General features: G+C 69.6%; 46 protein-coding genes and 2 pseudogenes (2 of these 48 only partly in view). 26 read left to right on the top strand and 22 right to left on the bottom strand.

The annotated features are described in order from the left end of the window. The 3 genes from ACIQD7_RS30090 to ACIQD7_RS30100 form a co-directional block, all read left to right on the top strand. Positions 1-636: the 3' portion of an MAB_1171c family putative transporter gene (locus tag ACIQD7_RS30090; protein ID WP_402445696.1), read on the top strand. Its footprint begins 522 nt before the window's first position; only the last 636 of its 1,158 coding nucleotides appear in the window; its start codon lies beyond the left edge, outside the window; its stop codon occupies positions 634-636. 4 nt (positions 637-640) lie between these two features. Next, positions 641-1,819 (top strand): cytochrome P450, encoded by a 1,179-nt coding sequence (locus ACIQD7_RS30095; protein WP_402445698.1) that lies wholly within the window; start codon positions 641-643, stop codon positions 1,817-1,819. 289 nt (positions 1,820-2,108) lie between these two features. Then, positions 2,109-2,837 (top strand): hypothetical protein, encoded by a 729-nt coding sequence (locus ACIQD7_RS30100; protein ID WP_402445700.1) that lies wholly within the window; start codon positions 2,109-2,111, stop codon positions 2,835-2,837. Between the two features lie 696 nt (positions 2,838-3,533). On the opposite strand, the gene ACIQD7_RS30105 is transcribed toward ACIQD7_RS30100, so the two are convergent. Both ACIQD7_RS30105 and ACIQD7_RS30110 read right to left on the bottom strand, forming a co-directional pair. Continuing rightward, entirely contained in the window at positions 3,534-4,085 is a 552-nt protein-coding gene (locus ACIQD7_RS30105; RefSeq protein WP_402445701.1) for a GNAT family N-acetyltransferase, read from the bottom strand. A 17-nt stretch (positions 4,086-4,102) separates the two neighbouring features. After that, the gene (locus ACIQD7_RS30110) at positions 4,103-5,110 is read right to left on the bottom strand and encodes a hypothetical protein (protein ID WP_402445703.1); all 1,008 of its coding nucleotides are present in this window, start codon (positions 5,108-5,110) and stop codon (positions 4,103-4,105) included. Between the two features lie 620 nt (positions 5,111-5,730). Here ACIQD7_RS30110 and ACIQD7_RS30115 point away from each other — a divergent pair. The 7 genes from ACIQD7_RS30115 to ACIQD7_RS30145 all read left to right on the top strand — a co-directional run bounded on the left by ACIQD7_RS30115 (position 5,731) and on the right by ACIQD7_RS30145 (position 11,961). Then, positions 5,731-6,291 carry an ATP-binding protein gene (locus tag ACIQD7_RS30115; RefSeq protein WP_402445705.1) on the top strand — a complete coding sequence of 187 codons (561 nt, stop codon included), beginning with the start codon at positions 5,731-5,733 and terminating at the stop codon, positions 6,289-6,291. Further along, entirely contained in the window at positions 6,288-6,776 is a 489-nt protein-coding gene (locus tag ACIQD7_RS30120) for a hypothetical protein (protein ID WP_402445707.1), read from the top strand. The genes ACIQD7_RS30115 and ACIQD7_RS30120 overlap by 4 nt, the downstream gene beginning before the upstream one ends. Before the next feature lie 418 nt (positions 6,777-7,194). Beyond that, a complete protein-coding gene (locus ACIQD7_RS30125; protein WP_402445708.1) occupies positions 7,195-8,424 on the top strand; it encodes a hypothetical protein in 1,230 nt (409 codons plus the stop codon). Beyond that, positions 8,421-9,560 (top strand): GntR family transcriptional regulator, encoded by a 1,140-nt coding sequence (locus ACIQD7_RS30130; protein WP_402445710.1) that lies wholly within the window; start codon positions 8,421-8,423, stop codon positions 9,558-9,560. The genes ACIQD7_RS30125 and ACIQD7_RS30130 overlap by 4 nt, the downstream gene beginning before the upstream one ends. 32 nt (positions 9,561-9,592) lie before the next feature. Further along, the gene (locus tag ACIQD7_RS30135) at positions 9,593-10,165 is read left to right on the top strand and encodes a DUF6624 domain-containing protein (protein WP_402445711.1); all 573 of its coding nucleotides are present in this window, start codon (positions 9,593-9,595) and stop codon (positions 10,163-10,165) included. 155 nt (positions 10,166-10,320) lie between these two features. Next, positions 10,321-10,773, top strand: a complete 453-nt coding sequence (locus ACIQD7_RS30140) for a DUF6082 family protein (RefSeq protein WP_402445713.1) — start codon at positions 10,321-10,323, stop codon at positions 10,771-10,773. Between the two features lie 285 nt (positions 10,774-11,058). Next, positions 11,059-11,961 carry a TauD/TfdA family dioxygenase gene (locus ACIQD7_RS30145; RefSeq protein WP_402445714.1) on the top strand — a complete coding sequence of 301 codons (903 nt, stop codon included), beginning with the start codon at positions 11,059-11,061 and terminating at the stop codon, positions 11,959-11,961. A 108-nt stretch (positions 11,962-12,069) separates the two neighbouring features. Here the strand turns inward: ACIQD7_RS30145 and ACIQD7_RS30150 are convergent, their stop codons facing one another. Continuing rightward, positions 12,070-12,843, bottom strand: a complete 774-nt coding sequence (locus ACIQD7_RS30150; protein WP_402445716.1) for a glycosyltransferase family 2 protein — start codon at positions 12,841-12,843, stop codon at positions 12,070-12,072. Between the two features lie 29 nt (positions 12,844-12,872). Between ACIQD7_RS30150 and ACIQD7_RS30155 the strand changes: the two genes are divergently transcribed. The 11 genes and pseudogenes from ACIQD7_RS30155 (at position 12,873) to ACIQD7_RS30205 (ending at position 27,363) form a co-directional block, all read left to right on the top strand. Next, entirely contained in the window at positions 12,873-14,129 is a 1,257-nt protein-coding gene (locus ACIQD7_RS30155; protein WP_402445718.1) for a nucleotide sugar dehydrogenase, read from the top strand. Between the two features lie 50 nt (positions 14,130-14,179). Continuing rightward, positions 14,180-15,526 carry a hypothetical protein gene (locus ACIQD7_RS30160; protein WP_402445719.1) on the top strand — a complete coding sequence of 449 codons (1,347 nt, stop codon included), beginning with the start codon at positions 14,180-14,182 and terminating at the stop codon, positions 15,524-15,526. Between the two features lie 38 nt (positions 15,527-15,564). After that, positions 15,565-16,674: a glycosyltransferase family 4 protein gene (locus ACIQD7_RS30165; protein WP_402445721.1), complete on the top strand. Its 1,110-nt coding sequence runs from the start codon at positions 15,565-15,567 to the stop codon at positions 16,672-16,674. Positions 16,675-16,901: 227 nt separating this feature from the next. Continuing rightward, positions 16,902-17,313: pseudogene (locus tag ACIQD7_RS30170) on the top strand (transposase family protein); the annotation flags it as partial. A 105-nt stretch (positions 17,314-17,418) separates the two neighbouring features. Further along, positions 17,419-18,611: pseudogene (locus tag ACIQD7_RS30175) on the top strand (IS3 family transposase). A gap of 660 nt (positions 18,612-19,271) precedes the next feature. After that, positions 19,272-20,825, top strand: coding sequence for a sugar ABC transporter ATP-binding protein (locus tag ACIQD7_RS30180; RefSeq protein WP_402445722.1), 1,554 nt, complete (start codon positions 19,272-19,274; stop codon positions 20,823-20,825). Beyond that, on the top strand, positions 20,812-21,906 hold the full coding sequence (locus tag ACIQD7_RS30185; RefSeq protein ID WP_402445725.1) for an ABC transporter permease: 1,095 nt from the start codon (positions 20,812-20,814) through the stop codon (positions 21,904-21,906). Before ACIQD7_RS30180 ends, ACIQD7_RS30185 begins: the two co-directional genes overlap by 14 nt. A 29-nt stretch (positions 21,907-21,935) precedes the next feature. After that, the gene (locus tag ACIQD7_RS30190) at positions 21,936-23,105 is read left to right on the top strand and encodes a sugar ABC transporter substrate-binding protein (protein WP_402445726.1); all 1,170 of its coding nucleotides are present in this window, start codon (positions 21,936-21,938) and stop codon (positions 23,103-23,105) included. Positions 23,106-23,661: 556 nt separating this feature from the next. Next, positions 23,662-24,597, top strand: coding sequence for an FAD-dependent monooxygenase (locus ACIQD7_RS30195; RefSeq protein ID WP_402445728.1), 936 nt, complete (start codon positions 23,662-23,664; stop codon positions 24,595-24,597). Positions 24,598-24,917: 320 nt separating this feature from the next. Then, positions 24,918-26,171 carry a phenylacetate--CoA ligase family protein gene (locus ACIQD7_RS30200; RefSeq protein ID WP_402445729.1) on the top strand — a complete coding sequence of 418 codons (1,254 nt, stop codon included), beginning with the start codon at positions 24,918-24,920 and terminating at the stop codon, positions 26,169-26,171. Between the two features lie 268 nt (positions 26,172-26,439). Beyond that, positions 26,440-27,363: an alpha/beta hydrolase gene (locus ACIQD7_RS30205; RefSeq protein WP_402445730.1), complete on the top strand. Its 924-nt coding sequence runs from the start codon at positions 26,440-26,442 to the stop codon at positions 27,361-27,363. A gap of 25 nt (positions 27,364-27,388) precedes the next feature. Here ACIQD7_RS30205 and ACIQD7_RS30210 read toward each other — a convergent pair whose 3' ends face one another. Further along, positions 27,389-28,156 (bottom strand): SDR family NAD(P)-dependent oxidoreductase, encoded by a 768-nt coding sequence (locus ACIQD7_RS30210; RefSeq protein ID WP_402445731.1) that lies wholly within the window; start codon positions 28,154-28,156, stop codon positions 27,389-27,391. A gap of 131 nt (positions 28,157-28,287) precedes the next feature. Continuing rightward, entirely contained in the window at positions 28,288-29,274 is a 987-nt protein-coding gene (locus ACIQD7_RS30215) for a zinc-binding alcohol dehydrogenase family protein (RefSeq protein WP_402445732.1), read from the bottom strand. Positions 29,275-29,430: 156 nt separating this feature from the next. Here ACIQD7_RS30215 and ACIQD7_RS30220 point away from each other — a divergent pair, with 156 nt between their 5' ends. After that, complete coding sequence (locus ACIQD7_RS30220; RefSeq protein ID WP_402445734.1) at positions 29,431-30,954, top strand: MFS transporter; 1,524 nt, start codon at positions 29,431-29,433, stop codon at positions 30,952-30,954. Between the two features lie 28 nt (positions 30,955-30,982). Next, a complete protein-coding gene (locus ACIQD7_RS30225; protein WP_402445736.1) occupies positions 30,983-31,660 on the top strand; it encodes a TetR/AcrR family transcriptional regulator in 678 nt (225 codons plus the stop codon). Between the two features lie 108 nt (positions 31,661-31,768). Here ACIQD7_RS30225 and ACIQD7_RS30230 read toward each other — a convergent pair whose 3' ends face one another. Then, positions 31,769-33,256 (bottom strand): aldehyde dehydrogenase family protein, encoded by a 1,488-nt coding sequence (locus ACIQD7_RS30230; protein ID WP_402445737.1) that lies wholly within the window; start codon positions 33,254-33,256, stop codon positions 31,769-31,771. 72 nt (positions 33,257-33,328) lie between these two features. Then, positions 33,329-34,723, bottom strand: a complete 1,395-nt coding sequence (locus tag ACIQD7_RS30235) for an MmgE/PrpD family protein (protein ID WP_402445738.1) — start codon at positions 34,721-34,723, stop codon at positions 33,329-33,331. Between the two features lie 245 nt (positions 34,724-34,968). Here ACIQD7_RS30235 and ACIQD7_RS30240 point away from each other — a divergent pair, with 245 nt between their 5' ends. Beyond that, positions 34,969-35,841 carry a helix-turn-helix domain-containing protein gene (locus ACIQD7_RS30240; protein WP_402445740.1) on the top strand — a complete coding sequence of 291 codons (873 nt, stop codon included), beginning with the start codon at positions 34,969-34,971 and terminating at the stop codon, positions 35,839-35,841. 61 nt (positions 35,842-35,902) lie between these two features. On the opposite strand, the gene ACIQD7_RS30245 is transcribed toward ACIQD7_RS30240, so the two are convergent. Beyond that, on the bottom strand, positions 35,903-37,960 hold the full coding sequence (locus tag ACIQD7_RS30245; RefSeq protein ID WP_402445742.1) for a SpoIIE family protein phosphatase: 2,058 nt from the start codon (positions 37,958-37,960) through the stop codon (positions 35,903-35,905). Between the two features lie 204 nt (positions 37,961-38,164). Between ACIQD7_RS30245 and ACIQD7_RS30250 the strand changes: the two genes are divergently transcribed. Continuing rightward, a complete protein-coding gene (locus ACIQD7_RS30250) occupies positions 38,165-38,506 on the top strand; it encodes a hypothetical protein (RefSeq protein ID WP_062759867.1) in 342 nt (113 codons plus the stop codon). A gap of 108 nt (positions 38,507-38,614) precedes the next feature. Here the strand turns inward: ACIQD7_RS30250 and ACIQD7_RS30255 are convergent, their stop codons facing one another. The 11 genes from ACIQD7_RS30255 to ACIQD7_RS30305 form a co-directional block, all read right to left on the bottom strand. Beyond that, positions 38,615-39,652 (bottom strand): MBL fold metallo-hydrolase, encoded by a 1,038-nt coding sequence (locus tag ACIQD7_RS30255; RefSeq protein WP_402445743.1) that lies wholly within the window; start codon positions 39,650-39,652, stop codon positions 38,615-38,617. A 43-nt stretch (positions 39,653-39,695) separates the two neighbouring features. Continuing rightward, positions 39,696-40,466, bottom strand: a complete 771-nt coding sequence (gene fabG / locus ACIQD7_RS30260; protein WP_402445745.1) for a 3-oxoacyl-ACP reductase FabG — start codon at positions 40,464-40,466, stop codon at positions 39,696-39,698. Positions 40,467-40,526: 60 nt separating this feature from the next. Beyond that, on the bottom strand, positions 40,527-40,982 hold the full coding sequence (locus ACIQD7_RS30265) for a MaoC family dehydratase (RefSeq protein WP_402445747.1): 456 nt from the start codon (positions 40,980-40,982) through the stop codon (positions 40,527-40,529). A 50-nt stretch (positions 40,983-41,032) separates the two neighbouring features. After that, positions 41,033-42,229 carry an acetyl-CoA C-acetyltransferase gene (locus ACIQD7_RS30270; RefSeq protein ID WP_402445748.1) on the bottom strand — a complete coding sequence of 399 codons (1,197 nt, stop codon included), beginning with the start codon at positions 42,227-42,229 and terminating at the stop codon, positions 41,033-41,035. Positions 42,230-42,332: 103 nt separating this feature from the next. Next, positions 42,333-43,874: a sugar ABC transporter ATP-binding protein gene (locus ACIQD7_RS30275; protein WP_402445749.1), complete on the bottom strand. Its 1,542-nt coding sequence runs from the start codon at positions 43,872-43,874 to the stop codon at positions 42,333-42,335. Continuing rightward, a complete protein-coding gene (locus ACIQD7_RS30280; protein ID WP_402445751.1) occupies positions 43,871-44,989 on the bottom strand; it encodes a hypothetical protein in 1,119 nt (372 codons plus the stop codon). Before ACIQD7_RS30280 ends, ACIQD7_RS30275 begins: the two co-directional genes overlap by 4 nt. Beyond that, positions 44,986-47,052, bottom strand: a complete 2,067-nt coding sequence (locus ACIQD7_RS30285; RefSeq protein ID WP_402445754.1) for an ABC transporter permease — start codon at positions 47,050-47,052, stop codon at positions 44,986-44,988. Before ACIQD7_RS30285 ends, ACIQD7_RS30280 begins: the two co-directional genes overlap by 4 nt. Before the next feature lie 103 nt (positions 47,053-47,155). Continuing rightward, a complete protein-coding gene (locus ACIQD7_RS30290) occupies positions 47,156-48,238 on the bottom strand; it encodes a sugar ABC transporter substrate-binding protein (protein ID WP_402445756.1) in 1,083 nt (360 codons plus the stop codon). Positions 48,239-48,326: 88 nt separating this feature from the next. Continuing rightward, positions 48,327-49,328: an ABC transporter permease gene (locus tag ACIQD7_RS30295; RefSeq protein ID WP_159057825.1), complete on the bottom strand. Its 1,002-nt coding sequence runs from the start codon at positions 49,326-49,328 to the stop codon at positions 48,327-48,329. A 71-nt stretch (positions 49,329-49,399) separates the two neighbouring features. After that, positions 49,400-50,449 carry a zinc-binding dehydrogenase gene (locus ACIQD7_RS30300; protein WP_402445758.1) on the bottom strand — a complete coding sequence of 350 codons (1,050 nt, stop codon included), beginning with the start codon at positions 50,447-50,449 and terminating at the stop codon, positions 49,400-49,402. 47 nt (positions 50,450-50,496) lie between these two features. Beyond that, positions 50,497-51,963, bottom strand: coding sequence for an aldehyde dehydrogenase (locus tag ACIQD7_RS30305; RefSeq protein WP_402445760.1), 1,467 nt, complete (start codon positions 51,961-51,963; stop codon positions 50,497-50,499). Positions 51,964-52,213: 250 nt separating this feature from the next. On the opposite strand from ACIQD7_RS30305, the gene ACIQD7_RS30310 reads away from it, so the two are divergent. Then, positions 52,214-53,203 (top strand): AraC family transcriptional regulator, encoded by a 990-nt coding sequence (locus tag ACIQD7_RS30310; RefSeq protein WP_402445762.1) that lies wholly within the window; start codon positions 52,214-52,216, stop codon positions 53,201-53,203. Positions 53,204-53,292: 89 nt separating this feature from the next. Here the strand turns inward: ACIQD7_RS30310 and ACIQD7_RS30315 are convergent, their stop codons facing one another. The 3 genes in view from ACIQD7_RS30315 to ACIQD7_RS30325 are tightly spaced (at most 38 nt apart) and all read right to left on the bottom strand, a layout consistent with a single transcriptional unit that may run on beyond the window. Further along, a complete protein-coding gene (locus ACIQD7_RS30315) occupies positions 53,293-54,720 on the bottom strand; it encodes an MmgE/PrpD family protein (RefSeq protein WP_402445765.1) in 1,428 nt (475 codons plus the stop codon). A gap of 38 nt (positions 54,721-54,758) precedes the next feature. After that, positions 54,759-56,261 (bottom strand): aldehyde dehydrogenase family protein, encoded by a 1,503-nt coding sequence (locus ACIQD7_RS30320; RefSeq protein ID WP_402445768.1) that lies wholly within the window; start codon positions 56,259-56,261, stop codon positions 54,759-54,761. Continuing rightward, a protein-coding gene (locus ACIQD7_RS30325) for an aldehyde dehydrogenase family protein (protein ID WP_402445770.1) crosses the window boundary here: on the bottom strand, positions 56,254-57,671 show its 3' portion. Its footprint extends 97 nt past the window's final position; the window shows 1,418 of its 1,515 coding nt (coding positions 98-1,515); its start codon lies off the right edge, out of view; it ends in the stop codon at positions 56,254-56,256. The genes ACIQD7_RS30320 and ACIQD7_RS30325 overlap by 8 nt, the downstream gene beginning before the upstream one ends.

Raw genomic sequence — 57,671 nt, forward strand, 5'->3', positions numbered from 1 at the left:
TACAAGACGACGCGACTTGTCGACCTGAGCCTGGGGCTGGGTCTCATCGACAGCCACTCGGAGTGCTCGTCGCTCGTCGGCAGATGTGCCTTCAGCGTGACCGCGCCGGCGCTCGCCGTCTTGCTGATCTGCCTCGGCCTGACACTGCCCGCCGTGGCCTACCCGATCAGCCAGGCCCGCCGCCGACGCTGGGAGGTGCAGTCCTTCGAGGCACTCGGTCCCCTGTGGCAGGACCTGTCGGCCGCAATGCCTCACATCGTCCTTTCGCCCGCGGACATCGAGGACGTAGCTACCGACTCGGACTTCCTGCTCCAGCGGCGGGTCATCGAGATCAGCGACGGCATCCTCGCTCTGCGGCCCTACCGGTCCCGCAGGGTGCAGGAAGCGGCCCAAGACACCGTCGACACCGGAACGGTGCGAGGTGCCGCGGTAGTCGAGGCGGCCGTCGTGAAGGCGGCGCTCGCCGGCCTGGGGGCCGGACGGTTCGCCGACGATGTTGCTCCGCCGACGGCGGAGGCCGCCTCCCGCAGGGACCTGCGTGCGGACGCGGAGTGGCTTCTTCTGGTGGCGAACGCCTATGTCGACTGTGTCGAGCGTGTCGTCGACGGCGGTCGGCCGCAGCCCATTGGAGCCTGAGGTCATGACCGACCCGACTCAGAACCCCGACTTCCCCAAGGATCCCTATCCGGCTTATGCGGCCATGCGGTCCACCAGCTCGGTGCAGCCTGTAATCGCCGGCTCCAGTGGGCGTACCAGCTATCTGGTCACCGGCTACGCGGAGGCCCGAGCCGCTCTCGGCGACGCTCGGCTCTCGAAGAATACGGCCGTGTTCTTCGCGGGTAAAAGGTCACGTCGCCGTCTGCACCCCGCAGTCGCTCACACCATGCTGGCCAGTGATCCGCCCCAGCACACCCGGCTGCGCAAGCTGGTGACCAAGGCCTTCACGACCGGGGCCGTCGCGGAGCTGCGCCCGTTCATCACCCGGGTCACCGACGAGCTGCTGGACCAGTGGTCCGTCGGCGAACCGTTCGACTTCGTGGCCGGCCTGGCGGTGCCGCTGCCGGTCATCGTGATCTGCGAGCTGCTCGGAGTCCCGCAGGCCGACCGGTCCGATGTCCAGCGCTGGTCCGCGCAGCTCTTCGCGGCAGGAGCGCCCGACGTCATAGACGCGGCCTCCCACTCGATGGCCGACTACATGAGGGACCTCGTCGCCGCCAAGCGCAGGGACCCCGGCAGCTCTCTTCTCGACCGGCTCATCTCAGCTCGTGACGAAGACGACCACCTGAGCGAGGAAGAGCTGGTCTCCCTGGCCGTACTGCTGCTCGTGGCCGGACACGAGACCACCACCAACGCCCTTGGCAACGCCCTCCTGGCGCTGCTTCAACATCCGGCCGAGCTGGATCGTCTCCGGGCGAATCCGGACGAGATCCCTGCCGCACTGGACGAACTGCTCCGTTTCGACTCCGCGGTGAACACGGCCACCTTCCGGTTCACCACGGAAGCCATCACGCTCGGTGGTACCGGCATCCCGGCCGGCGTCCCCGTACAGGTTGTTCTCGGGGCTGCCAACCGAGACCCGAAGCGGTTCCCGGAGCCGGATCGGCTTGACCTGGACCGAAATGCGGCTGCTCATCTCGCTTTCGGCCACGGCATTCACCGCTGTGTCGGTGCTCCCCTGGCAAAGACCGAGGTGGAAATCGCCCTGCGATCCGTGCTCGCCAGGTTCCCGGAAATCCGGCTCGCTCAGCCGCATAGCAAACCGAATTGGCGGCGAACCCAACTGGTCCGCGGCTTGGAGTCGTTGCTCATCCTGACGTGACACCTCCATGGAGTTCGTCGAGCTGCGAGTACGACTGATCACCTCATCGGGCGGATCCAGTCCGCGTCTTCGAGGCCGCCGTCCGTCTCGCCGACGCCACCGACGACACCACGGCCGTACAGAACCACCTCGGACTGTCCGAAGCAGACTCCAAGATCGGCCGTGCGCTCCTACCGAATCCGCTGACGTAAGGTGGCGGCGCGACGGTGGTCGCCAGTCGGCCCTCGGCTGGGGGTGGAGCGGGCGGATCGGCTGACAGCCTGAAGAGGTCGGTTCTACCGTGTGTGACATGACCGATACGCAGCCCGACGTACTGTCGCCTCGTGACGAAGCCCGCCTCGAACTCTCCTCACGGGCCAAGGCGCTGGCCGAAGGGTCCGCAGCCCTGGTTCCGATCGGGATCGATCCTGAGCCCGGCAGTTTGATCACGCAGGCAATGGAGCTGGTGGAGCGGGCCGAGGAATTGCTGGCTGCCGCCATCGTCGTGGAACGCGAGTGCGGCCTCTCCTCAGAGCAGAGCAAAAAGCTTGCCAGGCATCGGTACCAGCGGCGTGAGTCGATTCTCAACTGGATCAGGGACGGCCGACGCAACCGGAGTGGCGTGCCCGGACTCGTCCTCGCCAAGCGCCTCGACGAGTGGGCGCGGGGAGCCGATGACGCGGCCAGTCCAGTCTCCGACGGACTGGATGCGATCCGCTTCTCAGGCTCGGCACAGTACGAGGCACACCAGCGGGGCCGCACCGAAGGACTGAGCACGGCACTTGCCGAGGCGTGGCAGGAGCGGAAAGAGGCGTGGGACGCCCTCAACAAGCTGACTGAGGAGGACATCGGGGAAGGTGAAGATGCAAGCGGCATCGACCATCCGGTCAATGTGCGGGTCGTAACCGTATCCCGGAACCTGGCCTCGATCTACCGAAGTCTGTCCATGGTCGACCCCATCTTCGCCCGCGAGTACCTGGAAGAGGCCGAGAGCTTCGAGAGCGCAGCGGACCGCTTCGCCAAAGAAGGGCCGTTCTGATGATGGCCAAGGCTGCCTCGCGCGAGAAGAGTTGAGTTGATCATCAGCGTAAGGGCGCTGAAGACCTGTGGATGGTTCACGCGTGAGGTGCCCTTTGCTCCCCAACCCACTCGCTCAGGACGGGTACCGTCGTGACGGGCGACTGATCTACCCGGCTCTCTGAGTCTCGTCCGAACACAACCCGGACAAGCCCGACGACGATCCCGGTACTGGCGCAGCCACGCAGGACGGCCTGTCGTGGCTGTTGGCCAGGGAGAAGACCCAGGATGGCCGAGCAATAGTGAAGAAGCTCATCGACGGCCTCGGTTTCAGCGATACCGAGGAGCCCGAAGAGTTCGTCACGGCAACACGGGGTGCCGAGCGGGCCGCGCTCTTCGAGGTCGAGCGCCGCGAGTAGGGCGCCGAGGAGAAGCTGCGAGCGACCGAAGCCCACGAGGCGAAGGTCATCTCCTGGGAGCGAACGGCGATCCGGCGGGCGGCCCAGGCCGGGCTCGGCGGTGCTGACGAAGACCTGGGCGCCGCCTCCACCTGACCTCTGTTCCAGCGTGACGCTCTTCAGGTAATCGCCTCCGACTCCTACGCTGACTTCCTGCGCAGCCCCCAGGAGGCCGAAGGAATAACCGAACAGCGCTACCGGGCGGTGTACGAGGCCGGTTGCTGAGTCGCTGCAGAAGTGCGGATTTTACCGAGGCGCGATCAAGCGCGGTCGGCCTGCCACTCACGCTCCAGAATGGCGTGGACGACGGAATCGCGCCACCGGCCACCCTTGTTGATGTGCTCGCGGATGGTCCCCTCTTCTACCATCCCGGCTGCGGCCATGGTGCGCGCGGAGGCGGTGTTGCCCGGTGCCCTGGCACCCCAGACGCGGTGCAGGTCCAGGTCTTCGAAGGCCAGGCCCAGGAGGAGACGGACTGTTTCGAGGCCGTATCCGCGTCCCCAGACGTCCGGGCGAAGGGCGAACCCCATGGTGGCCGCGCGGGGCTGGTGGGGGTCGTGAGCCAGTCGGCCGAAGCCGACCAGGTCGTGCTCCGGGCCGATGACGGCCAAGGCGTACTCGCTGCGAGGCGTCTGCCGGGCGGATTCGATGGAGCGTTGCACGATGCCGCGCACCTGGTCCTCGGTGCGCGGCTCGAACGAAAGGTGCTCCGTTGCTTCGGCGCTCCCGTAGATCGCGAAGACACCGTCCGCATCGTCGTGCCGGAGTTCACGGAGGCGGAGACGGGGGCCACTGCGCGATACGGGAGTCACCGGGGCACCTTATCGGGTCAGCCGGACCGGCCCGGGAGGAGGGCGGGTCGCTGCGGCGGGAAGGCGGCGATCTCCTCCTGCAGGCTGCGTGCGGCGACGGCCGTACGGGCGGGGCCGTGCAGCAGGGCGTCCCGGACGCGCAGCGTGGAGACGACGATGCCGTTGTTGCGGAACGGGGTGGACAGGTCGAGCACGGGGCGGATGGCCTCCGCCGCACCTTCCACGTCGCCGTTGTGGAGGCGTACCAGGGAGAGGTTGCAGCGGGCGCCGGCGAGGTCACCGAAGGCCCAGTCCGGGGCCTCCTCGTCGCTGAACTTGAGCACCGCCTCCTCCGCCTGCCGGGTCAGGGCCTCGTTGCCGTGGCCGAGCAGTGCCTCCGCCTCCACGGTGTAGTAGAGCTGCTTGGCGTGGGAGTAGGTCAGCAGTCCGCCGAGCTCGTCGAGGTCGTCCGGGACGACGCGCTCGCGGAGTTCGACGGCCTGTGCGATCGCCTGGAGCGCGTTCTCCTCGTCCCCCATGCGGGCGGCTGCACGAGCCTGGAGCCCCAGGAGCCAGGGCGCGACGGTTCCGCGCAGGCCGGCGGCGCTGTCGGCGCCCTTCTTGGCGTAGAAGAAGGCGTCGGTGGGCCGGTCGGCCCAGTACTCGATGAGGGACTGGAGGCCGTTGACCATGGCGATGAGACCGGGGTGCTCGGCGTCCTTGGCGAAGGCAGCTGCCACGAGGCTCATCGTGCGCGCCTGATCGCGGTCTTCGAGGTCGTTGAACGCCTTGGCGACGAGGAAGCTGAGGACAGCGGCCATGACGTTGGTGTCCCGGAGCTGGGACGGTGTGAATCGCCTGGTGTCGATCAGGTGGAGCACTTCGTCGTGGGTGTTGAGGAGGTCCTCCCAGATCTCGCCGAGGGACCGTCGGGGGTAGTCGCGGACCAGCCGCGCGACCTCGTCCTGGAGCAGCGGCAGGGAGGCGTCTCCCACTCGCAGCTGGTCGTTGTCCAGCAGGTACTTCCGTGCACGTCGGACTGCCATAGCGCCCGTCCTTCTCATGTCGCTCGGGGTCATGCCGGGGTTGACATGGCCGAATACCGGTGACGTACCGGGGACCGCGAGTGCGTGGAGGGGGTCTCCTTCCGGCACCTGCTGCCACAGCTCTTCGAAGGGCCTTTCCAGCATCGCCGTGATGACTGGGCGGAAGGCGTGCTGAGGACGTCGGCCCTGGTAGAGCCAGCCTTCGACTGTCTTGTCCGCCGGGGTGTCGTAGGGCCCACCGTCGAGACCTGCCGCAGTACTCCGGTACCACTGCAGAAACGTGGTCGCGTTTCCGATACCCCGAGCTTCCAGCAGCTTTCGGAAGTACGTCGTCATCGTGCCTCCTCGGCGTGAGAGCCCAGTGCGTCACCAGCGCCGACGGTAGAACGAGCGATCTCTAACGGCGCCGGAAAACAGAGTAGTTGGACGAGTCCGAGGAATTCAGAGGGCGTTCTGAGGAATCCCTTCATCCGCTTGAGGCAGATCCGAGGGTGATCTTGGGGTGGATCCGGGCGGCCCGGCTCGCGAAGCTCTTACTCACTGCTCCACTCCGGTCGCCTGCTGTAACGGGAGGTAGGACCGGGCGATCGACGTCATCCTCCGCCCGACCCTGCGATGACATGACGAGGCACAACGCCGTCGTGTCAGCAGCTGGTCGAGCGGGTCCCCCTCGCACCGAGGAAGCCGAGGCCAGCGAAGTGACGCGCCAAAGCACCATCCCACGTTCGAGTCCGCCGAATCAGCAGCGCGAGACTGCCGGACCTCACAGCCCCGGGATAGTCCCGGAGGAGACCTCAGCTCTTGAGGTCGCGTTCCTCCCGGCACCGGAACGCATATCAGACATGCGTCGGGCAACGATGGGCTTCCTGGTGGGGGTTGACGCTCCGGAGCAGACGTCCGACAACGTGGTCCTGGTCGTGTCGGAGCTGGTCACCAACGCGATCCGTCACGCTTGCGGCGAGGTTTCGCTTCGGCTTTCGACAGGGGCCGGCTACGTGAAGGTGGTCGTGCTCGCCGAGAGTCGGGACCGAGCGGTCGTGACGGACGCCGGCCCGGACGACGAGGCCGGGCGCGGGATGCTCCTCGTGGACGCGGTCGCGGACTCCTGGGGGTGCAGCGCCGGGGAGACGTGGTGCGTCTTCCGGTACGGGCCGGAGCCCGCCGGGACGGTGGCGGCGTGAGTACCGCTTCCACCCGTACGCGTCTTTCGCCGGCGGAGTTCGAGGCGGGAGCACGGCGTGCCATCGATGCGCTGGACACCCTCTTCTTGTACGACGAGGACCTGGCGGACGACCTGGACGCGGTTCTCGGTGAGCCGACCGGGCCGGTGGGTCTGGTCGGGCCGTGGCTGCGCCCATGGCGGTACGGGCTCTTACAGCGCAGGCTGTTCAAGCCGAGCGAGGCCATGATGGCCGAGGTGGGCCGGGCCCTCACCCGTCTGGACCGGATGCTTGCTCGGCTCATCGTCATCGCGAAGAAGCGCGAGTGGATGCCTCCGTACCCGAACCTGGAGGGGGCCATAGCCCGTGCCGTGGCCGTACGCGCCCTGCAACCCCACCCCGTAGGCGACTTCGCCCGCGACCGTGCGCGCCTTCGGCGCCTGGCGATGGCGGCCGCCGACTTGCGCGGTCTCCTCGCCGAGGACGGCGAGGGGGCTGAGCGGTGAAGCTACCGCGTGCGTACTGGTGCCACGCCGACGTGGACGCAGGCGTCCTCCCTCTGCCGAGTGGACGGACCACGGTCAGTCCCCGGACCGCCGTCGAGTGGGTGCGCGAAGCCGCCCGCGCGATCGGGCCGGAGCTCGACCGCGACACCTTCCACCGCGTGTGGGCGTGGCTGGGCGATCACCCCGCCGCGAGGGACGCCGTGGCCACGCTGCACCGCGGCGAGCCGTTCCGGTTCTCGGCGACCGCCTCCAGCGGTCGCTGGACGTGGAGCGCCCACCGCGTCGTCGAACTTCCTCTTGCCGACCCTCGCGGGTGCCTGCCGCTCGAACCGCCCCGGTCCTTACCGGTGGCGCCGGTTCGGGAGCGGCGACCGGCAGGAGCTCCCTTCCTCCACTCCCCCGCCTCCGGAGCATCCGCATGACTACCTCCCTCTCCGTTCCCGGCGCACAGCAGGACGGGTCGGTGGAGCGTCGTCTTCGTGCGGCGCTCCGCGAGCTGCAGAAGACGGCCGCCCGGTTCAGTACCGGCCCCAGCACGCGGGGGGCGGAGTACCGCGCGGCGGTCTGGGCGCTGGCGGAGCCGTGGCTGGCCCTGGCCGAGACGAGGCACCGACTGGCCGCCGGATCGCCGTCGGACCAGCACCGCTGGCGCCGGCTCATCGACGACGCGCGGTGCCTCGGGGTCCAGGAGCCGGTCTCGAACCCGGCGGAGCCGCCCGCCCTCACCCGCGCCCTGTTGCGCGCGCTGCTGGAGGCCGAACGCCCTGGCCCGAGCGTCACGGAGATCGCGGATCATCTGCGAAAGCTGATCGCCGACGGGACCTGCCCGCCCGGCACGTCGCTCTCGGCACTCCACCTGGCCGATGAGGCGGAGAAGGAAGGAACCCCGGCGCCGGTCGAACGCGTCCGGCTCGCTCTGCGCGACCTGACCGCCGAGGGTACGACGGTCATCAACGACGCCCGGCGCACCTGGGTCGCCGGCAGCGCCGCGCCTGTCGAGCGGCCCACGCAGATCGCCGCCTGGCTGCGCACCCTGATCCAGGCCCGCGTCTACCTGCCGCAGTCTCCGCTGCCCGCCCGCCTGATGCTGGCCCGCGACTTCCTCGCGACTTCGCGGGACACCGGCGCCGCCCTGCGCATCCTGGGCGCGGAGAAGGTACTCAAACGCTCCACGGCGTACCGGCCGGTCGTACGAGCCGACCTTCCCTTCCCCCTGGATCCGGGTCCTTTCAACCTTGGCGCCCGCGTGGAGGAGCTACGCGGCAAGGCGATCACCGGCATCACCTTCCCCTTCTCCGAGGTACGGGCGACGTGCCGGCAGGTCCAGGTCTGGTGGAGGGTCCGGCACACCCCGCGCCCGGACGTTCTGGAACGCGTCTTCCGCACGCTGATCACGGCGGCCGCCTACGGCATCCCCCGCGTGGTCGAGCTGTACCCGAGCGCCCCGGACGCCGACGTGCGCACCGTCCTGCGCCGCACGGCGATCACGGCACTGGCGGACCTGCCCGCGGACCCGCTGGAGCACCTGTGGCGCACGGCATGTCTGGCGGCAGCGGTCCTCCAGGTCCTCGTCCTGGTCGAGACGGCGGTACGCCACTTCGCCCCGCGCTCCCGCACCCCGCTCAGCCTCACCCTCGGAGCATCATGACCACCGCGACCGCCGCCCTCACCACCGAGGACGACTCCCTTGCTCCGTCGACGGTCCTGCGGCTGCGTTCCGCGCTGCTCCGTGTTCATCACGCGGCGAAGGGCCTCCCCTACCGCTCGTCCTCGCAGGCCGAGCAGGACCGCGAGAAGGTCTGGGCTCTGGTGGAGCCCTGGATCACGCTGGCCGAGAGTCGGCTCCAACAGGCCGCCGGTTCGCCGTCGGACCGTACACGCTGGGAGGAATGCATCGCCGGCGTACGGCGTCCGGACGCCGAAGGCGCTCCCGTCCCGCCGCTGGTGAACTTGGGCAACGCCGCGATCCGCCTCCTGCATGCCCTGATCGAGGCGGAGGCGGGGCCGGACGTCAAGGCGATCACCGACTACGTACGAACGGCGGTCACCAACGGCGCTTATCTGCCCGGCACGCGGCTGGCACCGGGCCGGATCGCAGCCGAACTCGGCCTCAGCCGCTCCCACTTCAGCCGCATCGAACTGGCCTTCCAGGACCTGCGCGGCGAGGGACTGGTCTCCCTCTTCCCGCCGGGAAAGTGGTGGGTCACCGCCCAAGACGAGCGGCCCGTCCAGATCGCCGCCCTCCTGCGTATGTTCATCCAGGCTGGCGTCTACCCGCCGAAGACGCACCTGCCCTCGCTCGTTCCGCTGGCACGCACCCTGGTGTCCTCCGCGCCCGACGTCACCGCGGCACTGCGCACCTTGCAGAACGAAGGGGCGGTGATCCGAGGGGCCTGGGCCCGTACGACCGTGCATCCTGCACCACCCTTCCCCGTACAGCCTGCGGCCGACTCCCACGTCCTGGTCGACCGACTGCGCAACGGAGCGGCGTCCGACGCCGACCTCAGCGCCCTCGGCATCCGGAAGACCTGCAAGCGGGCCCAGGACTGGTGGAGAGCACGCATCTCTCCCGACCCCACGGCCCTGGAGCGCACCCGCCACTGTCTGATCGCCGCCACCGTGCACCTGATCGAACAGGACCCGGACGACCGTGAGGCGCGCTCCCGGCTGCGCCGGGCCGCGGCCCTCGTACCCGCCAGTACTTCCCCTGACCACCTGTGGCGTACGGCCTGCCTGGCCGCCGTCGTCCTCGAGCTCCTCGACTCCACGGGCGGCAGTTCATGACCACCATGCCCTTATCCCACTCCCGAGGCATCATGATCACGCACGACGCGCGCCGTCCGGACATCGCCCAGGAGCTGATCGTCCGCGCCGCGAGGGCCGACGAGCACTGGTCCCGTCTGGTGCGCGGGCAGCTCTCCAGTACGGAGATCGGAAGAGGCCGCCGGGCCGACTTCGCGAATGCGGAGGTCCTGCGGCAGATCACCGACGCTCACGGCTGGCCGGGATGGACACTCGCCGGCGAGGCGGGGGCGAGTGCCGCGTGGCGGATCGCTCTCCGGGCGGACAACCAGCCCCCTTACCAGCGGCACGCTGAGCGGCTGATGTATCGGGCCGTCCAACTGGGCGAGGTACCACTGCGGCATTGGGCCCACCTTCACGATCGCTGCGACCTCCAGCGCGGCGCCGCCCAGGTCTACGGCACCCAGTATCGCAACGGGCCCTCCGGCCCGGAGCGGGGACCCGTGTGCGATCCGAACGCTCTTGACGCGCGCCGCGCCGAGGTCGGCCTGCCGCCGGCCACTACCGCGCTGGAGGACCTGAGACGCCGCCTTGCCGCCGGGCTCCAGGCCGACGAGGCGACCGTCGAGTTCATGAGTGTGGGGTGAGCGGTGTCCATGGCCAAGGTGACGGCCGCGCTCCGCTGGGCACAGAACCTGGCCCGTCTTCACCAGCGCCTTCTGGAGCCCCTAAAGGCCGCCTTTCCCCTCCCGTCTCACTCAGGCAAGGCGGCAACTGAACCCATCGAAGGAGCTGTTGAAGGATGAACACCGTTACCACCGCCCGGCTCGCGGGAATCGCCGTCACGGGAATTGGCCTCGCTCGCCTCGTGCAGGAGGCGCGCCACCAGCGTCAGAGGAACGAGACCGTCGTCGCGGGCAATCGGCTCGACTGGCTGAACGCGGTGTCCACGAACCGGGGCCTCGCGGAACTCTGGGCGCTGGAGGGCATGGAGGTCAAGAAGTACATGCGGCTGCTCCACGTCAACCTCCACCTTTGCGTCCTCGGCCTCCGCGACCGGCTCGGCATGGTCAGCCAGGAGAACCTGCGGCTCTACGCGTCGATGCTCATGAAGAACGACGTGTTCCTGCGGTACTGGGCCCGGTTCGGGTCCATCCGGGTCCAGGAGGCCGCCGGAGACCGGCGGTCCAAGAAGTTCACCAAGGTCTTGGCGGCAGTGGTCAAGGCCCACGCTCCCGAGAAGACGAGCACCTGACCTGGTGCTGTCGCACCGTGCCCCGATCGGCGCGGTCTCAGTGACGGGGGCCTCTCTCCCGGGCGAGAGGGAGGCGGCGCGCTTGGGCGCACCCCGGCCGCAACTTCGTGAGGGAGGACACGGTCGGCCCGCTCAAACCTGCCGCTGGTCAGTGCGTAAGGCACTGATCGGTGGCCGGGCCCGGTGCTGGACCTGGACCAAGGCTCGACACCGGAAGGGTCGTGCGCGAGGGGTCTCGACTCGCCCCCCGCGCACGGCATCACCAGACTGAGAAGGGAACTCCCTGTGTTCATCGACATCCCGAGAGAGCTCGAAGCCGCTCTGATCGGTCTTCCTCTCCCGACGTGGGACCTGGACGGCTCGTTCCTGGCGGAGTCCACCATGGAGCGGTACCGGGCCGAGCTGACGGCCGCCCCGCGGTTCGAGGAGACCGCCGCGGCGCTGCACCACGCGCTGACCGGGGAGGACGGCGGATACGCCGTGCTGCGCCTGGGGAACCTCGCCAAGGCGCTGGGGGCCGGCGACGAGCGGTTCCTGCGGCTGGCGACGGCCTTCGCCGCCGAGGTCGCCGTCCCCTTCTCGCCCTTCCCCCGGTGGCCCCTGTGGAAGGACATCGGGGTCAAGGCCGACAAGGACCCCGGCAAGTCCAGCGGCATCGGCTACAACGCGTTCCACATGGACCTGGTGAACGCCAGCCTGCCCCCGGACTACACCACGCTTCTGTGTGTCCGCCCCGATCCGCTCGGCGGCGGTCCCAGCATCCTCTCCGATGCCCACGCGGCGGTGGCGCGGCTGTCAGAGAAGACCTGTGGCCTGCTGAGCGAGGCGGCCTACCACTACGGGACCTTCTTCGACCTGCACGGTATAGGCGAGGAGTACAAGCCGTTCCCGATCCTGGAGGGCTCCGCCCCGGGCGAGGGGTTCGTCCGGTTCACAGCCAAGATGCTGGAGCGGTCCGAACTCGGCCAGGCGCACGTCGACGCGGCCCGGGAACTCGTCGAAGAACTCGTCCGAGGGCAGGTCTCCTTCATGCTCCGGGCCGGGGACTACCTCATCGTGAACCAGCGCCGCTTCCTGCACGGCCGGGAGGCCCTCCAGAACGGTCAGGAGACCGTCCCGGTCGCCGACCGGCGGCTGCTCCTCCAGCTGTTCCTGCGCGTGCCGTCCGGCTCCGGCCCGGCCATGTAGCCGGCCGACGGCGCCGGTGCCCGACCGAGCCCCGCCCCCGATCACGCGGCCCGGCCACGGGACGGGGCACGGTCGGACGCACCGCTTGCCCCACCTGCGGACCAGGCGCTAGATGCGTGACTTGCGCAACGAGTGCCAGGCCGCGCCCGCCAGCGCACGCGCGGACCGCGGTACCGAGAGGTGTTCGTGCTCCCGGTACAGGGCCCAGTTGAACGGAATCAGCGCCAGCTTGTTCGAGGACAGCGATCCCGCCCGTCCGGCCCGGTAGACCGCCAGCGGTTCTCGTACCGCCCGGGCGTCCACACCGTCACGCATGATCGACAGCCACATCGCGTAGTCCTGCCGCCGGGTCATGTCCGGCATCAGCCTCGTCCCCAGGAGGTTGCGGTCGTACATGGCGGTCAGGGCCCCGATGTAGTCGTGGACCAGCATCGCGCGGTAGTCCACCCGGGCCGGCGCCCACACCACCCGCTCGTTCGGGACGAAGTCGACCGCCTCTCCGACGTGGTCGGCGTCCATCTTGTAGTAGGAGGTGAACGTCAGCGGTGTTCCGGCCGTCGCGGCGAAGGTCAGCTGCTTCTCCAGCTTCGCCGGGAGCCACCAGTCGTCGCTGTCGAGAAAAGCGACGTAATCGCCCCGGGCCCGCGCGATGGCCAGGTTCCGGGCCCGGGCCGCGCCTCCCTGCCGGTCCGCCGCCTCCGGCAGGACCCGCTCGTCCTGCCGGGCCAGCTCCCGCAGCAGGTCCATCGAGTCGTCCGAGGACGCGTCGTCGGTGATCAGCAGCTCGAAATCGGCGTGGGTCTGTGCCAGGACCGATCGAACCGAGGACCCGAGCGTGGCCGCCGAATTGTGTACCGGCATCACCACAGAAACCAGGGGCACAGCCGCTCCTTACCCAGATTGGAGTCTTCATGAAGGTTGTCGTCGCCGGCCAAGGCTACGTGGGACTGCCGCTCGCCGTACGCGCCGCCGAGGTGGGCCACCGCGTCGTCGGGTACGACGTGGACCTGGAACGCACCGCACGGCTCAGCGCCGGTCGCTCGTACGTGGCGGACGTGGCCTCCTCGCGGCTCCACACGGTCCTGGACTCCGGGGCCTACTCCGCGACCGCCGACGCCGGCGCACTGGTCGGCTACGACATCGCGGTGATCACCGTGCCGACCCCGCTGCGGGACGGCGTGCCGGACCTGTCCTACATCGAGTCCTGCGCCCAGACGCTGGGCGAGCACCTCCGTCCCGGCGCGACAGTGGTCCTGGAGTCCACGACCTACCCCGGCACCACGGAGGAGGTGCTGGTGCCGATCCTGGAGAAGGCCTCCGGCCTCAAGGGCGGAGTGGACTTCCTGGCCGGATTCAGCCCCGAGCGCATCGCCCCGGGGAACACGAGGTGGTCGTTCGAAGGGACGCCGAAACTGGTGTCCGGGATGGACGCGAAGTCCCTGGACGTGATCAAGGGTTTCTACGACGGCATCTTCCAGACCACGGTTCCGGTGTCCGGGCCGAAGGTCGCCGAGATGGCCAAACTGATCGAGAACGTCTTCCGGTTCGTCAACATCTCCATGATCAACGAGCTGGCGACACTGGCTGCTCCGCTCGGTGTGGACATCTGGGAGGCGATCGACGCAGCCGCGACCAAGCCCTTCGGCTTCACGCGGTTCACCCCGGGTCCGGGGATCGGTGGCCACTGTCTGCCCGTGGACCCTCTGTTCCTTTCGTGGAAGATCCGGCAGGAACTCGGTGTCCCCTTCCGGTTCGTGGAACTCGCCGACGACGTGAATCGCCGCATGCCCGACTATGTCGTCCAGCGTCTCTCAGAAGCACTCGGCAAGCGCGGCAAGTCCGTCAGCGGCGCACGGATCCTGCTGCTGGGCCTGACCTACAAGTTCAACGCCATCGATCTCCGAAATTCTCCCTCGGCACGTATCGCCGAGCTCCTCATCGACCTGGGCGCCGACGTACGCGGCGCCGACCCCAACATCCCAGACGGTGACGAGATCAAACTGAACGTGTCCCGGGTGGATGCGAATGCGGAGGAGATCATGGCCGCTGACGCCGTAGTGCTCCTCATGGACCACCCCCAGTTCGATCTCCCGGTGATCGAGAAGCGCGCTGCCTATGTTTTCGACTGCCGAAACCGCCTCTCCGGGCCGAACGTCGAATCCCTTTAGCTCCTCAAAGTGCACCGCCTTCCACCACTCTTCCGTTTCCAGGAGTCCTCTTGCGCGCTGAATGGGAACACGCCCACACGGACTACACCAGGCCCGCGCAGCGCCGCATTCCCGCCTCACTGACTGACAGCGAGAGCGACTGGCGCCACTACCTGGAAAGCTCAACCCCCAACGGTCAGCTGATCCGGCGCAACGCCATGACGGAAGCACTGCTCAGCGGAAAGCCGATGTACCTGCTGCACACCACCAAGCACATCGACGCCATCCGCACCAGCCGACAACTGCACGTCTCCACCGGATGCTTGGTCGGGGCGCTGTACTGCTCGCCCCTCACCAGCCAGCCCGAGGGGCTGCGCCCCCACAACCTCGGTGCCTATCTGATGCGGACGAAGCCATCCATCACGCCCATGGTCTTCGAGGTCATTCCGGACGCCCCGATCCAACCCAAGGGCATCGACTACCTACACCTCGGCCCCATCCACCTCCGCACCTACCTGCGCTATCAGAGCTTCCTCACCCCGGCCGAGAACCACCAGCTCAACTGCGCCGTACTGGCCGGACTGCACGCAGCCGCCCCGTTCCTCGACCTCGCCCTGCACAACGCCGCCGGCAACGCCACCCCGGCGCCCGAGTTCATCGACCAGCTGGCCGCTGCTGTGCCCGCCGTACCGTTCCTCGGCTACCTGTACTTCGAGGTGCTGTCCGAGTACCTGATGCTCCACTCAACCGCTCCCGAGACCAAGGCCTACGCCCAGACGGGAGAGCTGAACAACTGGCTCTACAAACGGCTCGCCTTCGCCGCCGTGGACGGCATGGACCAGCTGTTCGATCTGACCCGCTTCAATCCGCGCCACCAGCGACTCGTCCAGCTCATCGAAGGCATCGAACCGGCTCTCGCCCCGGGGGTCGCCGAATACGTCCGACGACGACTTTCCCACCTGTGCGCCCTGACCACGCTGCATCCGTCCCAGGACGCAGCGTCCTTCACCTTCCAGGGCTCTGATCTCGGCACGCTACAGAAAGCCGCGCCGGGGCTGATGGGGCAGATGATCTTCCGCGAGATCCGATACCTGCCCCGCTATCCGCAGCTATACCACTGCTTCGAGAAATCCAAGGCACTGAAAGCATGGGACTACTGGAATCATGAGGGAATTCCCACCCCCTTCAACGGAATACTCCCCAAAGGTGAGATAGGGATAAACCCTGTCTACCCCCGAGCAGAAGTCAGAGCCTGGACGGCGGAGCTGAACGGAAAGGGCTACCTGCATCCGGTCGAAGAGGTTGCTGCAAATTTCACACCGCACCTGGCATCGTGGTGGGCGCCTCCATTCCGGCGCAAGTTATCGAATGTCATCGATAACTCACGAGCCGAAACGGTTCTGAAAGTCCAGCATTAAGCCACAATTTAGTAGACACCCATGAAAGGAGTTGCCGCGTGCCCGTCAAGCCCCTGAGTGTCCTGACCGGAATCAACCGTCCCTCCGCGCCTTCGTCCGGGGGCATGATCCTTGTCGGCGATCTCTACCGCGCGATGCCTGAAGCCCGCACGACCTTCCTCGGCAGGACGCCGGTCGATCAGACTTGGACGGCTGCATTCGACCAGCTGATCACTCTCTCCACGCCGAAACGCCCCCACGGCCCGAACTTCGCCCCCTACCTCCAGGAGTTGACGCGTGAAGTCGGTGGACTCATCGAGAAGATCCAGCCGGATGCCATCCACGCCCAGTACCCCGGACTCGCTCTCAGCCTGGCCCTCGCCCGAACTGCTGGCAGCATTCCGATCATCGCCATCATCCATGGCCCCGACGTGATGGCAGCCGAGCACGGTCCGGAGGAACGCGAGAGCCTGAACGAAGTCGCCGCCGCAAGCGCGGCCATCGTCGTCCCGACTCCTGCCCTCGCTGACCGCGTCGACCGTCTCACCGGACGCCGAGTCACCGATCGACTCACTGTCATCCCGTGGGGCATCCCCCTGGACGATGCCCAGGTACGCGATCGTCCGCCGCTCGGAACCGGGCCCCACTCCCTAGTACACGCCGGCCGTTTGGACGACAATAAATCCACAATCACCGCCATCGAAGCACTCGCTCTGACCGAGCAGCCACACCGTTTAACTGTGATCGGCGACGGGACTCTGCGGGAGCATTTGGAGCGGCGAGCCACGGAACTCGGCTTGCAGAAGCAGGTTAACTTCAATCCGTCTCTGCCTCGCGCCGACCTATGGCGCCGCCTATCAGCCTTCGACGCTTTCGTCTTCACGACCAAGGGCCTGGAGGCTTTTGGGCTCGTCCTCATCGAGGCCCAGGCTCACGGACTTCCGGTCATACACTCCGATCTCCCTGGCGTGAGAGAAATATTAGGGAACACCGGCATTCCCTACACTCCTGGCGACTCGTCCTCGCTGGCCGCTGCGCTAGACGAGATGGGCCGAGACTCTCACTGGCGCGCAGCCCTTAGCACAGAGGCCCTCGACAATTCCCGCCGATACGACATCACCATCACGGCCCGTCGACTTCGTGAACTGACGCTCCGAGTCCTTTCTTAACCCCGAAGATCAGGAACCGGCCCCATACCCCCTGGCCAAGGCAGCTATGACATGTGTGGTTCTCACCACGCTTCAGAGGGCATCGAATCAACGTTCACACTGAGCATTTTCAGCGTGGTCACTGATCGGGTGACGCCGGTCAGGTCGGGGGAGGGCCGCACCGCACAAGGCTCCCGTGCCGTTGCGGGAGGTGTTCGACGCCTCAACCCACCCGCACGGGAGGCCTGTTGGTTCCCTATCCTGCGGCACTCGACCTTCCGCATGCCCTCGTCGAGAGGGTCACAATGCTCGTCGCCACCCATGAGGGTGACCGCAGGTGCAAACTCCCGCCGTACCAGCGCGCACGTCGTTCTGGTGTACCTGCGCCGTCACGACACCCTGGCCCGGATCGCGTCCGGTTTCGGGATATCCGTCGGCACCGCCCACGCCTACGTCACCGCCGTGACCGCCTTGCTCACCGAACGGGCTCTGGGGCTGCCCAGGACGCTGCGCGAGCACGATCCGGACTTCGTCCTCCTGGACAGGACCCTCGCCGAGTGCGACCGCGTCGGCGACAGCCGGGCCGACTACTCGGCCAAACACCGCCGGCACGGCGTGAACGTCCAGGTCCTCACCGATCCGGCTGGCGAGCTGCTGTGGACGAACCGCTCCGGGTCTGTTGGAGGCTCGATTCCCTGAGAGAGGATCGAGTTCACGGCCCGTCCTTCCCTTTACCCTGCCGAGCTTCGTGAGCGTGCGGTGCGCATGGTCACGGAGATCCGCCCCAACTACCCGACCGAGTGGGCCGCGATGAAGGCGGTCGCCGCGAAGCTGGGCATCGGTGCCGCCGAGACGGTGCGGACGTGGGCCCGCGAGGCCCAGGTCGACGCCGGCCACCGCCCCGGTGTGACCTCGGAGGAGGCGGCGGAGATCAAGCGGCTGAAGGCCGAGAACGCCGAGCTTCGAAGGGCGAACGAGATCCTCAAGGCGGCCACGGCTTTCTTCTAGGGCGAGCTCGACCGGCCGTCGAAGCGCTCATAGCGTTCATCGACGAGCACCGGCAGGCGTTCGGAATCGAGCCGATCTGCAAAGTTCTCGCCAGCCACGGACTGAAGATCTCCACGAGCACCTACTACGCGGCCAGGAAACGGACGCCCAGTGCACGGTCGGTACGGGATGCGGAGCTGAAGAGGCAGATCAGCCGCGTCCACGCCGACAACTTCAGCTTCTACGGAATACGGAAGATCTGAAGACAGCTGCACCGCGAAGGCATACTGGTGGCCCGCTGCACCGTCGCAAGGCCGATGCGCGACCTCGGCCTGCAGGGCGTCCGACGCGGCCGCCGCGTCCGCACCACCATCCGTGATGATGGGCACGATCGGGCCGGTGACCTGCTGCAACACGACTTCACCGCCTCGCGGCCGAACGAGCGGTGGGTCGCCGACTTCACGTATGTCTCGACCTGGTCCGGGATCGCCTACGTCGCCTTCGCTGTCGACGTGTTCTCCCGGGCGATCGTCGACTGGTCCGCGGCCACCAACAAGCGGGCCAAGCTCGCCCTGGACGCCCTCGACATGGCGTTATGGCGCCGCGACCGAGCCAGAAACCCGGTCGGACCTGGGCTGAGACATCATTCCGACGCGGGCAGCCAGTACACGTCGTTCGCCTTCACCGCCCACCTCCACGAGGCCGGCACCGACACCTCGGTCGGCACCGTCGGCGACGCCCTGGACAACGCCCTCGTGGAGTCCCAGATCGGCCCCTGCAAGACCGAGCTGATCAAGCCCCGCAAGCCCTGGCACGGCATCGCCGATGCCGAGGTCGCGACTGCCGAATGGGCCGACTGGTTCAACAACCAGCGTCTCCACACTGCGATCGGAACCATCCCGCCCCACGAACACGAGACCAACTACTACGCTCAACACCAGCCCCAACCGGCGGCTGGAGCCAACGCATAGAGCCTCCACCGATCCCGGAGCGGTTCACCCCCCTCGCGACCCCTTCCCCGATGACACTCCGTATCCGCAGATCACCGCGACTCCGGAAAACCGCAGCCAGAGCGGCGAGCCGAGTGTCCAACTTCTTGGACACTTCCGCGCACACACTTCCGGAATCGTCGAATGTCGTGGCATGGTGCGGCAGGTCGCACGCAGCCGGCACCCGGACCCGAGGACGGCCGAGCCCGACACCCACAGAACTCGCCGACTTCGACGGGAGGTGCACGCGATGCCCGAGCACGTGATGAGCCGTGGCTCGTGTGGGGCGAGGTCGTTATTCGCGGGGTCTGAGACCGCTTCGCGGCGGTAGTCACTCGCAGCCCCACCGCTTCCCTCTCCGTCCGAGCGTCTGCGGAGGGAGGAGGGCTCTTTCGCCTTGCCCGGCTCGAGGCGAATCCCCTGGGCCACGTCCTTGACGTGTCGGGCGGAGCCCCTTTACTCCACATCGATATATTTTATATCATACTTTGAATTCGTGATGACCTGGACGCCGTCGGCACAGGTCACTTCAAGAGAGCGAAGCCCATGGGCAGAACCCGCACGAAAGACCTCGGTTCCACACCGGGGCTCGATTCCCCTCCAAGACCCGGAAGCACACATGCCACCGGTACCGCCCTCTCCTTGACGAACGTCTCCAAGACGTTTCCCGGCGTCCAGGCGCTCGCAGACGTCGACTTCGAGGTCCGCGCGGGTTCGGTCCACGCCCTGCTCGGTCACAACGGATCGGGCAAGTCGACATTGATCAAATGCCTCGCCGGCGTGTACACCCCCGACCCCGGCGCGACCGCCACCGTTTTCGGGGACTCGCTCACCCTCGGGGATTCGGCGGATGCACGGCGTAGGAGACTGCGTTTCGTCCATCAGGACCTCGGAATAGTTCCCGAACTGGGAGCGGTCGACAACATCGGGCTCGCGGCCGGTTACGAACGCGGCCCGTCCGGCCGCATCGCGTGGCGGAGGCAGGCCCAGCGTTCGCGTGATCTGCTCGGCCGGTTCGGCTTCCGCATCGATCCTCTGATGCCGCTCTCGGAAGCCTCGCCGCCGGAGCGTGCCGTGGTGGCGATCGTGCGCGCGCTCGCCGACTGGGAGGACGCGAGCGGCATCCTCGTCCTCGACGAGCCCACTGCCGCGCTCGCGGCCCACGAGGTGGACCGGCTGTTCGAGCTGATCCGCGGGATCAGCTCCGCCGGCGCCGCAGTCGTGCTCGTCTCACACCGTCTCGACGAGGTCATGGCGGTCGCCGATCACGCGACGGTGCTGCGTGACGGGCGGAAGGTCTGGGACGGCTCCCTCGGTGACGTCACGATGGAACGCCTGGTCGATGTCATCGTCGGTGCGGACGAAGGGGCGGCCGCGCGAGGGACGGTGACCGGGCCCGGAACACGGAAAACCGCCACCCCGGCCTCCCCCGCACGACGTGGGAACGAGATTCCCGCGCTGGAGGTCAAGGACCTCCGGGGTCGTTATCTGGACGGACTCGACCTGCGTGTCGGCACCGGGGAGATCGTCGGGGTGGCCGGTCTGCTCGGTTCGGGTCGCGAAGAACTCCCGTACGTGCTCGCCGGCGCCTGCGGGAGTGGCGTGACCGGCTCGTTCGTCGTCGGCGGTGGTGCCGGTGGGGACGCCGGAAGCATGACGATCCCGCGAGCCCGGGACCTCGGGATCGTCTTCGTGCCGGCCGACCGTGGCGCGGAGGGCGTCGTCGACGGTTTCACGACGACGGAGAACGTCTCGCTCGGCGCGCTCCCGGCGATTCGTTCCCGGGGTGCCGTGACGCCCTCCCGGGAGCGGCGGTTCGTACGGAAGTGGCTCGCCGCGATGCACGCGGACACGGCGTACGCGCCGCGTCCCGTCTCCACGCTGAGCGGCGGGAACCAGCAGAAGGCCGTTCTGGCCAGGGCGTTGTCGGTGGGCCCGAAGATCCTGGTGGTGTCCGAGCCGACGGCGGGCATCGACATCGGCGCCCGCAGGGTGATCTACGACGAACTCCGCCGCCGCGCCGATGACGGTCTGTCCGTCGTCATGGCCTCTTCCGACATCGAGGACCTCCTCGCCTGTTGCGACCGTGTGCTCGCGCTGCGCGACGGTCGCGTCGTCGGGGAGTTTGAAGGCGCCCGGCTGACCAAGCCGGCCATTGTCTACGCGATCGAAGGAGCACACGATGAGCAGGAATGACGATTCGACGCCCGTCCGTACAGGATCGGGACGTCGCCGTGCGCCCTGGATCCGCCACCTGAGCTTTACTCGCATCGGCGTCATCTACGTCTGGCTCGCGCTGGTGGTCGTCTTCTCGATATGGGCGCCCGAGACTTTTCCGTCCATGACCACGGTCCGCTCCGTGCTCAACGGAATGGCCGTTCCCGGCTTGATGGCACTGGCTCTGGTGGTGCCGCTCTCCGCCCGCACCTTCGACCTGTCGATCGGCAACGCCATGGGGCTGGCGAACCTGCTCGTCGCCTGGTTGTTGGTCGTCCGCGGATGGGACGTACTGCCCGCGATCGCCGTCACCGTGCTCGCCGGTCTCGCGATGGGCGTGTTCAACGGGCTCGTGGTGGTGAGTTCGCGTATCGACTCGTTCATCGGAACGCTCGCGACGGGCGCGCTCTTCGCCACGGTCGGCTCGATGCTCTCGGTGCAGACGATCACCGGCGGCCCACTCGTCGGCCCGTTCGGCGAATTGGCGACCACCGGCTTCTTCGGGCTCCACGTACCGCTGTTCATGATGCTGGCGGTGGCACTCGCCACCTGGTTCTTCCAGACGTACACCGTCACGGGCCGCCGCGTGTACGCGTTGGGCTTCAGTGAGCGCGCCTCCGAACTCGTGGGCATCCGCGTTCGACGGCTCAGGTTCGCCGGTCTGATCGTGACCGGTCTCATCGTCGGTGTCGCCGGCGTCCTGCTCGCCTCGTCCGTGCAGTCCGGCAGCCCCAACATCGGCCCGCCGTACCTGCTCGACGCGTACGCGGCCGTATTCCTCGGAGCGACGCAGTTCGGCGGCCGGTTCAACGCCTGGGGCACCGTCGCCGCGGTCCTGCTCATCGCGACCGGCACCAACGGCATCTACCTGGTCGGCGGTGAACCGTGGGCACAGAGCATGTTCAGCGGCGTCGTCCTGCTGCTCGCCCTCGGCGCCTCCAACCTTGAACAGGCGATCCGCGCCCGCTCCTGGATCCGCGCGAAGGCACGGCAGCGACCTGGTACCCGGGGCGGCGCACAGACCGGTGAGTCCGGCCCCCTCGCCACCGCGGCCCCTTGATTTCCCCCTCACGAAGGAGCGAACACCTCATGAAGCCGACCAGAACCCGGCGTACTGCCCGACGCACCGCAGCGACCACAGCGGGCACCGTACTGTCCCTGCTCCTGGCGGCCTGCGGCGCCGACAGCGGCACCAGCGGCGACAAGCCCGCCACCGCCGCCGACATCGAAGGCATCAAGGCGGCGAAAGCCAAGGTGCGGTCCTACGCCGAGGCGCCCACCTCCATCGGCATCACACAGCCCGTCGGCAAGCCGATCCCCTCGGACAAGAAGATCGTCATGATCGGTGCCGGACCCGGTGGCATCGGCACCATCATCGCGCACGACGCGATGGCCGAGGCCGTCAAAGAAGTCGGGTGGGAGCTGAAGTTCATCCAGCCGAAGGAGCCCACACCCCAACTGCTGCAGCAGGCCCTCGAACAGGCGATCCGGCTGGACCCCGACGCCGTCGTCATCAGCGCGACGAACAAGGACCCGATCCTCGACCAGCTCGCAAAGCTCAAGGCGAAGAACATCCCCGTGGTGTCGAACAACGGCCCGGACCCGTCCGGCGGCCCGATCACCATCCAGATCTCCGGCCTCGACGCCCTGAGCGAACTGGCCGTCGCCATCGCGGACAAGACCCTCGCCGACATGGGCGAGCCGGGCACCATCGGCATCGTCGGACTGCCGGGATACCGGATCGTCCAGGAATACATCGGGGTCTACAAGGAGGAGATCGAGACCAGGTGTCCGTCCTGTGAGATCGTCGAGACGACGATCTCGGTCGCCTCGCTCGGCACGACCGCCGGCACGGACATGACCAACTTCACGCGTGCCAATCCCGACATGAAGGCCCTGTTCGTGGGCTACGACGGGATGGGAACCAACCTGTTCAGCGCGGCGCAGGCCGCCGGCGCCAAGCTGCCCCGGACGTACTCCCTGGGCACCGCGCCGGCGAGCATCCCGGCTCTCGCCAGCGGCGGCCTGACGGCCTCGGCGCCCTTGGACCAGGGGGAGATGGGATGGCGCACCATCGACGCGCTGGCCCGCATCTTCACCGGCCAGACGGAGGGCGCGCTCGAGCACGACGTGAAGTACACCCGTCCGGTGATCTGGTCCAGTGACCTGAACAATGTCCCCGCCGCGCCGATCGGGAACACCTTCCCGAACCTCGTGAAGGACTACCCGGCGCAGTACAAGAAGCTCTGGGGCAAGTAGACGGATCACCCGACGAAGACGAGACCCCGGGGCGGTCGGCCGCTTGGACGCCTCCCCGGGCTCCACAGGTCGAGGCCTTGCGCGGGCCGGCGGTGAAAGAAGCGGCAGACGGGTGCCCGACGATTCCGGAGGGAGGGACAGTCCCGACCCAGGACACGAGCGGCCCTTCCTGCGGGACCACGGACGATGACAGCCTGTTCGAGGCGGTTCGACCACGAACCCGCTCTTCGCGAGACAGATCACGGCCACCACCGGCGCGCACAGGTCTTCACTGCCTTGAGGTGCCCACGGCTCCACGGGTGGTGAGATCCGCGGAAATTCACCGCGCTCCGCTTCTCGACATCTCGCGGCCCCGCACACTCGCTCCGCGGTCCACACCCAGGAGGCTGTCATCTCTTCCCACGCATCCGATCCCGAATCGAACCATGCCGGAGTACTCATCATCGGCGGTTCCCTCGGCGGCCTGACGACCGCTCTCGCCCTGGCGTCCCGGGGGCTGCCTTCCGTTGTGCTCGAGCGGACCGGGGGACGGACGCAGCGGGGTGTCGCGATCCTCGTGACCGGCGCGCGTCTGCAGCGGGCGATAGGGCCGGCGGCCCAGGACGTCGTCGGCGAAGCGCTCGGCCCGTCCTCGACCAGCCAAGGGGCGCTCCCCCACGCCTGGTGGGACGTCTACTCGGCGCTGCGGAGCGCCGTCGATGCCGATCCGCTGATCACGGTCGTGGAAAAGGCACACGTGGTTGAGGTCGGTCAGGACTCCGCTTCGGTGTGGGCCCGTACCGAGACCGGGGAGGCGTGGACGGCCGATGTGCTCGTCGGCGCGGACGGCTATCGCAGTGTCGTCCGCCGTCACGTGGACGCCGAGCACCCGGACGCGGCGTACGCCGGTTACGTGGTGTGGCTGGGCCAGTCCGCCCTGCCGCCCTCCCATCGGGACCGGCCCGGCGGGCCGGACTTCTTCCCCAGCGGTGACGACATGCTCGCGGTGTACCCGCTCGCGGAGAGGGACGGGCAGGTCACGCGCTTCGGCTGGGGCTGGTTCGATCCGAACCGCAACGCGCACTTCCGCCGCATCGGCGCCGTCGCCGGGAAGCGAGTGATGCGGACCCCACGACCCGGCGACATCCCGGACGAGCTCTACCGGACGATGGCGACCGCGGCCGGACACAAGTGGGACGAGCCCTGGCGCTCGGCTGTCGCCGAGGCCTTTCGCGCGCGCGAGGTCGTCGCGACGCCGATCGCCGAATACCTGCCGGACCGGGTCGTCAGCGGCCGCGTGGCCCTCCTCGGGGACGCGGCTCACGCACAGACGCCGATGACGGGCGCGGGCTTCGAGGAAGCCGTGACAGACGCCAGGGTGATCGCGGACGCCCTGGCCGGGACGGATTCGCCCGAGCGGGCCCTGGAACGCTACGAGCTCCATCGCCTGGCAGACATGCGCCACCGCGTTTCGGCAGGGCAGTCATTCAGCCGGTCCTTCGCCGGTGCGTAGCCGCCTCGTCCTCGGACACGGGAATCGAAGCAGTCGGCACCTTTACACCTGCTGCCCTCCGGTGCCCCCTAGGCAACATAGAAAATAATATATACGATTCAAGTGATCATTCGACACTTTCGCGCCCGTGTGCTGCGACGGACATCCAGACGCCCGGCAGTACTCGCGACAAGGCCGGCAGGTCATTTGCCGTCGGCAGGCCGGGCAAGAGGGAGGCCCCCATGTCAGTCGCCCCGTTCTCAGAGAAGTACTGGAGTCCGGTGGAGACCCTCTCGCCGGAAGAAGCGCGCGTGCTTCAGGGCGAAGCCCTGAGAGAGCAAGTGGCTCACCTCGCCGCGAACAGCGCCTTCTACCGGGAGAAGTTCTCCCGGAACGGTGTCGACCCGGCGGGGGTCAGGTCGGTCGACGACCTGGTCGGCCTTCCCTTCACGGAGAAGCAGGAACTCCGTGACAGTCTGGCCGCGGCGCCGCCTCTGGGTTCCCACGTCGGTGTCGACAGCGCCGAGATCGTGCAGATCCAGGCTTCCTCGGGCACCACGGGCAGCCCTTCGTACGTGGGCCTGACCGCTTCCGACATCGTCACCTGGTGCGAGCTCGGGGCCAGGGCCCTCTACGCGAACGGGTTCCGGCCCGGCGACCGGCTGCTGCACGCCTTCGGCATGAGCAAGGGTTTCGTCGGCGGGCTGCCCATCGTGCAGATCGTGCAGTACATGGGCATCGTCGACATCCCGATCGGTGCGGAGGCCGGGGCGGAGCGGCTGCTGCGCGTCCAGGCCGACCAGCGCCCGAACGCCCTGATCGGCACTCCGCACTTCCTCGCCCACCTCGCCGAGCAGGCCCCGAAGATCGTCGGCCGCCCCGCCTGCGAGCTGGGCGTCCGTGCCATCAGCGTCGGCGGCGAGCCGGGCGGCGGTCTCCCGGCCGTGCGGGAGAAGCTGGAGTCGCTGTGGGGCGCGACCTCGCGGGAGATGCTGGGCGGGACCGACATCGCGTGCACCTACTGGGGCGAGTGCGAAGCAGCCGACGGCATGCACTTCCTGTCGCCCGACCTCATGATCGCCGAGTTGATCGATCCAGAGAGCGGTGCCCGGGTCGAGCCGGTAGAAGGTGCCCAGGGTGAGCTCGTCTATACCGCGCTGCGCCGCCGGGCCTCCGCCCTGCTGCGTTTCCGCACCCGGGACCGCGTCGTCGTCACCGGGACCGACTGTCCGTGCGGGCGGACCGGCTTCAAGGTCCGGTGCGTCGGACGCACCGACGACATGCTGATCGTGCGCGGAATCAACCTCTTCCCCTCGGCGGTCAAGCAGCTCGTCGCCGAGCTGGCGCCGGCGACGACCGGGGAAATGCGGATCCGCGTCGACTTCGAGGGCCACTCGACGCAGCGACCGCTGCCCCTGGTCGTGGAACACTCCACGGGAATGGGGCCCGAGGCGCAAAGCGATCTGCGAGCCACGATCGAGCAGCGGGTCCGTTCCGCCCTCAACGTGAAGACGGTCGTCGAACTCGTCCCGGACGGAACCCTGAAGCGACCGGACCACGTCAAGGTCTCACTGATCGAGCGCATCACACCATAGTTCCGCGTCGGTATTCCTCCGAGGCGCCGAGCGCAGCCCGGCGCAGCCGACAAGAGGTCTGTGTACCCCCTGGCTCGCGAAGCATGTATGGGCGGTGGTGGCCGATGGGGGGGACGGTTCTGTACCTGGTTGGCCTGCTCTTTGCGTGGAATTGTCGTATAGGTGAAGCCTGAGAAGAGCTCCGAGGGGCCTTCCGGGCGCTCACGACAGGCCGGATCGGTCGCGCCGGGCCACCCTTCCCGACGCCACACATGACAAGGAGCAGTACATGCAGCACGTACGGTTCAAGAACCGGAGCTGGGACGTCGCAGCGGACCTGCGGCTCCCCAAGGACTTCGACGCCTCGAAGAAGTACCCCGCGATCATCTGCGCACACCCGATCAGCAGCTGCAAGGAACAGACCTCGGGCAGCATCTACGCCGAACGGCTGACCGAGCAGGGGTACGTCACCCTCGCCTTCGACGCCTCCCACCAGGGCGAGAGCGGCGGCGAACCGCGCTACCTGGAGGACCCGGCCACGCGCGTCGAGGACTTCCGCTGCGCGGTGGACTACCTGGTGACCCTCGACTACGTCGACGAGGACCGCATCGGTTGCCTCGGCGTCTGCGGCGGGGGCGGCTACGCGGCCAACGCCACCATGACCGAGCACCGGATCAAGGCACTGGTCACGGTCGTCGGAGCCAACTACGGCCGGCTGATGCGGGAGGGCGACCTGTCGGCCGGCGCCGCCGTCGCGACGCTGGAGGCGATCGGCAAGCAGCGCACCGCCGAAGCCCGCGGTGGGGAAGCTGCCATCACGACCTACATCCCCAACTCCCAGGAGGAGCGGGAGGCCGCCGGCGTCACCGACATCGACATCGTCCAAGCGATCGACTACTACAAGACGCCCCGGGGAGAGAATGCCAACTCGCCGAACAAACTGCGCTTCTCCGGACTCTCCGCGGCCGTCGGATGGGACGCCTTCCACCTGGCCGAGGTGCTGCTGACGCAGCCCCTCCAGGTCATCGTGGGCAGCGTGCCGGGCAGCTTCGGCTCGTACCGGGACGGATTCGAGCTCTTCGACCGGGCCCGGTCCGAGAAGAAGGACATCCTGGTCGTCGAGGGTGCCAGCCACTACGACCTGTACGACCAGCCGTTCGCGGTCGATCAGGCCTTCGAGAAGATCACGCCGTTCTTCAAGGACAACCTGTAACACCGTGCCGGCCGGACGCCGGTGCTCATCGCGCGAGCCAGCCGCCGTCGACTGCGAGGCAGTGGCCGGTCACGAACGAGGCGGCGTCCGATCCGAGCCAGAGCACGGCATCGGCGACCTCCCTGGGGTCGCCGAGCCGCGCCATCGGCTCCAGTGCCACCATGGCCGCACGCCCCTCTTCGGTGCCTCCGCTGAAATCCGCGGCCATCGGGGTGTCGACGGCGCCGGGAAGGACGGCGTTGACCCGGATGCCCCGGGTGGCGTAGTCGAGGGCCGCCTTCTTGGTCAGTCCGACGACGGCGTGCTTGGACGCCGTGTAGGCCGTCAGCCCCAGGGACGCGACCTCGCTCGCGACGGAGCCCGCGTTGACGATCGCACCGCCGCCCTGGGCCAGCATGACGGACGCCTGGTATTTGAGGCAGTGGAAGACGCCCGACACGTTGACCGCGATGACGCGGTTCCACGTCGTGACGTCGGTGGTGTCGACCGGGCCGTACGGATCGAAGGTCGCCGCGTTGTTGAAGGCGACGTCCAGGCGTCCGAACGCCCTCACCGTCCCCGCCACGGCCGCTTCCACCTGGGCGGGGTCGGCGACGTCGGTCGTGAAGGCCTGCACCTCGGCTCCCGTTTCCGCGATCAGCGACGCGGTCCCTTCGAGTCCCTCCGCGCTGATGTCGGCGATCGCGACGGCGGCGCCGGCCCGGGCGAAGGCGAGCGCAGTGGCGCGCCCGATCCCCGATCCCGCGCCGGTCACGAACGCGGCCCTGCCGGAATAGTCGAACGCGACTGCCACGAGATAGCTCCTAGGAATGTCCTGCAGACCCGCCGGATGCGGACCGCAGATCGAACGCCAAGGAGAAAATATTATATTCACACGGCGGAGGGAAGGGTTCCGTTCCGTGGGTGCGATCAGCTCGGCGCCCGTCAGGGCACGGCGAGAACGATCTTCCCGAGCGCCTGGTGCGAGCCGAGCCTCCGCACCGCCTCGGATGCGGTGTCGAAGTCGTACGTACTGTCGATCAGCGGCCGCACCCGGCCGTCGAGGAGGGCGGGCGTGAGCGCGTCCACCGCGCCGGAGAGGACGGCGCCGAGCTTCGCGGGCCGGGAGAAGCCGAAGGACACCCCTCGGACCCGCAGGTGCCGGTAGGACAGGGCGTCCAGGTCGATGGTGGACTCGGCCCGGTCGAGACGACCGATGTTGACCACGCTGCCGTCGACCCGGGTGGCCGGCAGGCACGCGGCGAAGGTTCGGCCTCCCACATGGTCCAGGACGAGGTCGACACCCTCGCCGTCGGTGAGCTCCAGGACGGCCTCCGTGAGGTCCCGCTCCTCCGTGGCCACGACCTCGTCGGCCCCGATCTCTCGCAGCAGGGCCCCTCTGGCGGCGGTACGGGTCGTGGCGACGACCGTCGAAGCACCGAGGGCCTTGGCGATCTGGACGCCGACCAGACCGACGCTGGACGTGGCGCCCGTGATCAGGACCGACCGACCGGCCTCGAAGCCACCGCTCGTCAGGGCCCCGTGCTCGGTGAGCAACCCCGTGGGCAGCGCGGCGGCCTCCTCGTACCCGAGACCGTCCGGAATCGGGACGGCATGGCGGTGGTCGGCCAGGACGTACTGGGCGAAGCTGCCCGGCGCCGTACCCATCACCCGCGCGCCGATCCCGGGGCCGGCCACCCCCTCCCCCAGGGCCGCGACCTCGCCGGCGAACTCGTACCCGGCGAGGTACGGCACGCCCGTGCCGCCGGCCGTCGGATCGGCGGCGGCCAGGACCGAGGCGTCCGCGTGGTTCAGGGCGGCGACCCGGGCACGGACCAGCACCTGGCCGGGGCCGGGGGTGGGGGCGGGGACCTCGCGGGACGCCCACGCGGGGCCGGTGCCGCCGTACAGCGCGGTCATGGTCGAGGACATGCGCACTCCTTCGCGTACACAGAAGCCGGCAGGGCGGGTCCCGACGGGCGGGAGTCGCTCGCCGATTTGACGAAACGGATTTTATTTTCCATATTATATGTCATTGGGTAATGACATCGATCGTTGACAACGGTCCACCCGAAAGGAAGCCGCAGCATGGTCGAGCCCTCCTCGGGCACCCCGCAGGACGACGGGCGCGGGAACGGCACCGTGCGACCACCGGCCCTGCTGCCCTCCCTCATGTTCACCTCCCTGACCGTCTCTGTCATCAGCACGCTCGGGGCCCCCATGGTCCCCACCATCGCCCGCGAGCAGCACGTGTCGCTCAGCGCCGCCCAGTGGGTGCTGACCGCGACCCTGCTCGCCGGAGCCGTCGCGGGTCCGGTCCTCGGCCGGCTCGGTGACGGACCGCGCCGCCGTGCGGCCATCCAGGCGTCCCTGGTCGGCGTGCTCGTCGGAAGCGTCCTGGCGGCGACCGCGCCCGGGCTCCCGCTCCTGCTCGCGGGACGGGCCCTGCAGGGCATGGGCATGGGCCTGCTGCCTCTGACCATTGCCGTCGCCCGCGACCACCTGCCCCCGAAGCGCATGCGCTCGGGCATCGCGTCGCTCTCCATCACCACGTCCGTGGGCGCGGGCATCGGCTACCCCCTGACGGGCGTCATCGCCCAGCACCTCGACCATCGCGCCGGCTTCTGGTTCGCGGCGCTGCTGAGCGCCGCCGCCCTCGTGGTGGTGAGGTGGGTCGTGCCCGAGGGTTCCTCCACTCCGTCGCGTCCACTCGACCTGTCCGGGGCCGCGCTGCTCTGCTCCGGCCTCGCCCTCGTCCTCCTGGCCGTGAGCCAGGGGGTTGCCTGGGGGCCGGTGTCGGGCGCCACGCTCGGATGCCTGGGCGGCGGAGCGGTTCTGCTGGCCCTGTGGGTGTTCCAGGCCCGCCGTACCCCCCATCCCCTGGTCGACGTCCGGCTGATGCGCAACCGGGCCGTCCTGGCGGCCAACACGACCGCGCTGCTCACCGGCGTCGGCATGTTCGGCGTGCTGTCCCTGGTGAACCTCTACACGCAGGTCCCCGCCGAGGCCGGGTACGGTTTCCGCCTCTCCCTCACCGCCACGGGACTCGTTCTGCTGCCGATGTCCGTGGGCAGCGTGGCGGCGAACCGGCTCGCCTCCGCCCTCGTCTCCCGGTTCGGGCCGTTCCGCGTCCTCCCGCTGGGGTCGCTCGTCGTCACCCTCGACCTGGTCGCGCTCGCCCTGTGGCGGGACCACATGGCGGTCCTCGTCCTCGGCACCTTCCTGCTCGGAGCCGGTGTGGGCGCGGCCTACGCGGTCATGCCGCTGCTCATCGTCCGCCACGTTCCGGCGTCCGAGACCGGCAGCGCCACCAGTTTCAACCAGGTGCTGCGTACGGTCGGGGGTTCCGTCGGCAGCGCCGCCATCTCGGCGATCATGCTCGCCTTCACCCCCGCTGGCAGCCTCCTTCCCTACGACGACGCCTACACCACGGCCCTCCTGGCCACGGCGGCGGCGACCTTCCTCGGCGTCGTCGCCGCCGTCGCCCTGCCACCGCGCCGGTCCACCGCCCCGGTGACCGGGTCCGCCGTCGTGACCCGGGGTACCGCCCGGGGCGGACGGGTCACCGGCCCCGCCGCTTCGGGAACCGACCGCCGCAACTCCGGACGCTGAGCGCAGACCGAACCCCGAGGAGTCAGTCATGGGATCGTCCAAGGAACAGCCTCGCGGCAGGAAGCGCGACGCGGACGCCACGCGGGCCGCGCTGCTCGACGCCGCTCGGGAGCTCTTCGGCCGCCACGGATACGCGGCGGTGACGCTGCGGGACATCGGCGAGCGCGCCGGGGTCGACGGGTCCCTCGTCGCACGGTACTTCGGTGGCAAGGCCGCGCTGTACCGGTCGGCGGTCGCCGAGGACGGCCGGGAGTCGGCGGCCTCCCCCGAGGGCGTCGCCCCGGGGGCCTACACGGCGGAAGCACTGCGCCGGGCCGACCTGCGGGGCACTCCGGGACCACTCGTCCAGGCACTCCTCTCTCAGGGCAGTGCTCCGGAGGTGCGCGCCTCCGCCGCAGAGGAGATGCGCGACCGTCTGGTGTCGCCGCTCGCCGCCCGGCTGGCGCTCGGAGGTGCGGACGACCCGGTGGCCGGGGCCGAAGTCCTGGTGGCCTGTCTGGTCGGTGTGATCTCCCTGCGGACGAGCGGCCTCTTCGACGGCCTGTCGCGGGTGGACCCGGAAGTGGTCGGCGCGGTCCTCGAATCGGCCGCGCGGGCATGGCCCGCGGTGGCCACGTACGTACCGGGGGCGGACGCCTCGACCGGCCCGGCCGCCGACGGCGCCGGTGACGGACCGAACCCGTCGGTCGATGACGGCGCCCCCTGAGGGGCTTCGGAGCGGGGCCGCCACACCGGCCGAGGGCCCGGGTGATCGGTCGAATCCGTGCGGTGCTGCCCCCTGCCCCGTACAGGCCGGCACTCGGGTCTCCGCGTACTAGTCGAGGTTGATGTACACGGCCTTCGGATACAGGAAGCTGTCCACGTGCTCCTTGGCGCCCTTCCAGCCGTAGCCGCTCATCTTGGTGCCGCCGAACCCGACGGCCGGGTCGAGGACTCCGTAGCAGTTGACCCAGATCGTGCCGGCCGTGATCCCGCGCGAGACCTTGTGCGCGGTCGACAGGTCCCGCGTCCACACGCCGCCCGCGAGTCCGTACGGCGTGTCGTTGGCGATGCGCAGGGCGTCATCCATGTCGTCGAAGGGGATCACGGAGGCCACCGGGCCGAAGATCTCCTCCTGCGCGATGGTCATGTCGTTCGTGGCTCCGGCGAAGATCGTCGGTTCGACGAAGTAACCGCCCGCGAGGTCGCCGCCGAGACGGCTGCCGCCGCCGGCCAGCCGGGCCTCGTCGCCACCCACACCGATGTAGTGCATGACGCGTTCGAGCTGGCGCTCCGAGACGAGGGGGCCGAGCTGGGTGTCCGGGTCGAGCCCGTCCCCCACCCGGATCGTCTTCGTGAACTCCCGCATGCGCTCGACGAACTCGTCGTGGACCGACCGCTGGACGAGGATGCGGGTGCCGGCGACGCAGACCTGGCCGCTGTTGGTGTAGACGCCCATCGCGGCACCGGGTACGGCCTTATCGAGGTCGGCGTCGGCGAAGACGATGTCGGGCGACTTGCCGCCGAGCTCCAGCTGCAGCCGCTTGAGGTTGCCGGCCGAGGCCTTGACGATCGCCCGCGCGGTGCCGACGGAGCCGGTGAACGCGACGCGGTCGACGTCCTCGTGCTCCGCCAGGGCCTGTCCCGCCTCGGCGCCGTACCCGGTCACGACGTTGACGACGCCGTCGGGCACACCGGCCTCGGTCAGCAGTTCTGAGACGCGAAGGACGGAGAGGGAGGCGTCCTCGGCGGGCTTGAGGACGGCCGTGCAGCCGGTGGCCAGCGCCGGGCCGAAGATCCACCAGAGGCCGATCAGCGGGCCGTTCCAGGGAATGATGCCGCCGACGACGCCGACGGGGGCCTGGTGCTTCAACGTCAGGAAGTTGCCGGGGAGCGAGTTCTGCGGTGTGGCGACGCCCGCGGAATCGCACTGCGACGCGAAGAACTGCAGGACCTGGGAGGTCCATTCGGCGAGGTTCCTCGTCCTGGCCAGGGGCGCGCCCATGTCGAGCGTCTCGATCAGGGCGAGTTCGTCGAAGTGGTCGAGGACGACGTCGTGGACCTTCAGCAGGAGCTTGCGGCGCTGGTGCGGCGTCCAGCGGCTCCACTCCCCCTCGAAGGCGCGCCGGGCGGCCTTGACGGCCCGGTCGATGTCGGTGGCGTCGCCCTGGGCGATGGTGCCGAGCGTCTTGCCCGTGGCCGGGTTGACGACGTCGATCCGCCTGCCGGAGGCGGCGTCGACCCATTCACCGCCGATCAGGAGCTTCTTGTGGCCCGTGACGAACTCCGGGATCGCCTGCGTAGCAACTGACGAGGTGGTCATGCGCGTTCTCTTCTCTGTTTCGTCCGTGAACAGAAGCGGCTCTATGGGGAGAAAGCGGGAAACGGATGGCTGTCAGACGACCAGGAGCTTGGTCAGGGTGGCGGCGGGCACGTCGTTGTCGCCCTCGGTGATCGTCCGCAGCAGTTCCTCGCTCTGCTCGGCGCCCATGACCGTCACCGTCAGGTCGCGGAACTTGGCGTCGAGGTCGGCCTGTGGCATCGGGTTCTCGGCAGTGCCGAGCGGACTCTCGACGAAGAGGCTCTCCGTGGAACCGTCGCGGTAGGTGACGGTGATGTTCCCGACCCACTTCCCTGCGTACCTCGCGTCGAGCTCGGGCTTGGGCGTGATGTGGATCCGGCGGGCCAGCTCCGCCACCTCTTCACCCGAGGAGAGGTCGAGCTCGCCGTCCAGGTAGGCGCGGTGGGTGAGGTAGCCGTTGCCGCGGCCGAGGAGGGACAGGGCGAACTGGAACGGCAGGCTGTACTGGAGGTTCTCGATGGTCTGCGGTGCGTAGGCGTTGACGTTGCGGGTCCCGACGATGACGTTGCCGCCGGTCTGGATGTCCAGTTCGACACTCTCGATGAGCTCGACGCGGTCCGAGAACCGCTGTGCGCCGTCGATGTACGCGTGGTTGATCCCGCAGCAGCAGTAGGGCTTGATCCAGACGCGCTCGATCTCGAACGGGGCGTCCGGGGAGAAGGCGTCCGCGGCGTCCGCGGCGACCTCGCGCCCGACGAAGGTCCGGTAGAACCCCTTGGAGCCGGTGAGGAAGGCGAGCGGGCCGGTGATGCCGGCCTCGGCCATCTCGGCCGCGCGGATCCCGTTCCGGGTACCGATTCCCGCGTGCACGCGCTTCACGGAACCGCCCGAGGAGGTGTACTCGGTGGTGCCCGAGCAGTGGCTCGTCGCGATGGCGAGGGCGTGGACGGTGCGCTCCAGGTCGAAGCCTCGCATCTTCGCGACCACCGCGGCGGCACCGAGGTTCGACAGGACCGCGTGCGGGTGGAAGCCCCGCTCCAGGAGCTCCGGCGCGGCCAGGACGCCGATCCGGGTGTAGATCTCGTATCCCGCGACGATTCCGAGCAGCACGTCCCGCATCGTGGCGCCGAGTTCCTCGCCGACCGCGAGGGCGGTCGAGACCACGCAACTGCCCGGATGGCTGGAACTGGCACGGTGGGCGTCGTCGTACTCGAACCCGTGGCCGAAGGTGGCATTGACGAAGGCCGCGTCCGCCGCGCTCATCATGTCGCCGGTGAGGACCACACGTGATCCTCCCGGCACGTGACGGCTCCGCGTCAGATCGAGTACGGCACGACTCCAAGGCAGGCCCGCACAGCCGATCTGCACCGCCAACTGGTCCTGCAACAGCCGCCGCGCGCCCCGTACCACCTCGGGCGGGAGTGAGTCGTGGTCCAGCTCCACCACCAACCGGGCGGCGGCTGTTTCGACTGGGAGGGTGGTCTGCACGTCGTGCGCCTCGCTTCCGGCGAAAGCATCCTCAAGAAGGATGCTTAATATATTTTATACTGTGAGCTTTGACCAGACCTCTGCTCAGCGCGCTCAGGGCTCCGGACGGGGGCCATGACCCGCGCTCACGACCCTCACACACCACCAGGAAACTGAAAAGGGGCGGTAAACAGCCCCGGACAACACTGTCCTAGGACACCACCGGCCCCCTCACAAATTACTCCTGGCCTGTAAGACTGACAGGTATGGATCGAAATGCGCACAGCAGTGAACTAGGCGCTTTCCTCAAAGCTCGCCGCATGGAGCTCAGCCCGTCGGAGGTCGGGCTGCCGGACATGGGGGGCCGACGCCGGGTGAAGGGTCTGCGCCGGGAGGAAGTGGCGCTGCTGGCCTCCATCAGCACCGACTACTACACCCGGCTCGAGCAGGGACGCCGGACGGCATCGCCGCAGGTCCTGGACAGCATCGCCCGGGTCCTCCGGCTCGACCGGGACCAGCGCGAGTACATGCTCGAACTGGCGGGCAAGGACGCCGCCCGGCCTCGGCGGCAGGCCGTGCAGAAGGTCCACCCCCAACTGCGGCGACTGCTCGACGACCTGGCGACCGTGCCCGCCGTCGTCCTGGGCCGCCGTATGGACATTCTGGCGTGGAACTCTCTGGCCGCCGCCCTGGTCACGGATTTCTCGAAGATTCCGGAGAAGCAGCGCAATTACGTGCGTCTGGTATTCACGGACCCCGCCGTACGGGCGCTGTACCCGGACTGGGAAAACGTCGCCCACACCGGCGTGTCCCAGCTCCGCATGGAGGCGGCACGCGACCCGCAGGACCAGCGGCTCGCCGCCCTCGTGGGCGAGCTGTCCGTGCGCGACGAGCACTTCCGTCAGTGGTGGGGCGCCCACCACGTCGCCGTGCGCGGCATGGGCACCAAGGTGTTCCGCCACCCCGTGGCCGGCGATCTCACCCTCGACTGGGACACGCTGACCTGCGCCACCGACCCGGACCAGTCCCTCGTCACCTGGACGGCGGAACCGGGCAGCCCTTCCCACGACGGTCTGCGCTTCCTCGCCTCCTGGGCCGCCGAAGCGGACACGACGGCAGGGGCCGAGACCGCGAGCTGATCCACCGAGGTCTTCGATCGGTCTCGGCAGTGGCACCGCCGCCCCCACGACGGCCCGGCGTTCACAGGAGGTCCGCAAGGTCGAACTCCACGAGGCCGAGCTCCTCGGGCACGAGGGACTGTTCGGCCCAGATGGTCTTGCCGTGTCGGCCGTGACGGCTCCCCCACCGGCTGGTGAGCTGGGCCACCAGGAACAGGCCGCGCCCACCCTCGTCGCTCCAGCGGGCCCGGCGCAGGCGCGGCTGGGTGTTGCTGGGGTCGGTGACCTCGCAGACGAGCGAGGTCTCCCGGATGAGCCGCAGACCGACGGGGCCGCCCGCGTACCGCACGGCGTTGGTGACGAGTTCGCTGACGATCAGTTCCGTGTTGAAGACCAGGTCCTCCAGCCCCCATGCCACCAGTTGTTCGGCGACGACCCGTCGGGCGGTGGACACGATGGTCGGGTCGGCCGGGAAGTCCCAGCTCGCCGTGTGGTCCTCGGGAACGGCACGGGCCCGGGCCAGGAGCAGGGCGACGTCGTCGCGTGGAGGCTCGTCGCCGAGGCCGCCGAGGACCGCGCGTCCGGTCTCCTCCAAGGGGCGGTCGGGGGCGTACGAGGACGACAGTCTCTCCTTAAGCCAGTGCGTCCCGCCGTCGGCGTCACCGGCCCGGTGCTCGACCAGGCCGTCGGTGTACAGGGCCAGGACGCTGCCCGGCTCCACATCGACGACGACCGTCTCGAACGGCAGTCCGCCGACGCCGAGGGGCGGCCCGGGGCTGATGTCGACCGCCTCGGCGACGCCACCGGGAGTGATGAGGAAGGGCGGCGGATGGCCGGCACTGGCCAGGGCGCAGCGCCGGGCCACGGGGTTGTACACGGCGTACAGACAGGTGGCTACGAACGGGCTCACCGGGTCGGCGCGGCTGCTGAACTGCTGGACCAGGTCGTCCAGGTGGGTGAGGAGTTCGGTCGGGTCGAGTTCCAGGTCGGCGAGCGTGCGGACGGCCGTGCGCAGCCGGCCCATGGTGGCGGTGGCGTACAGGCCGTGTCCGGCCACGTCACCGACGACGAGGGCGACCCGGAAGGAGGGCAGGGGGATGACGTCGTACCAGTCGGCGCCGATGCCGGCTCCGCTGCCGGTGGGCAGGTAAAGTCCCGCAGTCTCGGCGGCGGGCGCGTCGGTCGTGGGCTCCGGTAGCAGGCGCTGCTGGAGCGCGAGGACCGACCGGCGCTCCCTGGTGTAGCGGCGGGCGTTGTCCACGCCCAGAGCGGCCCGGGACACGATCTCGGTGAGCAGGTCCGCGTCCCCCTCGTCGTACGGTTCCCGCTGTTCCGTGCGCCAGACGGCCACGGTGCCGAGCACCAGCCCGCGGGCGAAGAGCGGCGCCCACATGGCCGTGTGCATGTGCTCGGGAAGGTGCTGTGACGGGTCCTCGAAGAGGGCCCTCACCTTCGCCGGGTCGAAGACGGCGGCCCGCCCGTGCTGCACGTCCCGCAGCTCGCCCGTGGAGACCATGGGAGGAATGCGCTGGCCGGGCTGTACGAGGTGGGTCGGCCAGGTGCCGGTGGCCGAGGCCACGGCCGTACGGCGCAGACGCAGGTCCCCTCCGCCGTGGGTCTCCGGCGGCTCGTCCCCGTCGAGCACGCCGTCGGCGAGTTCGACGCTCGCCAGGTCCCCCAGAGCGGGGACGAGGACGTCGGCCAGGTCCTGGGCGGTGCGCGCCGCGTCGAGGGAGCCGCCGATGCGCACGGCGGCCTCGTGCAGCAGATCCCGGTCCCGGTGGGCCCGGAGCCGGCGCTCCTCCTCCACGCGGTCCTCGTCGTCGGCGTGCGCGGGTACGAGGAGCAGGAGAACTTCGCCGGACGGTTCCAGCCGTAGCACACGAAGGTTCACCTCGACCGGTGGCCCGGTGCGGTGCAGCAGTCTCTGCTGGCCCTCTGCGAGGAAGCCGGTGAAGCGCTCCCGGGCCCCGTCGTCGGCGAGGAGGGCTGCGAAGGAGCGGCCGCAGACCTCCTCGGCGGCCCGGTCCAGCAGATCGGCGGCGGCCTTGGACCAGCGCAGGACGATGCCGCGGTCGTCGAGGACAGCGGCCGCGAAGGGAGACGTCGCTGCCGCGTCGGCGGCGGTGCACCCGACCATTTCGCTCCTCAGGCTCGACGGCCCTGCCTGTCCTCACGGTACGTCCGCCGAGCCGGTCCGCGCGCTTTCGGGAGGTGCGCCCCGCGCGTCGCCGAACCTCGCCGAGCACAGCGAAAGCTCTTGTCATTTTTTATATGATGCATGATTATCGATCTCGGTGCAGATCACACCACCTCGTTGCGTTCTGAGCAGGAAGGCCCGAGCATGCCCGAGAAGACCCCGAAGGAGCTGGCCGAGAGCTGGCTCCGCGCCCTGTCCGACGTCGATCTCTTCTACGAGTTCTGTGCGCCCGACTGCAGGGTGTGGCACAGCTCCGACGACAAGTGGATGAGCCTGAAGGGAGCCATCGACGCGGTGCACAGCCGGGGCGGCCTCCCGCCGTTCCGGAACTCGCGGTACACGCTGACGGACAAGGGCTTCATCGTGCAGACGTCGACCACCCTCGACGGCACGAACGTGCACATCATCCAGGTGGCCACCGTGGAGGGCGGCCAGGTCGTTTCGGCCGAGGAGTACATCGGTCCCGAAATGAACATAGCCGTCTGACACCTCCCGCGACGCGCGGAAGTCCCGGACCGCCCGGCACGATGACCGGCGGTCCGGGACTTCCTTCCGTTCCGCGGCTTGCTCGTCGACGCGGACGACGGCGCGCCGTCACCGCATGCGCGTGTACCGGTTCACTCCCCCGACCGAGGACACCGCGACCCGGCCCCGGAGGGCCAGGACGTCCAGGTGGGCGACCGTCTCGTTCACCGCGAGCATCTGGTTGAGCGGGCTGAGCGCGCTGAACGCGAGTTCCCGGCGGGTCCACACGAGGCCGCGGGCCACCGAGAAGGCGTCACGCGTGTCGTCCCCGACGACGGCCAGCGTCCTGGCCAGCCGGTCGTCGTGGTGCGCGACCAGCTCGGCGACCCGGGTGTGCGTGCTCTCGCCCACGGGTCCGTGCGCCGGCAGCAGCCGGGTGTCCGCGTAGTCGGTCATCAGCCGCAGGGACTCCAGGTACGAGGCCAGCGGCCTGCCCCCGGGATCGGAGGCCTCGAAGCCGATGGACGGCGTGATCCGCGGCAGCACGTGGTCGCCGGAGAACATCAGCCGGCGCCGCTCGTCCAGGAAGACGACGTGGCCCCGGGTGTGGCCGGGGGTCGGGATGACCCGGAGCGCGTGCGGGCCGAAGCGCAGCGTCTCCGCCCCCAGCCACCGGTCCGGGGCCTCCCAGTGGCCGGGCTCGTACAGGTCGGGGTAGGTGACTTGTACGAGTTCGGCCAGCTCCTCGGCCCCCGCCCGCCGCAGGGTCCTCAGGGCCGACCCGAGTCCGCCCCGCATCTCGTTGAGCAGCTCCAGGCCCCGACGTTCCCCCGCTCCGAGGTAGACGCGCGCGCCCAGCAGCCGGCGCAGTTCCACCGCCTGCGTGTAGTGGTCGCGGTGGACGTGGGTCACCAGGATGTGGCCGATGTCGGAGAGGTCCCGCCCGATGACGGCCAGGGCTTCTTCGAGCTTCTTGCGCGCCTCCGGAATGGCCCACCCGCCGTCGATCATGACGAGCCGACCGTCCTCGGCCAGCCCTTCGAGGAGGTAGACGTTCACGGCGTGCAGACCGTCGTTGGGCAGCGGCAGAGGCACTCGGTGCACTCCAGGCTGAACCGTCTGCACACCGGATTCCGCCCAGGCGCCCTGGTCGAACCGTGCTGTCATGTCTTTCCTTTGCTGGTGGTGCGTGTCGCCGGAGCCGGGTCGCTCAGCCGCGCGGACCGCCGGCGACGTACAGGACCTGTCCTGTCACGAAGCCCGCGCCCTCGCTCGCGAAGAAGGAGACGGCGTGGGCGATGTCGTCGGGCTCGCCGACACGCGGTACGGGGGTGACGGCGGCACGCTGGGCCTTGAACTCCTCGAAGGGCACGCCGAGCCGCTCGGCGGTGGCCGCGGTCATCTCGGTGACGATGAAGCCCGGGGCGACGGCGTTGGCGGTGATGCCGAACTTGCCCAGCTCGATGGCGAGGGTCTTGGTGAAGCCCTGCAGGCCGGCCTTGGCGGCGGAGTAGTTCACCTGGCCGCGGTTGCCGAGCGCGGAGACGGACGACAGGTTGACGACGCGCCCCCAGCCGGCCTTGGTCATGTGGGCCTGGGCGGCGCGGGTCATCAGGAACGCGCCGCGCAGGTGGACGCCGATGACGGCGTCCCATTCGGTCTCGTCCATCTTGAACAGAAGGTTGTCGCGGGTCACTCCGGCGTTGTTCACCAGGACGGCGGGCGGGCCCAGTTCGGCGGCCACGCGCGCCACCGCGGACTCGACGCGTGCGGCGTCGGCGACGTCCACGCCGACGGCCAGGGCGCGCCCTCCCTCCTTCTCCACGGCGGCGACGGTGTCGGCGCAGGCCGCCTCGTCGAGGTCGAGCACGGCGACGGCGAAGCCGTCGCGGGCCAGGCGCAGGGCGGTGGCGGCGCCGATGCCGCGGGCCGCGCCGGTGACGATGGCGACGCGCTGCTCGGTCTGGGGTGTTACGGACACGGTCGTACTCCTTGGGCGGTGATGGCGGAAGAGGTGGAACGGTGGTGGGTGGTGACGGTCTCACCCGTAGAGGCGGGTGACCGTCTCAGCGACGCAGGCCGGCTTGTCGACACCGTCGATCTCGACGGTCACCCGCGAGACGACCTGACGGCCGGCGGGCACCTCCTCGACGGAGACGAGGTCCACCGAGGCCCGGACCTTGGAGCCGACCCGTACCGGGTGCATGAAACGGACCTTGTTGAGGCCGTAGTTGACGGCCATGCCGACCCCCTCGGTCCGGTAGACCTGCTTGACCAGGACGGGGAGGAGGGACAGCGTCAGGAAGCCGTGGGCGATCGTGGTGCCGAAGGGCCCGGTGGCGGCGCGCTCGGGGTCGACGTGGATCCACTGGTGATCGCCGGTGGACTCGGCGAAGAGGTCGATCCGTTGCTGGTCAACGGTGGTCCAGTCGCCGGTGCCGATGTGCGTGCCGACGGCCTCGGCGAGCGCGTCGGGGGAAGGGAAGACCTTGGTCATCGGGTGTCCTGTCGGAACTCGGTTGTCGTGTCGATCGGGCCGGGCCGCGGTCACGCGGCGGAGAAGAGGGCCGCCATGCCCTGGCCGCCGCCGATGCACATGGTCTCCAGGGCGTAGCGTCCGTCCCGGCGGCGCAGTTCGTGGAGCATGGTGGTCATGATCCGCACGCCGGTCGCGCCGATGGGGTGGCCGAGGGAGATGCCCGAGCCGTTGACGTTGAGGCGGTCGGTGTCGTGCCAGCCCCACTCGGCGAGGACCGCGAGGACCTGGACGGCGAACGCCTCGTTGATCTCGACGAGGTCGAGGTCGTCGAAGGTCTTGCCGGTACGGGCGAGGAGCTTGGCCACGGCCGGGACCGGGCCGATGCCCATGACGGCCGGGTCACAGCCGGCCGCGGCCCAGCCCTCCAGGTAGCCGAGCGGCTCCAGGCCGAGCTCCTCCAGCTTGTCCTCGGCGACCACCAGGCACGCGGCGGCGGCGTCGTTCTGCTGGCTGGCGTTGCCCGCCGTGACGGTGCCGCCGGGCATCACGGTGCGCAGCTTGGCGAGGACCTCGACGGAGGAGTCGGGGCGGACGCCCTCGTCCCGGTCGACGATCAGGGCGTCCCCGCGCCGCTGTGGCACGCTCACCGGCACGACCTCGTCCTTGAAGAGGCCGTTGTCCCAGGCCGCGGCGGCCCGCCGGTGGCTGGCGACGGCGTACGCGTCGGCGGCTTCGCGGGTGATGCCGTACCGCTGCGCCAGGTTCTCGGCGGTCTCGACCATGCCGGAGATCTTCCCGAAGCGATGCTCGGGCTGGGACCGCTCGCGGCCGCGGTCGAGCCGGTCGTACACCTCGACGTTGCCCGAGCGGCTCCCCCAGCGCATCGAGGTGGTGTAGTGCTCGATGTTCGACATGCTCTCGACGCCGCCGGCGAGGACGACGTCACAGGCTCCGGTCTGGACCATCATGGCGGCCGTGACCAGGGCCTGGAGGCCGCCGCCGCAGCGGCGGTCGGTCTGGAGACCGGGCACCGAGAGCGGCAGTCCGGCGTGCAGGGCGGCCCAGCGGCCGATGCAGGGCGTCTCGGAGTTCGCGTAGGACTGGGCCATGGCGACGTCGTCGATCCGCTCGGGGTCGATCCTGGTCCGCTCGACGACCGCCTTGATGACGGTGGCGGCGAGGTCCTCAACCGCCACCGGCCTCAGGGCGCCTCCGAAAGATCCGACGGGTGTCCGCACCGGGCTGACAATGGCTGCGCGTCGCATGGCTGCGCCCTTCCGCTCGACAAATACTTAAAATAAAATATCTGATCTCCACTTCTCCGGACAAGGCCACCCCCTCGTACGGGAGGTGCGGGTGGGAAGGCGGTCAGTGGACGGCGGCGAACATCAGCGCTTCCTCGTCCGCCTCCGCCGGATCGAACTCGGCGGCGACGGCCCCCTGCTTCGCGACCAGGATGCGGTCCGACAGGGCTTGGATCTCCGGAAGGTACGAGGAGATGACCACGACCGCGACACCGTCGTCCGCGAGGGCCCGGATCATTGCGTGGATCTCCACGATCGTCCCGAGGTCCACACCCCGGGTGGGCTCGTCGATGATCGCCACCCGGGGTTTCCTGGTCAGCCCCTTGGCGAGGACGACCTTCTGCTGGTTGCCTCCGCTGAGTTCGACCAGCTTCGCGCGCTCGGGCCGCAGTGTCCGCACCTGGAACCGCTCGACGAAGCGCCGCGCCACCGAAGCCCGCTCCCCCGGCCTCAGGAGGAACGGCAGCCGCCGGGCCCCGCAGACGTGTCCGAGGTGGATGTTCTCGGCGATCGTGAAGTGACTGAAGAAGCCCGAGGCCTTGCGGTCCTCCGTGATGTGGACGATCCCGGCCCGGCGTGCGTGGCGCGGGGTGCGGAATCGCACCTCCCGGCCGTCGAGTCGGATCTTCCCTCCCCGCAGCCGGCGCCGCTTGGCGATCCCGCTGATGATCATCGCGGTCTCGCTGCGGCCCGCGCCCACGAGCCCGTAGATGCCGACAATCTCTCCGGCACGGGCGGTGAACGACATGGACCGCACGGCGGGGAGCAGTGTCAGGTCCTCCACCTCCAGGACCGGAACGGGGTCGGCCGCGCGGCCCGGCGGTACGCGCCCGTACTCGACGTCACGTCCCACCATCATCCGTACGACCTCGTCGCGGTCGAACTGCGCCCTGGCGAGCGTGCCCCGGACCTCGCCGTCCCGGAGCACCGTGATGCGGTCCGCCTCCGCGAGGGCCTCGTCGAGCATGTGGGTGATGAAGACGACGCCGATGCCGTCGCGCTTGAGCTGCCGCATCGACAGGAACAGCTGAAGGCGCTCCTCGGGAGTGACGGAGGAGGTCGGCTCGTCGAGGATGACGAGCTTGGCCCTGCGGTGCACCGCGCGGGCGATCTCCACCATCTGCTTCTGTGCGATGCCGAGGGACCCCGCGGGGACCTCCGGGCGGATGTGGAAGTTGTGGGACTCGAGCAGTTCGCGGGCGGCGGTGTTGAGGTGCGAGAGGTTGTTGAAGGCCTTCTCCCGCCCCAGGAAGAGGTTCTGCGCGACGGTCATCGACTCGACGAGCGAACCCTCCTGGTACACCATCTCGATTCCGGCGGCCGTGGACTCCTTCGGTGCCGAGAACACCCGTTCCCGGCCGTCGACGACGAGCGTCCCGCTGTCGTGTTTGACGGCCCCCGCGACCACCTTGACGAGGGTGGACTTGCCGGCGCCGTTCTCGCCGAGCAGGGCGTGGACCTCTCCGGGCCGGACGTCGAAGTCGATCGAGCGGAGCGCGTACGTGCCGCTGTAGCGCTTGCTGACGCCGCTCAGCCGGATCACCGGTTCGGGGACGGGGACACCCTCCGGCGCCCCGGCGCCCTCCTCATACACGGACGTCGTCACGGTGTCACCGTCCTTTCCTCTCCTACGTGCTGCGGCTGAAGCAGGTTGCGGTACCCCCGGGCGGCGACGACCAGGCGGCCGCCGCGCGCGGCCACTCCCGTCACCCCGTGGCGTAGGCCGTCGGCGCGGGAGTGCGCGCTCTCCGCGACGCGTCCCGAGTCGTCCAGGCGGAAGACGAGGCCGTACGAGCGAGGCGGTGCCCAGGGTTTGATCACTCCGAGCACCCGCAACTGCCCCATCTGGAGGGTGTCGGTGTACGGGGTGGTACAGCGCAGACGCGGGACGAACCAGTCCTCCGGGGACAGACTCTCCATCATCTCCGCAGACAACTCCGGTTCGTCGAGGAGGAGTTCGGTGAAGCGGTTACGGGCGTACGGGGCGGCCACCCAGCATCCGTCGTCCGTGGCCGTCAGTCGCCCCGGGTACACGGGCAGATTGCGGATGACCGAAGCACCGGGGCCGTCGAGAGCGGCCGTCCGGCGGCGTTCGATCCGGTGGTCGAGGCTGAGGGAGACCAGGACCTCGGTGGTGGAGACGGCCTCGACGCCGGAGGGCCAGGGCAGACCCTCGGCCTCGACCCGGGCGGCACCGCCGTGGATCCGGACGATGCGACCGGATCTGTCGTCGCTCACCAGCGCGCGGGCCCAGCCGGCGGCGGACTCGCGCAGGGACCCCACGGTCACGAGGAGCGAACCGTCGGGCAGGCTCGTCGCGTCGGTGACGCAGGAGGTGACGAGGGGGTCCGTGCAGTACGGCTCCGTGGCGCCGGTCACGTGGACGGTCACCAGGCCCACGCCCTCGACCGCCGCGACCACTCCTTCCTCTCTCCCGGCACCGTACGGCAGCAGCGTTCCGATCTCACCGTCGAGCACGGCCACGGGGCGGGCGGGCCCGTCGGCGCGCAACTCGAAGAGCGTGTCCCCGCTGGAGAAGAACAGGGCGCCCGACGCGGTCAGCACCACGTCGTCGGGTTCGTGTCCCTCCTCCGGAAGAAGCTCACGGGCCTCGTCGAGCCTCCGGTTGGGACGGAGGCCCGCCTCCATGGGCGGGACGGTGCGGTGGCGCGCTCCGCCGGGGTTGATCCACTCGCCGATCACCGACAGGGCTCGTCTCATCGGTGCACCTCCGGGGCGACGGCGGCCTTCGTACCGGGTACGGCAGCGGGATCGATGGGGCCGATCTCCTCGGGACGGAGCGCGAGCCGGCCCACGCGGTTGTTGCTGACGCCGCAGAGGTAGAGGTGCCCGTCGTGTTCCTTCACCGCGGTCACCATGGGGTGGTTCGCGAGGGTGGAGTCCCACAGGACGTCGAGGATCTCGCCCTCGTCGCTGAACTTCATGACGCAGGAGACGTTGAGCTGGGGCACGACCCAGCTGTCCAACGGTACTTCCCGGGTCATGCGGCGCCGGACGGCCGGATAGCGCGTGAGGAGGTCCGACATCGGCGTGCGCATGGAGACGAACGGCAGCCAGTAGTTCCCGTCGGAGGAGCGGTTGATGTTGTCGGGGTGTCCCGGAAGGTTCTCGAGGACCGGTTCCATCCGTCCCTGCTTGGGTCCTGAGGTCCAGAGCCGGTCGACCCGGCAGAGACCGGTGCTGGCGACGAGGATCGACATGCCGTCGTGGGAGGTGCAGACGCCGTTGGGGAAGACGTGGTTCGAGATCACGACCTCGGTGCTGCCGTCCGGGTCGATGCGGACGACCCGGCCGTTGGCCCGGGACTCGACGAGTTCCACCATGTACTCGGCGGCGTTGGTGCGGGTCGAGAAGTCCGAGACGTAGACGGCTCCGTCCGCGGTGACGTCGAGGTCGTCGACGGCGCGGAGGCCGGAGTCGTCGAGCAGGGAGAACGGGCTGCGCCGCACCTTGTTGGCGAGGAGCTCGGTGTCGCCGTCGGCGTGGACGCGGTAGACGCCCATGCCGCCGACGGCGACGAGCAGTCGGCCCTCACGGTCCCACGCGTGGCCGAGCGGCATGCCGCCGGTCCTGCTGAAGACCTCCCCCTCGGTGTCCTCCGGGCCGGAGAAGCGCCAGATCCAGCCTCGCCGGTCACCGCAGTACATCCGCCCCTCACGGTCCACCGCGCAGTCCTCCGCTCCTTCGATCCTGCCGAGGCCGATGGGGGTCGCGCCGGTCGTCCGGTCGTTGACCGTCCACACCGTGCCGGGTTCCGTCACGTCGGCGAGCGGGCCGAGCGTGACGCGGCCGGGGTCGATCCTGAGTTTCTCGGCGGTGGTCCGCCGGTACTTGCCCCACTTCAGGTCGAGGACGGCGAAGAGCAGTAGGGCGGCCGCGAGGATCACCGTGTACTCGGAGCCCTCGGCACCCGCGGCGATGGTGCCCTGCTGGATCACCTGGACGACGACGATGCCGACGGTCGCCCGCAGCACCGAGCCGCGGCCGCCCTTGAGGCTGACGCCGCCGAGGACCACGGCGGTGAGCGCCATCAGTTCCCAGCCCTGGCCGACGTCCGGATCGGTGCGGCCGAGACGGGCCGCGGTGAGGAGCCCGGCCCCGCCGGCGAGGGCTCCGGAGAGGACGTACGTGGCGAAGACGACGTGCGTGACCGGGATGCCGTTGCGGCGGGCCGAGCGCCGGTCGGATCCGACGGCCGCGATCCACCAGCCCCAGCGGGTGCGGGTGAGCCCGACGTGGACGACGACGAGGGCGACGGCGAAGACGAACCAGCCGGTGGGGATGCCGGCCACCGCGCCCGCGCCGAGGAAGTCCCAGACGATGTCCTCCCGGGGCAGGCCCAAGGGGAGGCTGTAGGCGCTCTGGAGTGCGGCGGCGGCCCCGCCGAAGGCGACGAGGGTGACCAGGGTGGTGATGAAGGGACGCATGTTGACCCGGGCGATCAGGAACCCGTTGACGGCGCCGAGAGCCGCGCCGACGAGCACCGCTGCCGGGATCACGAGGGCCATGGGCCAGTTCCAGGCCCGCGAGGCGACCATGGCGCCCAGTGAGACCAGTCCCACGACGGAGCCGACGGACAGGTCGATGCCACCGCCCACGAGGACGAGGGTCAGACCGACGACGACGAGGCCCTTCTCGGCCACCTCGTCGAGGACGAGGGGGGCGTCCCCCGCGCCGACGGGGGTGACGATCGTGACGAGGACGCTGAGCAGGACGGCCAGGACGAGCGGGACCGCGCCCTCCGTCCACCGCTGCCCGAACAACTCGGAGAGGGTACGGGAAGGAGCGAGACGGTCGCGCCACCGGCCGCCGGTGAGGGGGAAGGCGTCGATCCCCCGGGAACGTGCCGCGAAGAGGAACACGCCGTCACCGGCCCCGGTAGCAGGCGATGGTCGTGGTGTCGGCGTTCGTCCGGTCCACGACGGTGTGCGAGACGTACGCCACGGTGTGGTTGCTGCCGGCCGGGGCGCCGCTCTGGATCAGCTGCTGCGCCGTCACGACCGCCGCCGCCCCTACGCCCTGGACGTCGTACGCGGCCGAGGCTGTGACCTTGCCGGCCCTCAGCGCGTCGCACCACTGGGCGTCGGCGGCCATCGTGTAGACGCCGATGGCCCCGGGGCGGACGACACCCCGTTCGACGGCGTCCGCGACGGCGTCCCCGACGGCGATGGCGTTGAGGTCGTAGGCCACCAGGAAGCCGCAGATGCCGTCCTTCCGCTGCTGGACGATCGAGGACGCGGCCTGCTGGGCGAGGGAGTTCTGCCACTGGGTGTGGGCGGTGGTGACGACCTCGTACCCGGCCGGGTCGAGGACGTTGTGGACGCCCCTGGACCATTGGAGCGACGCGCCGTCGTTGCCGGGGCCGTCGATGATCGCCATGCGCTTGGGACCGCCGCGCCCCGCGCAGTCCTGGACGGCGCGGCGGGTGATGTCCTCGGCGGCGTGGACCGAGTCGACCCCGATGAAGGCGTCGCCGAGCCGGCTGGAGACCATGTTGACGACGATCGTGTGGATCCCGGCCTTCTCCGCGGCTTCAATCTGCTTGGTGAGGACGCCGACGTCGGGATTGTGGAGGATGAGGACGTCGACGGCACGTCGGGAGACGAGATCGTTGATGATCTTGACCATCTTGTCGGTGTCGAAGTTGGCGTCGTACACCCGGAAGTCCGCCCCCAGGTTGCCGAAGGCCCGCTCCATGGTGCTGCCCCAGTTGAGGGTGAGGTTGTAGCCCTTGTAGAGGATGGGGACGAACGCGATGCGCTTGCCCTTCATGGCGTTGTGGGTCTTCTGGTGGGCGTCGAAGAGCTGGACGGTCCGGCCGAAGGTCTGCTTGCCGTCGCCGGCGCCTCCCCGGGCTCCGGAGGACGTGCCGCCGCCGTTCACCGTGCATCCGGCGGCGGCCATGAAGGTGGCCGCCACCGTGAGCAGGGCCGTGGTTCTTCTGTTCATTTCCGGGGCTCCTTGTGCCGAGCGAGGGGGTGGAGGGACGTGCGAGGGGAAGGTTCGCGACGGGGACGGGCACGGGTGCGGGAGGAGCTCACAGCTCGTCCGTCTTGGCCGTCTCCTCGTCCCGTGGGTGGAGCCAGGCGTCGAGCGCGATCGCCGCGATGAGGACGCCGCCCCGCACCAGGTCCTGGAGGGACGAGCTCAGCCCGCGCAGGATCAGAAGGTTGTTCAGGACTCCCACGAAGAGCGTTCCGGCGAGGACGCCGAGGACCGTGCCGCGACCGCCGGCGAGCGAGACGCCGCCGATGACGGTGACGGTCAGCGCCGTGAACAGCAGAGGGTCGAAGGAGGTCGCCGTCGTCTGGACGCTGCCCTGGACGGAGACCGTCATGTAGCCGGCCAGCACGGCGAAGAGCGCGGACACGACGTATCCGAGCACCTGGAGCGGACGGACCGGTGCTCCGGAGGAGCGGGCCGTCTCGAAGTTGTCGCCCATGGCGCGGGTGAGCCGACCGTACGACGTGCCGGAGACGAGGAACCAGGCGAGGAGAAAGACGGCTCCCGCGACGAAGATCGCCCGGGGGACACCGAGGACCGAGCCGCTGCTCAGCGCGGAGAGGACGGAGCCTTCCGGCAGGGCGTAGAAGTTCCGGTCCAGGAGGAGGATGTCCACGCCGCCGATGGTGAGCAGCCCCGTGGCCAGCGTCGCGAAGAGCGCCGGTACCTCCAGATAGGCCACGAGGACACCGTTGACGACTCCGACGAGCAGGGCGAGGCCGACGAGCAGGGCGACGGCCCGTCCTTCCGTCATGCCGTTCGCCATGAAGGCCAGCGTGGCCTGGGCGCAGCCGAGGCCCACGCCGGCGACGGAGAGGTCGATGCCCTTGCCGAGGACGACGAAGGCTTCGCCGACGGCGAGGATGCCGAAGGCCGCCGAGAGTCTCAGCAGGGTCTCGACGTTGCCTCCGTCGAGGAATCCCTCGGTCGTCGCGGCGCCGGCCAGGCAGAGCACGGCGGTGATGCCGAGGACGAAGAATCCTTGTTCGACGCGGGCGAGACGATCGCGTGGAGAGAGGCGGGGCCTCGTTTCCACAGCAGCCACTCCCATGAGTGATACCGCCAATCCAAGGGGTCGAATGTGCTGGAAGGTGCGGAGGGACGGGGTCAGAACTCGAAGACGGCTTTGCCGCCGGTCTGCCGGTCGAACTCGCGATACGCCTCGGCGGCGTCGTCGAGGGTCCAGCGGTGGGTGAACAACCGGTCGACGTCGACGCCGTGGCGGGCGACGAAGCGCGCGCATTCCGCCTGACGCGTGAGGGAGAAGGTGTACGAGCCGATGACGGTCAGCTGCTTGCGGATGATCTCGGGACTGACGTTCAGGGTGACGTCGCCGCCCTCCCCCACGAACGCGACCCGGCCCCAGACGGCGGCGGAGCGGACCGCCGCCGACCGGGCGGCGGAGGCGCCGGAGCAGTCGACGGCCCGGCTGACGCCCCGGCCGCCGGTGAGTTCGCGGATGGCCTCGACCGGGTCGGTGGTGTGCGAATCGACGGCGTGTGCGGCACCCAACTCCTCTGCCAGCGCGACGCGTTCGCTCGCGACGTCGACGGCGATCACCTCGGCGCCCATCGCCGAGGCGAACTGGACGGCCGACTGGCCGACCGGGCCGAGGCCGAAGACCGCCAGGGTGTCCCGGGCGGTCAGGTCGAGCCGTACGAGGGCGCCGTAGGCGGTTCCGGTGCCGCAGGAGATGGCCGCTCCGGCGGCGAACCCCACCTCGTCCGGCAGGGGGACGACGTTCCTCGCGGGCACCTTGAGGTAGTCGGCGTGGCCACCGTGTGCGGACGCGCCGAAGATGGTCACGCCGCGTTCGCACAGCTGCTCCCAGCCGGTGAGGCACTGGGCGCAGAAGCCGCAGCCCTGGTAGTGGCCGACCATGACGCGGTCGCCGACGCGTACGGCGCGGGCGTCGACGTTCGCGCCGACGGCGGCGACGACGCCGCAGGGTTCGTGTCCGGCGATGAAGCCGCCGTCGTCGCCCTCGATGCCGAAGGAGGCCAGGGCCTGGCCGCCGGTGGAACGGTAGAAGTGCAGGTCGCTGCCGCACAGGCCCGACGCCTTGATCTCGACGACGACGTCGTCGGGTCCGGGGGCCGGGTCGTCGAAGGTGGTGATCCGCAGGGTGCGCTCGCCCTGGAAGACGACTCCGCGCATGGTTCACTCCTCTATGGGGAAGGGGGCGTGCTCGATGAGGTAGGGGGTCAGGAAAGGGCGTCGGCCAGTCCTGCGGGGAGGCCGTACGACTTGAGCTCCACGTAGGCGTCGAAGCCCTCCAGGCCGGCCTCCCGGCCGATGCCGCTGGACTTGAAGCCACCGATCGGGGCGTGGAAGCCGACCCCGTGGCCGTTGATCTCGACGGTGCCGGTCCGGATGCGACGCGCGACGGCCAGCCCGTGCTCCGGGTCGGCGGTGAACACCGAGCCGTTGAGCCCGTAGTCGGAGTCGTTGGCCACGGCCACGGCCTCGTCTTCGCCGTCGACGGTGATGACGGAGAGGACCGGTCCGAAGATCTCCTCCCGGGCGATCCGCATGGAGGGTTCGACGTCGGTGAAGACGGTCGGTTCGACGAACCAGCCGCGGTCGAGGCCGGCGGGTCGCCCTCCGCCGACGAGGACCTGAGCGCCCTCGTTGCGGCCGATCTCCAGGTAGCCCTCGACGGCCGCGCGCTGGCGGGCGCTGACGACGGGGCCGACGTGCGTGGAGGGGTCGGCGGGATCGCCGACGTCGAGTCCGCGGATCATCTCGGTCACGCGGTCGAGGAGTTCGACCCGGCGGGCGCGGGAGACGACGATCCGGGTCTTGTTGCTGCACGCCTGTCCGTTGTTGCGGATCGACAGCGTCCGGACGGACTCGACGACCACGTCGAGGTCGGCGTCGTCGAGGACGAGGGCGGCGGACTTGCCGCCGAGTTCGAGCGTCACCCGGCGCAGGTCCTGCCCGCAGAGGGCGGCGATGCGACGGCCGGCGGCGGTGGATCCGGTGAACGACACCTTGTCGACGCCGGGGTGGGTGACGAGGTACTCGCTCACTTCGCGGTGGGCGGGAAGGACACTGACGACGCCTTCGGGCAGTCCGGTCCCGTGCAGCATGTCGGCGAAGAGGTACGCGTTGAGCGGGGCCTCCGGCGAGGGCTTGAGGACGACGGTGCAACCGGCCAGGAGTGCGGGCGCCAGCTTGAGCAGGGTCACGAGCAGGGGCGCGTTCCAGGGCACGACGGCCGCGACCACGCCGACGGGTTCCCGGGTGACGAGCGCGTTGCCCGTGCCGGAGCGGCGCACGGTGCTCCACTCGTACCGGGGCGCGAGCTCGACGAAGCTGTCGAGCAGCAGTCGGGCGCCGGTCGTCTGCATCGTGCGGGAGAGCGAGATGGGGGTGCCCATCTCTGCCGAGATGAGACCCGCCATCTCCTCGTGGCGGCCCGCGAGGGTTTCGCCGAGGCGGCGCAGTGCTTCCAGTCGGTCCGTGAGCGGCGTCCTCGGCCAGGGGCCGTGGTCGAAGGCCTCCCGGGCCGCCGCGACGGCCCGGTCGACGTCCGCCCTGGAGGCGGCGGGGACGTGTGCGACGGCTTCTTCCGTGTACGGGGAGATGACGGCGATCGTCTCGTCCGTGGCCGGGGTCTCCCAGCGACCGCCGATGTAGAGCTTGGAGTGGTTGCCTTGCCAGACCATGCCGGTGTCCCTTTCGCAGCTCCCCCGTGAGGTACGCGGAGGACGTGAGCCGCCGACAGAAGGGCGGCCGCTATGTCGTCGGGGACGGTACGGCCGGGGTGAGCCGGGTCACTATCCATCGGCCGCGCGGGAACAGCCGCAAAGCGAAGGAGGCATGAGCCTTCCAGGGGACGAGTAACAGATATTTAATATTCCCCAGCGGGTCACTCCTGCTCAGGCTGTCGGCGACCGGGTGCGCGAGGAGGCACAGGTGCCAGAGAACCAGGACCGGGCCGCCATCGAGGGCCCCCTGCACATCAGCACACGCGATCTGGACGTCGCCCGTGAACAGGGCAGCAGGAGCTTCGCGGAGCACGACATGCGGCTCGCACCGGGCCGGGATCTCGACTTCCGTCTCGGTCTCGCACCGGCGCCGCGCGTCACCCTCGGCAAGCTGAGCTATGGGACGGACGTGCGGCTCACCGTGCCGCCCATGCAGGACTGCTACCACGTGAACATCCCGCTCAGCGGTCGCACCGCCGTCGAGCAGAACGGCGTCCACGAGTCCTCGGCGCCCGGTCGGTCGGGGGCCGCCTTCGTCCCCGACGCCCCGCTCGGCGTGCGATGGAGCCGGGACGCGGTCCAGTACGCCCTGAAGTTCCCCCGGGCGCTGCTGGAGGACCATGCCACGAAGCTCACCGGAATCCGCTGCAGTGGGCCATTGCGCTTCGACCTCACCTTCGACCTCGCGGACGGACCCGGCCAGGCCCTCGTGGCGACCGTCGGGTTCATGTACGAGGAGCTCGCCCGCCCCGGAGGCCTCGCCGGCATGCCCGTGGCGAGCCGTGAGCTGGAGGCCCTGCTCATGACGCAGTTGCTCATGGCCGTGCCGAGCCAGCTGAGTCCGACTCTGCGGGGCACACCGCCGCCCACCCGGCGATCGCGGATCCTCGATGTCGTGGCCTTCGTCGATGAACATCCGGCGGCGGTCCTCGACACGGCGGACCTGGCGGCGATGGCGGGCGTCGGGGCCCGTGCGCTCCAGCTGGGGTTCCAAGAGGTGGTGGGGATGTCACCGACGGCGTACCTCCGTGGCGTACGGCTCGACCGTGCGCACGGGGAGCTGTCCTCGGGCTCGGGTGGTTCGGTGACGGAGGTGGCCGCGCGGTGGGGGTTCTTCCACCTGGGCCGCTTCGCCCACCAGTACCGGGAGCGGTTCGGCGTGCTGCCGTCGGAGACTGCGCGCGGCCACCGCCCCTGAACGCGCCGCCGGCCCGGTCCCCTCCCACGACGGAGGGGACCGGGCCGGCGGCGCATTCAGGGGTTTCGGGTGCCCTCCGGACCGGAGGGTCAGCGGTCCTTGCGGCCCACCAGGCGCATGACGTCGCCGAAGTCGCCGACCGTCTCCAGGTTGAGGACGGCGTCGACCACCCGGTCGACGGTCGTGTCCGCGAGGACCCCCTCGGCGTGTCCGCGGAACTTCGCCACCAGTTCGTCCGTGGTCATGGTCGACCCGGGCTCCGGCGACTTGCTGCCCTTGGGATAGCGGCGCTCGCCGACGAAGGTCGTGCCGCGCGCGGAGACCTCGATCCTGGCGGGACGGCTCGCGGCGTTGCCGGATATGAGCTCCACGTAGTTCGGGTGGACCTCGTACGACACCCGGTCCATCAGACCCATGACGGAATCGCCGAAGACGAACTCCGGGGCCTGCCAGGCCTTGGTCGGCGGTAGTGCGTGCGCGCCGACCGCGAGGCCGTGAGCGATGCTGAACTGGGCGTCGTGGACGTGCTCGATGGTGCGGTTGACCCAGAGCGGCTGTTCGACGAAGCCCTCGACCCAGGCCTTGATGCCGTCGATCTCGTCCGGCTTGAGGTTGTTTTCCGTGACGATCTCGGTGAGGGAGTCGAGCAGGGCGTGGAGGATGCGGCAGTGCGGGTAGGGCTTGTACGACTGCTCGGCCGGGAACCGCCAGTCCTCACCGAGTCCGTCGGTGATGGCGTCCGGCTCCCAGCGGCGGGTGCCGATGAAGCGCGGGAAGCCGAACTCCCGGTCGTCGAGGACGAGCAGGTCGCCACGGTGCCCGAGCTCGCCCATGTGGGCGGCGGTGAGCGCCGCCTGGGTGAGGGCGCCCGCCAGCAGGTACTTGATGGTGGAGGTCGGGGCGTGCTCGCTCCAGGCGCGGAAGGAGTTCACGGGGGCGATGCTGCCCGCGATGCCGAGCCCGTGCGACAGGATCTCGCGGTCGGTGTCCTTCAGCTTCATGACGGCGGCGGCGGCGCCGAACACGGTGCTGCTGTAGCCGTAGACCGGCGGCGGGGAGACCTTGCCGTCCTTGACGTCCCGCAGGTAGTCCATGGCCTTGCCGATGCGGTACGACATCTCGTGTGCCACGGCCACGGCGGTGATGACGTCCTTCCCCGACGCGCCGACGCTCTCCCCGACGGCCATGGCGCCGGGGAGCACGTACGGCGTGACGTGGCCGGGCGGCAGCACCGCGTCCGCGTCGAGGGTGTTGATCAGCTCGCCGTTGGCGAACGCGGCGCCGAAGACGGAGACCTTGTCGCCGGCGCCGATGATCGTCGCGTCGCCTCCCGTCCCACCGGTCATCCGGCCGTACTCGATGCCGATGCGCCCCTTCGGCTCGTCGACGGCGCCGAGGGCGCAGCCGAGGGAGTCGAGGATGATGCGCTTGCTCTCGTCGACGACGTCGGCGGGCAGCCGGTCGAAGTCGCTGTCGGCGGTGAAGGCCGCCAGGCGCTCCACGAGGGTTTCGTTCATTGCCTGCTTCTCCTGCTGGTTCGGGAGGGTGCGCGACGTCAGCGCGCGGCGGGTGCTTCGAGGAGGTCCCCGTACGGGTGCCGCGCCGCGCCGTGGTTCCAGACGGTGGTCTTGGTGCGGGTGTAGGTCTTGAGGACCTCCGCGCCGTTCTCCCGCCCGTAGCCGCTGTGCTTGAAGCCGCCGTACGGCGCGCTCGGGTGGATCGACCGGTAGGTGTTGACCCAGACGGTGCCGGCCTCGATGCCGCGCGTCAGGTGGTGGACGGCTCCGACGTCGTCGCCCCAGATCTGGGCGGTGAGTCCGAAGTCGAGGCCGTTGGCACGGGCGACGACCTCGTCCAGGCCGTCGTAGGTGAGCAGGCCGACGACGGGGCCGAAGATCTCCTCGCGTGCCGCGATGTTGCCGTCGTCGAGGTCCGCGAGGACCGTCGGCTCGAAGAAGTGTCCGTTCGCCGTGGCGGGACCCGTCTCGGCCCGCCTGCCGCCCGCGAGCACGGCGGCCCCGCCCTCGACGGCCCGGCGGACCAGGTCCTCGACGCGGGCGACCTGTTGCTCGCTGATGATGGCGCCCATGTCCGAGGACGGGACGAAGGGATCTCCGGGTCGGATGAGGCGGGTGGCCTCGGCCATCCGTCCGGCCAGTTCGTCGGCGAGGCGTCGCGGGACGAAGACGCGCGATCCGGCGGCGCAGCTCTGGCCGCACTTCACGAAGTTGGAGTGGAGCAGGTGCGGGACGATCCGGTCGAGGTCGACGTCGTCGAGGAGCACGACGGCGTTCTTGCCGCCGAGTTCCAGGGTGAGCGGCTTGATGTTCACGGCCGAGCTCTCGATGACGCCGCGGGCGCCGTTGAGGCCACCGGTGAACATGACCATGCCCACCTCCGGGTGGGCGACGAGGGCGGGGCCTGTGATGTGTCCGCGGCCTGAGACGACGCTGACGACACCGCGCGGGATGCCCGCCTCGACGGCGAGCTCCGCCATGCGGAAGGAGGAGAGGGGGCCCAGTTCCGGCGCCTTCAGGACGAAGCAGTTGCCCGTGGCGAGGGCGGGAGCCGCCTTCATCCCGAACATCAGCATGTTGCCGTTGAAGCTGTTGACGCCCGCCACGACTCCGTACGGTTCACGGGTCACGAACGCCGAGCGGTCGGGGTGGGAGGTGACGCTCTGCCCCTCGATCTTGTCGGCGACGCCGGCGAAGTAGCGGAGCCACCGGGCGGCGGCACCGACGTCGGCGGCGGATTCGCGGTAGAGGTGGCCCACGTCGGTGGACTCGATGCGGGCCAGCTCGTCCTGGTGGTCCATGAGGACGTCGGCCCAGCGGAGCATGAGGCGGGCGCGTTCCAGCGGCTCGACGGTGCTCCACTCGTTCCGGTAGGTGGTGGCCGCGCCGGCGACGACCTGGTCGACGAGCTCCTCGTCGGCCTCTCGCACCTCCGCGTAGGTGGTTCCGGTGGCCGGGTTCTCCAGGGACAGGAGGTCGCCCCGGCCGGTGTAGGACTCCGCGGCCCCGACGGCCTCGACGCGGATGAGCTGCTCAGGCATTCCGGGACCCTTCGGAGTCGGTTCTCGTCGCGATCTTGGTGAAGGCGGGGATGCGTCCTGCGAGGGGCGTGACGTCCCACATGATCATCTTGGTACGGGTGCAGGCGTCGAGGGCGTCCGGGCCTCCCGCGGTGCCGTGGCCGCTCTCTCGCCACGCGGTCGTGGCGATCTCGGGCGAGAGCGCGTCGTGGGTGTTGATCCAGACGGTGCCCACGTCCAGCCGGTCCGCCAGTTCCTTCACGGCGCCCGCGTCGCGGCCCCAGACCTGGGCTATGCCGCCGGAGCGGGTCGCGTTCGCCTCCGCCGCGGCCGCGTCGGCGTCCGTGTACGGGGAGACGGTCAGGACCGGGCCGGCGACCGGCTCGGTGCGCAGCGGGTTCGCGGGGCCCGCGTCGGTGACGACGGTGGGTTCGTAATAGCCGCCGCCTTCGAGGCCGGGCACCCGTCTGCCGCCGGCGTGGACCTCGGCGCCCTCCGAGACGCCCTTGGCCACCGCCTCCGCCAGCCGCTCGCAGGCGGTCTCGGAGGGGAGCGGCCCCATCAGCGCCCCGGGATCGAGGGCGGGGCCGACGGTGATGCGCCGCGCCAGGGCGGCCGCGCGCGTCACGAACTCCTCGTACAGCGACACGTGGACGTACACGTGGGAGACGCCGAACCAGTTCTGTCCCGCGCAGGAGAAGCGGGAGTGCAGCACGGACGGGACCGCTGCCGCGAGGTCGGCGCTCGGAAGGACGAAGGCACTGTTGCCGGAGGCGAGGTTGAGGGTGAGCGGTGCGATCGGGCCGGCCGACGCACGGATCACCTTCCGCCCGGTGTCGGCGGGTCCGGCGTACACGAGCATGCCGACCGATCGGTGCCCCGCGAGGTGGGTGGACAGGGACTCCGGGCCGGTGAAAGCGGCCAAGGCGTCGATCCCGGAGGCCTCGGCAAGGCGGGCCGCCAGGAGCGGCCCGAGCGGAGCCTCGGCGTGCGCGTGGAGGACGAAGCCGTTCCCGGCCGCCAGGGCGGGGGCGGCCTGCCAGGCGAACGTGGAGAGGGCGGAGTTCCGCGCGGCGACGCCTCCGACGACGCCGTAGGGCTCGCGGACGGTGTGCCCGAAGTGGCCGGGCACACCGGCGAGGACCCGGCCGTCGACCTTGCCCACGAGCCCGGCGCAGTACCGGATGCAATCGACCGCCCGGTCGACGTCGAGAGCCGCTTCGGCCCGCAGGGCTCCGGTCTCCCGGGCGACGAACTCGGCGAGCTCCTCGCGGCGGTCCGTGAGCTCCCGAGCCCAGCGGAGCAGGGCTTCGGTGCGGGCGAAGACCGCGAGCGCGCGCCAGCGGTGCGCGGCCCCGGCGACCGAGGCGATCAGGTCGTCGACCTCCTTCGTCCCGTACTCCGTGACGCGATGGACGATCCGGCCCGTCG

It is taken from the genome of Streptomyces sp. NPDC093071 (assembly GCF_044754545.1).
In the GTDB taxonomy this organism is placed as follows: Bacteria; Actinomycetota; Actinomycetes; order Streptomycetales; family Streptomycetaceae; genus Streptomyces.

Excerpts from the sequence above, each read along its gene's own strand:
- ACIQD7_RS30255 (WP_402445743.1), bottom strand. The coding sequence starts at position 39,652 with ATGACAGCACGGTTCGACCAGGGCGCCTGGGCGGAATCCGGTGTGCAG.
- ACIQD7_RS30140 (WP_402445713.1), top strand. The coding sequence starts at position 10,321 with ATGAACACCGTTACCACCGCCCGGCTCGCGGGAATCGCCGTCACGGGA.
- ACIQD7_RS30185 (WP_402445725.1), top strand. The coding sequence starts at position 20,812 with ATGAGCAGGAATGACGATTCGACGCCCGTCCGTACAGGATCGGGACGT.
- ACIQD7_RS30215 (WP_402445732.1), bottom strand. The coding sequence starts at position 29,274 with ATGTCCTCGACCATGACCGCGCTGTACGGCGGCACCGGCCCCGCGTGG.
- ACIQD7_RS30115 (WP_402445705.1), top strand. The coding sequence starts at position 5,731 with ATGACGAGGCACAACGCCGTCGTGTCAGCAGCTGGTCGAGCGGGTCCC.
- ACIQD7_RS30125 (WP_402445708.1), top strand. The coding sequence starts at position 7,195 with ATGACTACCTCCCTCTCCGTTCCCGGCGCACAGCAGGACGGGTCGGTG.
- ACIQD7_RS30100 (WP_402445700.1), top strand. The coding sequence starts at position 2,109 with ATGACCGATACGCAGCCCGACGTACTGTCGCCTCGTGACGAAGCCCGC.
- ACIQD7_RS30280 (WP_402445751.1), bottom strand. The coding sequence starts at position 44,989 with ATGAGACGAGCCCTGTCGGTGATCGGCGAGTGGATCAACCCCGGCGGA.
- ACIQD7_RS30240 (WP_402445740.1), top strand. The coding sequence starts at position 34,969 with ATGGATCGAAATGCGCACAGCAGTGAACTAGGCGCTTTCCTCAAAGCT.
- ACIQD7_RS30135 (WP_402445711.1), top strand. The coding sequence starts at position 9,593 with ATGATCACGCACGACGCGCGCCGTCCGGACATCGCCCAGGAGCTGATC.
- ACIQD7_RS30110 (WP_402445703.1), bottom strand. The coding sequence starts at position 5,110 with ATGGCAGTCCGACGTGCACGGAAGTACCTGCTGGACAACGACCAGCTG.
- ACIQD7_RS30095 (WP_402445698.1), top strand. The coding sequence starts at position 641 with ATGACCGACCCGACTCAGAACCCCGACTTCCCCAAGGATCCCTATCCG.
- ACIQD7_RS30220 (WP_402445734.1), top strand. The coding sequence starts at position 29,431 with ATGGTCGAGCCCTCCTCGGGCACCCCGCAGGACGACGGGCGCGGGAAC.
- ACIQD7_RS30230 (WP_402445737.1), bottom strand. The coding sequence starts at position 33,256 with ATGACCACCTCGTCAGTTGCTACGCAGGCGATCCCGGAGTTCGTCACG.
- ACIQD7_RS30270 (WP_402445748.1), bottom strand. The coding sequence starts at position 42,229 with ATGCGACGCGCAGCCATTGTCAGCCCGGTGCGGACACCCGTCGGATCT.
- ACIQD7_RS30320 (WP_402445768.1), bottom strand. The coding sequence starts at position 56,261 with ATGCCTGAGCAGCTCATCCGCGTCGAGGCCGTCGGGGCCGCGGAGTCC.
- ACIQD7_RS30155 (WP_402445718.1), top strand. The coding sequence starts at position 12,873 with ATGAAGGTTGTCGTCGCCGGCCAAGGCTACGTGGGACTGCCGCTCGCC.
- ACIQD7_RS30225 (WP_402445736.1), top strand. The coding sequence starts at position 30,983 with ATGGGATCGTCCAAGGAACAGCCTCGCGGCAGGAAGCGCGACGCGGAC.
- ACIQD7_RS30315 (WP_402445765.1), bottom strand. The coding sequence starts at position 54,720 with ATGAACGAAACCCTCGTGGAGCGCCTGGCGGCCTTCACCGCCGACAGC.
- ACIQD7_RS30250 (WP_062759867.1), top strand. The coding sequence starts at position 38,165 with ATGCCCGAGAAGACCCCGAAGGAGCTGGCCGAGAGCTGGCTCCGCGCC.
- ACIQD7_RS30190 (WP_402445726.1), top strand. The coding sequence starts at position 21,936 with ATGAAGCCGACCAGAACCCGGCGTACTGCCCGACGCACCGCAGCGACC.
- ACIQD7_RS30130 (WP_402445710.1), top strand. The coding sequence starts at position 8,421 with ATGACCACCGCGACCGCCGCCCTCACCACCGAGGACGACTCCCTTGCT.
- ACIQD7_RS30290 (WP_402445756.1), bottom strand. The coding sequence starts at position 48,238 with ATGAACAGAAGAACCACGGCCCTGCTCACGGTGGCGGCCACCTTCATG.
- ACIQD7_RS30305 (WP_402445760.1), bottom strand. The coding sequence starts at position 51,963 with ATGGTCTGGCAAGGCAACCACTCCAAGCTCTACATCGGCGGTCGCTGG.
- ACIQD7_RS30300 (WP_402445758.1), bottom strand. The coding sequence starts at position 50,449 with ATGCGCGGAGTCGTCTTCCAGGGCGAGCGCACCCTGCGGATCACCACC.
- ACIQD7_RS30205 (WP_402445730.1), top strand. The coding sequence starts at position 26,440 with ATGCAGCACGTACGGTTCAAGAACCGGAGCTGGGACGTCGCAGCGGAC.
- ACIQD7_RS30265 (WP_402445747.1), bottom strand. The coding sequence starts at position 40,982 with ATGACCAAGGTCTTCCCTTCCCCCGACGCGCTCGCCGAGGCCGTCGGC.
- ACIQD7_RS30245 (WP_402445742.1), bottom strand. The coding sequence starts at position 37,960 with ATGGTCGGGTGCACCGCCGCCGACGCGGCAGCGACGTCTCCCTTCGCG.